This is a genomic window from Paenibacillus mucilaginosus 3016, assembly GCF_000250655.1.
Lineage (GTDB): Bacteria > Bacillota > Bacilli > Paenibacillales > NBRC-103111 > Paenibacillus_G > Paenibacillus_G mucilaginosus.
The window spans coordinates 2,716,748-2,774,418 of the sequence record NC_016935.1; the positions used below are offsets into that span (position 1 = coordinate 2,716,748).

Annotated in this window: 41 protein-coding genes and 1 pseudogene (2 of these 42 running past the window's edge); 35 read left to right on the plus strand and 7 right to left on the minus strand. The window is 59.7% G+C overall.

The annotated features are described in order from the left end of the window. From PM3016_RS11785 to PM3016_RS11795, 3 genes and pseudogenes are all read left to right on the plus strand, one after another. Positions 1 to 58: the final stretch of a GerAB/ArcD/ProY family transporter gene (locus tag PM3016_RS11785; protein WP_014369619.1), read on the plus strand. 1,037 nt of this gene lie to the left of the window's left edge; the window shows 58 of its 1,095 coding nt (coding positions 1,038-1,095); its start codon lies off the left edge, out of view; it ends in the stop codon at positions 56 to 58. Positions 59 to 267: 209 nt separating this feature from the next. After that, positions 268 to 721 (plus strand): annotated as a pseudogene (locus PM3016_RS11790) (helix-turn-helix domain-containing protein). A gap of 162 nt (positions 722 to 883) precedes the next feature. After that, positions 884 to 1,465: an SET domain-containing protein gene (locus PM3016_RS11795; protein WP_013915786.1), complete on the plus strand. Its 582-nt coding sequence runs from the start codon at positions 884 to 886 to the stop codon at positions 1,463 to 1,465. A gap of 304 nt (positions 1,466 to 1,769) precedes the next feature. Here PM3016_RS11795 and PM3016_RS11805 read toward each other — a convergent pair whose 3' ends face one another. Then, positions 1,770 to 2,195, minus strand: a complete 426-nt coding sequence (locus tag PM3016_RS11805) for an SRPBCC family protein (RefSeq protein ID WP_013915788.1) — start codon at positions 2,193 to 2,195, stop codon at positions 1,770 to 1,772. A 279-nt stretch (positions 2,196 to 2,474) separates the two neighbouring features. Between PM3016_RS11805 and PM3016_RS11810 the strand changes: the two genes are divergently transcribed. The 9 genes from PM3016_RS11810 (at position 2,475) to PM3016_RS11850 (ending at position 14,864) form a co-directional block, all read left to right on the plus strand. Continuing rightward, a complete protein-coding gene (locus PM3016_RS11810; protein ID WP_014369621.1) occupies positions 2,475 to 4,724 on the plus strand; it encodes an AraC family transcriptional regulator in 2,250 nt (749 codons plus the stop codon). A 174-nt stretch (positions 4,725 to 4,898) separates the two neighbouring features. Then, a complete protein-coding gene (locus tag PM3016_RS11815; protein WP_014369622.1) occupies positions 4,899 to 6,497 on the plus strand; it encodes an extracellular solute-binding protein in 1,599 nt (532 codons plus the stop codon). Positions 6,498 to 6,674: 177 nt separating this feature from the next. Continuing rightward, the gene (locus tag PM3016_RS11820; protein WP_014369623.1) at positions 6,675 to 7,577 is read left to right on the plus strand and encodes an ABC transporter permease; all 903 of its coding nucleotides are present in this window, start codon (positions 6,675 to 6,677) and stop codon (positions 7,575 to 7,577) included. A gap of 12 nt (positions 7,578 to 7,589) precedes the next feature. Continuing rightward, complete coding sequence (locus PM3016_RS11825; protein ID WP_013915792.1) at positions 7,590 to 8,468, plus strand: carbohydrate ABC transporter permease; 879 nt, start codon at positions 7,590 to 7,592, stop codon at positions 8,466 to 8,468. Positions 8,469 to 8,546: 78 nt separating this feature from the next. After that, the gene (locus PM3016_RS11830; RefSeq protein ID WP_014369624.1) at positions 8,547 to 10,916 is read left to right on the plus strand and encodes a glycoside hydrolase family 2 TIM barrel-domain containing protein; all 2,370 of its coding nucleotides are present in this window, start codon (positions 8,547 to 8,549) and stop codon (positions 10,914 to 10,916) included. 479 nt (positions 10,917 to 11,395) lie between these two features. After that, positions 11,396 to 12,121, plus strand: coding sequence for a GntR family transcriptional regulator (locus tag PM3016_RS11835; protein WP_014369625.1), 726 nt, complete (start codon positions 11,396 to 11,398; stop codon positions 12,119 to 12,121). A 15-nt stretch (positions 12,122 to 12,136) separates the two neighbouring features. After that, entirely contained in the window at positions 12,137 to 13,210 is a 1,074-nt protein-coding gene (gene uxuA, locus PM3016_RS11840) for a mannonate dehydratase (RefSeq protein WP_014369626.1), read from the plus strand. After that, the gene (locus PM3016_RS11845; RefSeq protein WP_014369627.1) at positions 13,210 to 14,058 is read left to right on the plus strand and encodes an SDR family oxidoreductase; all 849 of its coding nucleotides are present in this window, start codon (positions 13,210 to 13,212) and stop codon (positions 14,056 to 14,058) included. The genes uxuA and PM3016_RS11845 overlap by 1 nt, the downstream gene beginning before the upstream one ends. Positions 14,059 to 14,066: 8 nt before the next feature. Beyond that, positions 14,067 to 14,864 (plus strand): Nif3-like dinuclear metal center hexameric protein, encoded by a 798-nt coding sequence (locus PM3016_RS11850; protein WP_014369628.1) that lies wholly within the window; start codon positions 14,067 to 14,069, stop codon positions 14,862 to 14,864. 88 nt (positions 14,865 to 14,952) lie between these two features. Here the strand turns inward: PM3016_RS11850 and PM3016_RS11855 are convergent, their stop codons facing one another. Then, positions 14,953 to 15,918 (minus strand): helix-turn-helix domain-containing protein, encoded by a 966-nt coding sequence (locus PM3016_RS11855; protein WP_014369629.1) that lies wholly within the window; start codon positions 15,916 to 15,918, stop codon positions 14,953 to 14,955. Between the two features lie 339 nt (positions 15,919 to 16,257). On the opposite strand from PM3016_RS11855, the gene PM3016_RS11860 reads away from it, so the two are divergent. The 8 genes from PM3016_RS11860 (at position 16,258) to PM3016_RS11895 (ending at position 29,376) form a co-directional block, all read left to right on the plus strand. Further along, on the plus strand, positions 16,258 to 18,417 hold the full coding sequence (locus PM3016_RS11860; protein ID WP_014369630.1) for a glycoside hydrolase family 52 protein: 2,160 nt from the start codon (positions 16,258 to 16,260) through the stop codon (positions 18,415 to 18,417). Next, complete coding sequence (locus PM3016_RS11865; RefSeq protein ID WP_014369631.1) at positions 18,414 to 20,495, plus strand: alpha-glucuronidase family glycosyl hydrolase; 2,082 nt, start codon at positions 18,414 to 18,416, stop codon at positions 20,493 to 20,495. Before PM3016_RS11860 ends, PM3016_RS11865 begins: the two co-directional genes overlap by 4 nt. Positions 20,496 to 21,442: 947 nt before the next feature. Next, positions 21,443 to 22,408, plus strand: a complete 966-nt coding sequence (locus PM3016_RS11870) for a carbohydrate ABC transporter permease (protein WP_014369632.1) — start codon at positions 21,443 to 21,445, stop codon at positions 22,406 to 22,408. Next, positions 22,405 to 23,235 carry a carbohydrate ABC transporter permease gene (locus PM3016_RS11875; protein WP_014369633.1) on the plus strand — a complete coding sequence of 277 codons (831 nt, stop codon included), beginning with the start codon at positions 22,405 to 22,407 and terminating at the stop codon, positions 23,233 to 23,235. Before PM3016_RS11870 ends, PM3016_RS11875 begins: the two co-directional genes overlap by 4 nt. Before the next feature lie 115 nt (positions 23,236 to 23,350). After that, positions 23,351 to 25,102, plus strand: coding sequence for a cache domain-containing sensor histidine kinase (locus PM3016_RS11880; protein WP_014369634.1), 1,752 nt, complete (start codon positions 23,351 to 23,353; stop codon positions 25,100 to 25,102). 115 nt (positions 25,103 to 25,217) lie between these two features. Beyond that, positions 25,218 to 26,522 carry an ABC transporter substrate-binding protein gene (locus PM3016_RS11885; protein WP_014369635.1) on the plus strand — a complete coding sequence of 435 codons (1,305 nt, stop codon included), beginning with the start codon at positions 25,218 to 25,220 and terminating at the stop codon, positions 26,520 to 26,522. Positions 26,523 to 26,638: 116 nt separating this feature from the next. Then, entirely contained in the window at positions 26,639 to 28,255 is a 1,617-nt protein-coding gene (locus PM3016_RS11890) for a response regulator transcription factor (protein ID WP_013915809.1), read from the plus strand. A gap of 35 nt (positions 28,256 to 28,290) precedes the next feature. Further along, positions 28,291 to 29,376, plus strand: a complete 1,086-nt coding sequence (locus PM3016_RS11895) for an NAD(P)-dependent alcohol dehydrogenase (protein WP_014369636.1) — start codon at positions 28,291 to 28,293, stop codon at positions 29,374 to 29,376. 149 nt (positions 29,377 to 29,525) lie between these two features. Here PM3016_RS11895 and PM3016_RS11900 read toward each other — a convergent pair whose 3' ends face one another. Further along, a complete protein-coding gene (locus tag PM3016_RS11900) occupies positions 29,526 to 30,749 on the minus strand; it encodes a low temperature requirement protein A (protein ID WP_014369637.1) in 1,224 nt (407 codons plus the stop codon). Between the two features lie 176 nt (positions 30,750 to 30,925). Between PM3016_RS11900 and PM3016_RS11905 the strand changes: the two genes are divergently transcribed. The 5 genes from PM3016_RS11905 (at position 30,926) to PM3016_RS11925 (ending at position 36,133) form a co-directional block, all read left to right on the plus strand. After that, complete coding sequence (locus PM3016_RS11905; RefSeq protein WP_014369638.1) at positions 30,926 to 31,780, plus strand: ATP-dependent DNA ligase; 855 nt, start codon at positions 30,926 to 30,928, stop codon at positions 31,778 to 31,780. A 193-nt stretch (positions 31,781 to 31,973) separates the two neighbouring features. Continuing rightward, complete coding sequence (locus tag PM3016_RS11910) at positions 31,974 to 33,146, plus strand: benzoate/H(+) symporter BenE family transporter (protein ID WP_274380019.1); 1,173 nt, start codon at positions 31,974 to 31,976, stop codon at positions 33,144 to 33,146. Between the two features lie 474 nt (positions 33,147 to 33,620). Further along, positions 33,621 to 34,262 (plus strand): NAD(P)-dependent oxidoreductase, encoded by a 642-nt coding sequence (locus PM3016_RS11915; RefSeq protein ID WP_013915815.1) that lies wholly within the window; start codon positions 33,621 to 33,623, stop codon positions 34,260 to 34,262. Positions 34,263 to 34,424: 162 nt separating this feature from the next. Next, the gene (cyoE, locus tag PM3016_RS11920; RefSeq protein ID WP_013915816.1) at positions 34,425 to 35,354 is read left to right on the plus strand and encodes a heme o synthase; all 930 of its coding nucleotides are present in this window, start codon (positions 34,425 to 34,427) and stop codon (positions 35,352 to 35,354) included. Positions 35,355 to 35,887: 533 nt separating this feature from the next. Further along, positions 35,888 to 36,133: a hypothetical protein gene (locus tag PM3016_RS11925; RefSeq protein ID WP_014369641.1), complete on the plus strand. Its 246-nt coding sequence runs from the start codon at positions 35,888 to 35,890 to the stop codon at positions 36,131 to 36,133. Positions 36,134 to 36,238: 105 nt separating this feature from the next. On the opposite strand, the gene PM3016_RS11930 is transcribed toward PM3016_RS11925, so the two are convergent. Next, positions 36,239 to 37,135, minus strand: coding sequence for a helix-turn-helix domain-containing protein (locus tag PM3016_RS11930; protein WP_014369642.1), 897 nt, complete (start codon positions 37,133 to 37,135; stop codon positions 36,239 to 36,241). A 178-nt stretch (positions 37,136 to 37,313) separates the two neighbouring features. Between PM3016_RS11930 and PM3016_RS11935 the strand changes: the two genes are divergently transcribed. From PM3016_RS11935 to PM3016_RS11945, 3 genes are read left to right on the plus strand one after another with little or no spacing between them, the layout of a single operon-like run. Further along, the gene (locus PM3016_RS11935) at positions 37,314 to 38,189 is read left to right on the plus strand and encodes a fumarylacetoacetate hydrolase family protein (protein ID WP_014369643.1); all 876 of its coding nucleotides are present in this window, start codon (positions 37,314 to 37,316) and stop codon (positions 38,187 to 38,189) included. Positions 38,190 to 38,210: 21 nt separating this feature from the next. After that, complete coding sequence (gene gucD, locus PM3016_RS11940) at positions 38,211 to 39,677, plus strand: alpha-ketoglutaric semialdehyde dehydrogenase GucD (RefSeq protein ID WP_014369644.1); 1,467 nt, start codon at positions 38,211 to 38,213, stop codon at positions 39,675 to 39,677. 16 nt (positions 39,678 to 39,693) lie between these two features. Then, complete coding sequence (locus tag PM3016_RS11945; RefSeq protein WP_014369645.1) at positions 39,694 to 41,670, plus strand: YjhG/YagF family D-xylonate dehydratase; 1,977 nt, start codon at positions 39,694 to 39,696, stop codon at positions 41,668 to 41,670. 362 nt (positions 41,671 to 42,032) lie between these two features. Here the strand turns inward: PM3016_RS11945 and PM3016_RS11950 are convergent, their stop codons facing one another. Further along, a complete protein-coding gene (locus tag PM3016_RS11950) occupies positions 42,033 to 43,553 on the minus strand; it encodes a malate:quinone oxidoreductase (RefSeq protein WP_014369646.1) in 1,521 nt (506 codons plus the stop codon). A 460-nt stretch (positions 43,554 to 44,013) separates the two neighbouring features. Between PM3016_RS11950 and PM3016_RS11955 the strand changes: the two genes are divergently transcribed. The 4 genes from PM3016_RS11955 (at position 44,014) to kdgT (ending at position 49,841) form a co-directional block, all read left to right on the plus strand. Further along, a complete protein-coding gene (locus tag PM3016_RS11955) occupies positions 44,014 to 45,108 on the plus strand; it encodes a Gfo/Idh/MocA family protein (RefSeq protein WP_014369647.1) in 1,095 nt (364 codons plus the stop codon). A 225-nt stretch (positions 45,109 to 45,333) separates the two neighbouring features. Beyond that, complete coding sequence (locus tag PM3016_RS11960; RefSeq protein ID WP_014369648.1) at positions 45,334 to 47,664, plus strand: helix-turn-helix domain-containing protein; 2,331 nt, start codon at positions 45,334 to 45,336, stop codon at positions 47,662 to 47,664. A 124-nt stretch (positions 47,665 to 47,788) separates the two neighbouring features. Beyond that, positions 47,789 to 48,796 carry a tripartite tricarboxylate transporter substrate binding protein gene (locus tag PM3016_RS11965; protein WP_014369649.1) on the plus strand — a complete coding sequence of 336 codons (1,008 nt, stop codon included), beginning with the start codon at positions 47,789 to 47,791 and terminating at the stop codon, positions 48,794 to 48,796. 43 nt (positions 48,797 to 48,839) lie between these two features. Then, a complete protein-coding gene (gene kdgT / locus PM3016_RS11970; protein WP_013915826.1) occupies positions 48,840 to 49,841 on the plus strand; it encodes a 2-keto-3-deoxygluconate transporter in 1,002 nt (333 codons plus the stop codon). A 200-nt stretch (positions 49,842 to 50,041) separates the two neighbouring features. Here the strand turns inward: kdgT and PM3016_RS11975 are convergent, their stop codons facing one another. Beyond that, complete coding sequence (locus PM3016_RS11975) at positions 50,042 to 50,623, minus strand: NAD(P)H-dependent oxidoreductase (RefSeq protein ID WP_014369650.1); 582 nt, start codon at positions 50,621 to 50,623, stop codon at positions 50,042 to 50,044. 108 nt (positions 50,624 to 50,731) lie between these two features. On the opposite strand from PM3016_RS11975, the gene PM3016_RS11980 reads away from it, so the two are divergent. Continuing rightward, positions 50,732 to 51,751, plus strand: coding sequence for an AraC family transcriptional regulator (locus PM3016_RS11980; protein WP_014650431.1), 1,020 nt, complete (start codon positions 50,732 to 50,734; stop codon positions 51,749 to 51,751). A gap of 464 nt (positions 51,752 to 52,215) precedes the next feature. Here PM3016_RS11980 and PM3016_RS11985 read toward each other — a convergent pair whose 3' ends face one another. After that, a complete protein-coding gene (locus PM3016_RS11985; protein WP_014369653.1) occupies positions 52,216 to 53,214 on the minus strand; it encodes an AraC family transcriptional regulator in 999 nt (332 codons plus the stop codon). Positions 53,215 to 53,409: 195 nt separating this feature from the next. On the opposite strand from PM3016_RS11985, the gene PM3016_RS11990 reads away from it, so the two are divergent. Both PM3016_RS11990 and PM3016_RS11995 read left to right on the plus strand, forming a co-directional pair. Continuing rightward, positions 53,410 to 56,343: an alpha-L-rhamnosidase gene (locus PM3016_RS11990; protein ID WP_014369654.1), complete on the plus strand. Its 2,934-nt coding sequence runs from the start codon at positions 53,410 to 53,412 to the stop codon at positions 56,341 to 56,343. A 6-nt stretch (positions 56,344 to 56,349) separates the two neighbouring features. Beyond that, positions 56,350 to 57,671, plus strand: partial view of an MFS transporter gene (locus PM3016_RS11995; RefSeq protein ID WP_014369655.1) — the 5' portion only. 88 nt of this gene lie beyond the right edge of the window; the window shows 1,322 of its 1,410 coding nt (coding positions 1-1,322); the start codon lies at positions 56,350 to 56,352; the stop codon falls past the right edge of the window.

The window sequence follows — 57,671 nt, forward strand, 5'->3', positions numbered from 1 at the left end:
CGGGATTCCTTTGGGGCTGTACGCCTTGACGCTCTTCAGGTTCAAGAAGAAGGCTTGACTCCAAAAGAGTTCTTCACTCGGTCAAGTAAGTCCGGGTGGGGGGCTCTTTTTTACGCTGTGTATACCATATAATGGATATAGGTTTCTGAACGGGGGCTGTTTAAGGCCGCAACCGCAGGTTGCGGGGGGATGTAACCAATGCGTTCTTTTCATTTCCCTGCGGTGAAACTACTATTGGCTTATCCATTGCAGGAAGGTTGTGCTGCTGTGATCTTTGGGGAGAAGTTAAAAACGGAGAGAGGGAAAAAGGGCTGGACACAGGAGGAACTGGCCGAGAAGCTGTTTGTTAGCCGGCAGTCCGTTTCGAAATGGGAGAACGGTCAGAACTACCCCAGCATTGAAATCATTATTAAAATCAGTGATCTGTTTGGTTTAACCATCGATGAGTTATTAAGGAGTGACGAAGAGTTGACAAAACAGGTGATCAAGGAAAAGCAAGCAGCTGGCTTATCCGAAATCAAAATTCATTTTTGATGTCTTATTCTTAGCAGGCGTTGTTCTTTTGGTGATCAAGATCGGCGTCCTCCTTCTGAACCGATTTACTTCACTGGACGTTACCTTGCTCGGGGGGAGATTTTTTTGAAATGTTGGCCCCTTGATCTTGATGGTCTTTGCGGGAATCGGTTCCGGCATTCTTAAGGAAAAATACAAACAAGACTGATCCAAAGCCAATGTGGCTCCGGACGGATGAGGGGGGCGCACAGCGGATTTTTTTCCATATATGCCTCTTTTGAAGAGTCGCGGCGGTATTTTGGGTCATAGATGAAGCCAATCCCCAACTCGAGTGAATAGTATACATCATTCTGAACAGGGGGGCTTGGTTATGATCCATCCCGATACCGATATCCGATATATTAACGATAAGGTAGGTCTAGGTGTAGTTGCGACAAAATTCATCCCAAAGGGAACCATCGTCTGGATAGCGGATAGTTTAGACCTGGTCCTCGAGGAGGAATTTGTCCATTCTCTGGATGAGCTTCGTCAGAGAATGGTTTATAAATACACTTATCCAAACGGCGACGGACAGTATATCCTGAACTGGGATCATTCCAGGTATATGAATCACAGCTTTCGTCCGAACTGTATCGATACGGTATTTGAGTTTCAATTGGCGGCGAGGGATATTCACCCTGGTGAACAGCTGACCTCCGATTATGGAATCATGGGGGAAGACGAAGAATTTGAATGTGAACCGGAAGAAGGCACAACCCGGACAAGAGTGACAGCGGAGGATTATTTAAGCTGCTATCAGGAATGGGATGAGTTGGCCAGGGAAGCATTCAAGGATTTCAATCGTGTGGAACAGCCGCTGAAACACTTAATCCCGAAGGAGCTGATCGACGAAGTCAATGCGGTAGCCGAAGGAAGCAAACCGTTAAGCTCGATACTTCTGATGTTTGAGTAAAACACGGGTTGACTTTGACTTCTATTGTCAACAGAAAAACCGCTTTCAGCCTTTCAGCTGAGGGCGGTCAGTGGAGCGAGGTTACGGCGTCTTCACCGCTTTCCTCGCTGTGTGAAGCGCATCTGCCATATCGATTTTTCCGTCATTGTTCAGATCATATTGGGGTTCAAACCCGGGCTGTCCGGCGGTAAGACCGTGCTGCTGGGAGGGGAGGGGGAAATCGCCCGCGGCGGTACTGGATAGCGGAAAATAAAAAAACGAGGCTGCCGCAGCATTGGACGGTGGCCTCGCTTTTGTGCTGATCTTAAGAAGCTTCACAATATTTTTTGAAATTATCCAAAAACGCCTGCCATCCTGCTTGCTGCATTTCGACGGGATTCTCGCCCTCCGCCTCAAAAACTTGGATTACCTTTGTGTCGCTGCCTTGACTGCTGAAAGTAACCGTAACTTTTCTTCCGTCTCCAAGCGTGTAGGAAATCAATTCATGCCATTGAACTTCGTCATACACTCCGCTGAAATCAAAGCCAAAGCTGCCGTCCTTCGCTTCCATCCGTGTAAGGAAGGTTCCGCCGGTCCTTAAATCATTTTCAGCCTTCGGCGCGTGCCATTCATCCGTTGCAAAAGACCACCCTGTAATATGCTGCGGCTCCGTCCAACAAGCCCATACTTTTTCGATCGGTGCATGTACGGTAGTTTCTACGGTGATGGCTGCTTTCTGTTCTGCTGTCATGGTGTTGCGATCAGCTCCTTCAATGGATTTTAGCTTACCGGTTAAATATACCATTGGAATAAGAGAATGGGGTAGGGCAGATAGACTCAGGCATATCGTGATTTCCGGAAAGGCAGCCAGGTGTCCGCGGCTCTGCCAAGTTTACAAATTGACGATGATTTTCTTTTTTGTAGATCGGTTTTTTGCGAAAATGCGGACCGTATTTTGAAACCGTTTCCTTGAATTCTGGGGAGGGTCGGCTATAATGTAGAAAAAATGCAGATTCGGGGAGCGCAGGACATGGTACGAAACTGGAAGCAGTGGAGCCGGAGCGTGGCGGTGAAGTGGATCGTATCCTACGCGGTGATCATGATCATTCCTGTTCTTATCAGTGCGGTCGTCTATATGCAGACCCGGGAGATCGTGGAATATGAGATTCGGCGCGCCAGCAATGCCATGCTGAATCAGGTCAAGTATGTGGTCGACAACGAGCTGAAGCAGACGGAGAAGCTGGCCGCCCAGCTCTCCATCGATCCGGAGATCAAACGCTTTCTGGAGCTTGGAGGCGATACGGAAGCGGCGCATTCGTTCCAGATTTATCAGACCGGGCAGGAGCTCAGCAAGTACAAGGCGCTGAACGATTTCGTCCAGGGGATTTACATCTATTCGAACCCGCTGAACAAGGTGCTTTCGAGCGAGACCTACGCGGATGCCCCGATGTTCTATGAAGTGACGCACCGGTCGCCGGGCTTCACGTATGAGATGTGGTTATCCGCGGTCCGGGAGCCGGGCCGCAAGACCTACCGGCTCATGCCGGTCACCGACGCCGGAAGGATGGACGAGACGGTCGTCTTTCAGGAAACCCTGGCGAAGAAAGGGGAGAGCCGGCCGGCCGGAGCCCTGATGATGCCGATCAACCGGAACAAGATTCTGCATCTGCTCGAGAACGTGGACTGGGTGAACCAGGGCCGCATCTTCATCATGGATGAGCAGAACCGGATTCTGTTCCAGAACCGTCAGGGCGGGAGCGTTCCCACCGCCTCCCCCGGCGTATCGGATGAGCCGGACAGCATCGTCTCCTCCCTGGATTCGGATACGGCCCGATGGCGTTACATCTCCGTCTTCCCGTCGGATATCTTCTGGGAGAAGGCGAGACAGATCCGCAACCTGAACCTGCTCGGTCTGCTCGTATGCTGCCTGATCGGAGCCGGCGTCATCTCGTACTTTGCCCGCAAGAACTATGGGCCGGTCCGGGAGCTCGTCCACGTCTTCTCCCGGTTCAAGAAGGACCGGGAGGAGAGCCCGACGGATGAATACACGTTCATCCGGGAGAATGTGCTCGCGGCGCTTCAGGAGCGGGAGGAGATGAACATCCGGCAGGACCAGCAGCTGCGCGTGCTGCAGGGATATTATCTGTCCCGCCTGCTCAAGGGACAGGCGGAGGAAGCGCTCTCCGCGGCGGAAGCGGCGAAGGGGTACCGGCTGGGCTGGAAGTCGGAGGAGTTCGCCGTACTGCTCTTTCATCTGGAGCCCGGACAGGACGGCGGGATTGCGCTGGATCTGGCTCATTTTATCGTCTCGAATATTGTGATGGATCTCATCGGGCGGCGGCACGGCATCCACTTCGCCGATCTGGACGGGATGCTGGCCGGACTGATCAATATCCATCCGGAGCATGCCTCTGCCTGGAAGGATGATGTGGAGGAGGCGCTCGCCGAAGCCCTCGAATTCATCGGCGGGCGGTACCGTCTGTCCTTCACTGCGGCGGGAAGCGGGCGGCAGGACGGGCTGCAGGGCATTCACCAGGGGTTCCTGCAGGCGCTCGAGGCCCGGGAATACAGCCTGCTGCTCGAAGAGAGCGGCTTCATCTGGTACGAGGCGGTCAAGCCGGAAGAGACGGACTACTACGTGTCCATGAATGACGAGATGATCCTGATCAACCTCATCAAGAGCGGCGAGCAGGACAAGGCGGTTCAGATGCTTGACGGGCTTATGGCCCAGGTCTTCGGTCAGCATGCGTCCATTGATATCATCCGCTGCGCGATGATCGATCTTGCGAGCACGATGCTCAAGACCCTTCCACAGGAAGCCCGACGGTCTGCCCAGTGGGAAGAGCGGCGTCCCGTGAAGCGGCTGCTCGCCTGCTCCACCCGAGCCGAATTCCGGCAGGTGCTCATGGAGATCGTGACGCTGGTGTGCGGGTGCGTCAGCGAGAAGCTCTCCCTTGCGGCGAACCCGGGTGTCGGCAGCCAGGTGGAGGAATACGTGAAGGCCAACTATGCGGACGACAATCTCAGCGTATCGCTGATCGGCGCCCACTTCGGCATCACGCCCCAATATGTCTCGAAGCTGTTCAAGGAGCATGCGGGACAGGGGCTGCATGACTTCATCAGCCAGTACCGGGTCACACAGGCCAAGGGGCTGCTCGACCGCGGGTCTCCCATCGAAGAGACGGCGGCAAAGGTCGGCTTCTCCAGCAGCAGTGCCTTCATCCGGGTATTCAAGAAGTACGAGGGCATCACGCCCGGCAAGTACAAGAGCATTCAATAGAGTTCATTCCATATAAGATGGGAAAAAGGCGACCGGTTTCAAACGAACGATCGTCTTTTTTTCGTATGGTCGACGCAGTTGCGAAATTGAACATTGTCTCGGCGGAGCCCCGTGCCTTACAGTGGGGGAGCGGAAACACGAAGGCTAATCATACCATTGGTGGGGGAATGCTTGATGAAGTCATGGACGAAACGAAAGCGGTATACTTCATTCACGATGATTCTCGGGTCGGCTCTGCTGGCCGCCGGATGTACCGGGGGGCAGGGCGGGGAGGAGGCGGCGAAGCCGCAGACCGAGGAGAGCGGCAAGAGCGCGAATGCGAATTTCACTTATCCCATGCCGGGGAATATTGAACTGACTTATATGACGGAGGCGCTGGGGGGCATTCCCGCCAGGGCGCCGATCGACGACGAATACCAGAAGCGCACCGGCATCGCGATCAAGCATCTCGGCGGCACGCCGATGACCGATCAGAAGTTCAGCCTGCTGCTCGCCTCCGGCGAACTGCCGGATATTTTCCTCAATACGTGGCTGCAGTATCCGGGCGGACCGGACAAGGCGGTGGAGCAGGGGTATATTCTGAAGCTGAACGACCTCATCGACCAGCATGCGCCGAACCTCAAGAAAGCGCTTCAGGAGCATCCGGAGATCGACAAGATGATCAAGACCGATAACGGCACCTACTACGCGTTCCCGTTCATCCGCTCGGAGGCGGGCCGGGTGTACGGCGGTCCCATCATCCGCAAGGATTGGCTGGACGAGCTCGGGCTCAGCGTGCCGGAGACTATCGACGAATGGCATACGGTGCTCAAGGCCTTCAAGGAGAAGAAGAACGCCGCGGCGCCGGTCACCTTCCGCACGATGTTCCTGGGGGAGCGCACGGCCGGCTTCGCAGGCGCTTACGGTGTCATGGGCAACTACTACGTCAAGAACGGCAAGGTCGTCTACGGCTATCTCGAGCCGGAGTACAAGGAATACCTGAAGACGATGAACCAGTGGTACAAGGAAGGGCTGATTGACAAAGACTTCGCTTCGATCGATGCGGCGACGGTGGATAAGAAAATGACGTCGGGTGTCAGCGGAGCCACGTTCGGGTGGCAGTTCTATATCGAGAAGTATAACGCCGCCGCCCAGGCTGCCGATCCGAAGGCCAATTATGTCGCCGCGCCGTATCCGGTGCTGAAGAAAGGCACGAAGCCGGAATTCGGCCAGCTCGACAACGCGTATGCGGGCACGAGCTCTGCGGCCATCTCGGCGAAGACGAAGAACGTGGAGGCGGCCATGCGGTGGCTGGACTACGCTTATTCCGAGGAAGGCAGCATGCTCAATACGTTCGGCATCGAGGGCGTGACGTATGTGCTGAAGGACGGCAAGCCCGTATACAAGGATCTTGTCGTGAAGAATCCGGAGGGGCTCGGCAGCGACCAGGTCATGATGCAGTATGCCCACGGGACGAACTTCCCGATGATCCAGCGGGACAACCATCTGCCCGCCAAATACCAGCAGACCAAGGATGCCCTCGATATCTGGCGGAACACGAATCATGCCCAACATCTGCTGCCGCCGGTGACGCCGACCGCAGAGGAGGCCGATGAGATGGCGAGCATCATGAACGACATCAACGCCCTGGTCAAAGAGGCGGAGCTGAAGATCATCCTGGGCGCCGAGCCGGTGGAAGCCTATGACAAATATGTGGAGCAGATGAAGGGGCTCGGCATCGAGCGCGCGCTGGAGATTCAGCAGGCGGCGTACGAGCGCTACCTGAAGCGGTAACGTTCGAAAGGGAATACCTCTTCACGCTAAACGCAAAGTCCGAAGGGCTGATCCGGAAGCTTCAAGCCGGAGCGGTACTTTTCAGGCGGAGACCGTGGACGCGGCCTTGGAGCCTGCCCAAGGCTGCCCTCCCCGGTTCCTGCCCATCATGAGCTGAATAAGGGACGGTGGTGTGATTTGATCAGCTTAAGGAAAGACCTCACCCGCAACAAGTGGCTGTATCTCATGATGCTCCCTGTGCTGGTGCATTACATTGCCTTTCACTATGCGCCGATGTACGGCGCGATGATCGCCTTCAAGCAGTTTGTGCCGGCCAGGGGCATCTGGGGGAGCGAGTGGGTCGGGTTCAAGCACTTCGAGAGCTTCTTCTCGAGCATTTACTTCTTCCGGGTCATCAAGAATACGGTCCTGCTCAGCCTGACGAATCTCGTCTTCGGCTTTCCCGCCCCGATTATCCTCGCCCTGCTGCTGAACGAGCTGAAGAGCAGCCTCTTCCGGCGTATTACCCAGACGATCACGTACATGCCGCACTTCATCACCCTGGTCGTCGTGGCCGGCATTATCCGGTACTTCACCCTGTCCGACGGGCTGATCAACGACGTGATCGCCTTCTTCGGCGGGGAGCGGGCGGCGTTCCTGCAGCAGCCGGAATCCTTCCGGCCGATCTATGTTATCAGCGAGATCTGGCAGCAGGTCGGATGGGGCACGATCATCTATCTCGCGGCGATCGCCGGCATCGACCAGCAGCAGTATGAGGCGGCCAAGATCGACGGGGCCACGAAGCTCGGCCAGATCTGGCACATCACCCTGCCGGGCATCCTGCCCACGGTCATGATCATGCTGATCCTGGCACTCGGCAACCTGATGAATGTCGGCTTTGAGAAGATTATTCTGCTTTACAGCGCGAGTATCTACGAGACGGCGGACGTCATCTCGACCTTTGTGTACCGGAAGGGGATTCTGGAATTCAACTATGGCTACAGCACCGCCGTAGGGCTGTTCAATTCCCTGATCAATTTCGGCATTCTGCTGGCAGCCAACTACCTCAGCAAGAAGGTCAGCCAGAACAGCCTGTGGTAAGGAGGGATTTCGGTGATCAAACCGACACTGGGCGAACGTATATTTGATATCGTCAACTATTTGATCATGATTGTATTGATCATAGCAACACTGTATCCCCTGCTGTATATCTTGTTCTCGTCGCTGAGCGACGGCAACCGGCTGATCTCCTTCGACGGAATCCTGCTCTGGCCCCAGGGCTTTTCCCTGGACGGCTACAAGGCGGTATTCAGCAACGCAGCCCTGATGCAGGGCTTCAAAAACACGCTCTTCGTGCTGATTGTCGGCGTGGCGATTAACCTGACGATGACCTCGCTCGGCGCCTACTTCCTTTCCCGGGACGATGTGAAGCTGAGCAGGCCGATCATGATGTTCGTCGTGTTCACGATGTTTTTCCAGGGGGGACTGATTCCCTTCTATCTCATCGTGAAGGCGTACGGGCTGACCAATACGCTGTGGTCGCTGATTCTTCCGTCGGCCGTGAGCACCTTCAACCTGATCATCATGCGGACGTACTTCCAGTCGCTGCCGAAGGAGCTAGAAGAATCGGCGTTCCTGGACGGGGCCGGGCACTTCACGATCCTCTTCCGCATCTTCATCCCGCTCTCGATGCCGGTGGTGGCCGTGATGATCCTGTACTACGGGGTTGGTCATTGGAACAGCTGGTTCTCCGCCATGATCTTCCTGCGGGATCAGACTTTGTTCCCTGTTCAACTGGTGGTCCGCAATATAATTCTGGAAAATGATAACGCCAATATGATAGGGACGACGACGCTGGCGCAGAGCCAGAGCGTGGCCGAGACGCTGAAGTATGCGGCGATCATGGTGACGACGGGGCCGATCCTGCTGCTGTATCCCTTCCTGCAGAAGTACTTTGTCAAAGGAGTTATGGTAGGCGCGTTAAAGGGCTGAGCAGCGCGGACAGTGAACGGTTGTGTGATAATGAGGCAAATGAGACACGATCCCAAAAACCCATGAAGAGGTGTACCCATGACGGTTGTTGCTTCGAAAGTAAGCCTGCAGCATCGGAGAGTCATTCCCTTCGACACGGACTGGCTGTTCACGAAAGGAAATTATGCGGGAGCGAAAAACCCCGGCTTCGATGACAGCCGGTGGCGGCGGCTCGATGTGCCGCACGACTGGAGCATCGAAGAAGCGTTCGACCCGGAGATGGAGCACGGCGGCAGCCACGCTTATCTGCCCCGGTGGACGGTTGCCTGGTACCGGAAGAAATTCACGTTGGATGAGGCGGACCAAGCACGAAGGATCGTCATCGAATTCGACGGCGTCCATAACAACAGCGAAGTCTGGATCAACGGACATTACCTCGGCAGCAGACCTTACGGATACGTCCCTTTTCAATATGACCTCACCCCATATCTCCACCGGGACGGGGAGAATGTGCTGTCGGTGAAGGTGGACAATACGGTCATGCCTCCGGACCGCTGGTACTCCGGCTCGGGGATCTACCGGCATGTCCGGCTGCTCTCCACGGATCCTGTGCAGGTGGCGCAGTGGGGCACTTACATCACCACACCGCAAGTCTCGGAGGCCTCGGCGAAAGTCGTGATCCGCACGAACGTCCGCAACGGCTATGCGGAGGCAAAGGCGTGCACGGTCACGACGGAGATCGTGGATGCGGACGGAGCCGTCGTCGGCAGGGGCGAATCGAAGGCCGTCGTTCCGGGCGGGGAGACCGCCGAATCCGCGCAAGAGATTCGGGTGGAGACGCCGAAGCGGTGGAGTCCGGAGCAGCCGTCCTTGTACCATGCCTATACCACGGTGGCTGTCGACGGTCAGGTGACCGATGACTATATCACGCCGCTGGGGATCCGGGAGATCCGGTTCGATAGCCGGGAGGGCTTCTTCGTCAACGGAGTGGGCACGAAGCTGAAGGGTGTCTGCATTCACCACGATCTCGGCTGCCTCGGAGCGGCTTACAACGACCGCGCCATGGAGCGCCGGCTCGCCGTGCTGAAGGAGATGGGCTGCAACGCGGTCCGCTTCGCCCACAACCCGATGACGGCGGAACTGCTCGATCTGTGCGACCGGATGGGCTTCCTCGTGGTCGACGAGGCGTTCGACAAGTGGAAATCGCTGTACTACGCGGAGCTGTTCGATGAATGGTGGCAGGCCGACCTGGAGGCCATGCTGCTGAGGGACCGCAACCACCCGAGCATCTTCCTGTGGAGCGTCGGGAACGAAGTGGAGCAGCAGGGGCAGGACTCCATGCTCGAGATGCTGGACCTGCTCGTGAAGCACTGCCATACCGTGGACCCAACCCGCCCGGTGACCTGCGCGCTCGAGCCGCATAACTGGCCGATGAGCCTGCGCAGCGGCACGGTCGAGGAGAAGGTGGCGCATACCCGGAAGCTGGCGGAGCGGGTGGACATCCTCGGCCTGAACTACCAGGAGCAGTGGTATGAGCAGTACCGCGAAGCGATGCCGGATACCCTCATCCTGGGAACCGAGACCTTCCCGTTCTACCGGGGCAAGGGCAGCCGGGTGAAGGGCTACGAACCGGTCAATCCGTGGTTCGACGTCGTGAAGCACGACTATGTCATCGGCCAATTCGTCTGGGCGGGCATCGACTATCTGGGCGAATCCGCCTACCCGTCCAAAGGCTGGTCCTCGGGCCTGATCGATACGTGCGGCTTCCGCAAGCCGGTCTCGTATCTGCAGGAGAGCTTGTGGTCGGAAGAGCCGATGGTGCAGATCGCCGTGTTCGACGACACGCTGGAGCAGGGGCATACACCGCAGTGGACGAAGCACTGGATGTCGCCGCCGATGGCCTCCCACTGGACCTTCCCGCACTATGAAGGCAGGCTGCTGAGGCTGGTGACCTTCACGAACTGCGAGAGCGTGGAGCTGGTCGTGGGCGACGAGTCCTACGAGGAGAAGCGGCTCGCCGACCATCCGGACCGCCTGATGGTCTGGCATCTGCCTTATGCGCCGGGCCGGGTGAAGGCGGTCGGCCGGATCGGGGGCCGGATCGTGTGCACCCACGAGCTCGTAACCGCAGGGGAAGCCAGGCAGCTGACCCTGCAGGCCGATCGCACCCGGCTTGCCGCAGACGGCATCGACCTTGCGCACGTGGAAGTGATCGTGACCGATGAGCAAGGGGTGCCCGTACCGGGTGCGAAGCATGCGATCTCCTTCTCGCTCGAGGGGGAGGGCACGATCCTCGGCGTGGATAACGGGGATCTGAACAGTGACGAGCCGTATAAGGCGAACGCCAGATCCGCGTACCACGGCCGGTGCCTGGTGGTGGTGCAGGCGGGCAAGCAGGCCGGGACATTACGGCTGACGGCTTCGGCCGAGGGGCTGGAAGCGGCGGCCGTGACGATCGTATGTGAGTAGACGGGCTGTGCGGCTGCGGGGTTGAGGCCAGGAGAGCAGCGGAGCTCCTGTCTGCGATGCTGGCTGCGGACGGTGACCGAAGGTCCGGCCGTTCACAGCCTGAGGGCGGCGAGATGTCTCGTTGTGACATCCGCAGCGGAATGAAGGCGGACCGGCCATGAGGCACAAGACGGCCGGCCAAGCGTATCCCGGATCCGCCTCCCGGAATAGCGCCTTGGAGTGAAACCCCGTATGGAAGCTCATATCAAAGCTCATATCGAAGATCATATCCAAGCTCAGATCAAAGGCCCGTATCAAAGCCTCGTATCACGGCCCCCATGGACATATAGCAGCAGCCCCCCGGCTTAAACAGGGGGGCTGCTTGCATATGGGGGAGAGCCCTCAAAACGCTGATCCTGCAAATTTCTACTTGTATACAAGTGTGAGTGCGAGTACAATAGCTTTATCGGAAAGCTTGTATACAAGTTGATGGATAGCCTATGGAATCCAAAGAAGGGAAGGGGATACCCATTCCAAACATCACTTCGGAAGGCTCAGCCCAGCGCAAATCGCAGGGGGTGTATGAGGCCATCCGCGACGACATCGTGTCTCTGCGGCTCGTGCCCGGGAGCATGATCTACGAGAACGAGCTCGTCGAAGAGCTCGGGATCAGCCGCACGCCGATCCGCGAGGCGATCCGGCTGCTCGTCAGCGAAGGGCTGCTGGAGGTGCTACCGCAGCGGGGGACCCGGATCGCCCGGATCTCCTTGCGCAAGGTGGCCGAAGCGCGGTTTATCCGCGGGCAGCTCGAGCTCGGCGCGTTCCGGCTCGCTGCGCGGCTGTGGCATCCCGGCGAGCACGGGGGCGTCAAGGCCGAGGCGGAGGAGCTGCTCGCGAAGCAGCGTGAGGCGGCGGAGGCCGGGGATGCGGCGCGGTTCCTGCAGCTCGACGAAGCGTTCCACCAGGCGGTGATCGGCGTCAACGGCAATGCGACCCTGCAGCAGGTCATCACCCAGATGCGGGGGCACTTGAACCGGCTGCGGTGCCTGGCCCTGCGGCAGTACCACTACATGCCGCAGATGATCGAGGAGCACCAGGGCCTGCTGGAGGCGGTCGAGCAGGGCAATGAGGCCCTTGCAGCCGAGCGGCTGGAGCATCATTTGGGCAAGCTGGATGTCGAGCTGCCCGAGCTGCGGAGCGCTTATCCGGACTATTTTCAAGAATAAAAGGGGACTTGTGCGATGAGAATGGTGTTCCGGTGGTATGGGGAAGGCAACGATACGGTCTCCCTGAAGCAGATCAAGCAGATTCCCGGTGTCGAAGGCATCGTATGGGCGCTGCATGATGTGCCGGTCGGCGAAGAATGGCCGATGGACAAGATCGAGGCTTACAAGCGGCAGGCGGACGAATACGGGCTTCACCTGGAAGTCGTCGAGAGCGTGAACGTGCATGAGGACATCAAGCTGGGCCTGCCCTCGCGGGATGTGTATATCGACAATTACATCCGGACGATCGAGAAGCTGGCGAAAGTCGGAGCGAAGACGATCTGCTACAATTTCATGCCGGTCTTCGATTGGATCCGCACCGATCTGTTCAAGGCGCACGAAGACGGATCGACGGCCCTGTTCTACGAGAAGGCCAAGGTGGAAGAGATGAATCCGCAGGAGCTCGTGAGCAAAATCGCGCTGAACCCCGACTTCACGATGCCCGGCTGGGAGCCGGAGCGGCTGCGCAGGCTGGCCCCGCTCTTCGACGCTTACAAGGAAGTGTCGGAGGAGGATCTGTGGAACAACCTCCAGTATTTCCTGGAGCGGGTCATCCCGGTCGCCGAGCAGCATGACATCCGGATGGCGATTCACCCGGACGATCCGCCCTGGCCGATCTTCGGCCTGCCGAGAATCATGACCGGGCGGGAGAACTTCCGGAGGCTGCTGAAGCTGGTCGACAGCCCGTCCAACGGGCTTACGCTGTGCAGCGGCTCGCTCGGAGCCAATCCGTCCAATGACATACCGGCGATGGTCCGGGAGTTCGCGGACCGGATTCCGTTCGCGCACATCCGCAACGTGAAGGTGTACGAGAACGGCGATTTTATCGAAACGTCCCACCGGGCCTGCGACGGCACCGTGGATATCGTGGACATTGTCCGGGCGTACCATGAGAACGGCTTCACCGGCTACGCGAGACCGGACCACGGACGCCATATCTGGGATGAGCAGTGCCGTCCGGGTTACGGGCTGTACGACCGGGCGCTGGGGATTATGTATTTGTGGGGCATATGGGATGCCCTGGAACGAAATGCGAAGGAGAGTGCCTGATGATACCGGTACATACGAATCTGCAGGGAAAAGTCGCCGTCGTGACGGGCGGCAGCGGGGTGCTCTGCTCCGCGATGGCGGAGGAGCTCGGCCGCCATGGGGTCAAGGTGGCGATCCTGAACCGCACGGCGGAGAAAGGAGAGGCGGTCGCGCAGCGGATCCGCGAGGCGGGAGGCGAAGCGCTGGCCGTCGCGTGCGATGTTCTGAGCGCGGAGAACGTGCAGGCGGCGGCGGACATCATCAGCGGGAAGCTCGGGCCGTGCGACATCCTGATCAACGGGGCGGGCGGCAACCACCCGAAGGGCAGCACGACCAACGAGACGCTGAAGCCGGAGGATCTGCTCAACAAGGAGATCACGACCTTCTTCGACCTGACGGACGAGGGCTTCGGCTTCGTGTTCAACCTGAACTTCCTGGGGACGCTGATCCCGACGCAGGTGTTTGCGAAGCAGATGATTAACAAGCCGGGGGCTGTGGTCATCAACATCTCTTCGATGAGCGCGCCGAGTCCGATGACGAAGGTGCCGGCCTACAGTGCGGCGAAGGCGGCGATCAACAACTTCACCCAGTGGCTCGCCGTGCATATGGCCGACGTCGGCATCCGGGTCAACGCGATCGCGCCGGGCTTCTTCCTCACGGAGCAGAACCGCCGGCTCCTGACGAACGAGGACGGCTCGCTGACCGAGCGCTCCCACAAGATCATCACGCACACCCCGATGCGCCGGTTCGGCCGGCCGGACGACCTGATCGGTACGCTGATCTGGCTGGCCGACGACAGCATGTCCGGGTTCGTGACCGGCATTACGGTGCCGGTGGACGGCGGGTTCATGGCCTACGCGGGAGTGTGAGGGAGCTGATGGCGCACCTGACGGTAAGAGAGGTCATCCGGTCGCTGGAGGAGCCCGTAGGCGTGCTCGAGAAGACGGTCGACACCCTCAAATGCGGAAGTCCGGATAGGGTGGTGACCGGTATTGTCACGGCATTCATGCCGACGCAGCACGTCCTGGAGCAGGCGGCGGCCCTGGGGGCCAATCTGGTGGTCGCCCACGAGGGGGCGTATTACAGCCACCATGACCCGGCCGATTTCCTCGAACAGGATCCCGTGTATCTGGAGAAGCGGCAGTGGATCGAAGCCTCGGGACTGGCGATCTACCGCTTCCATGATTACTGGCACCGGTACCGGCCGGACGGGATTATGACCGGCCTGCTGCAGAGCCTCGGCTGGGAGGAGTACGTCGTGGAGGATCTTCCTGCCGCTACCATCCTCGAGGTTCCCGCCCTAACTCTGGGGGAGGCGGCCGAGGTAGTCAAAAGCCGCCTCGGCCTCGCCTTTGTCCGGGTGAGCGGCGATCTGTCCACGCCGTGTACGCGGATCGGCCTGCTGGCCGGCTACCGGGGCGGAGGGGGCAGCGCGATCCCGCTGTTCGGGAAAGGGCAGGTCGACCTGATCATTGCCGGCGAAGGGCCGGAGTGGGAGACGCCCGAGTACGTCCGGGATGCCGTTCACCAGGGCAGGCCGAAGGGGCTGATCATGCTCGGCCATGCGGAGAGCGAAGAGCCCGGCATGCGGTACCTGGCGGAGCTTCTACAGCGCCGGTTCCCGGAAGTGCCCGTGCACTTTCTCGCGGATAAGCCGGTGTTCCGGGCGGTATAGCACGTTATATTGAGCGGCAGGGGGAGGAGTGACACGCGCCGGTACGGCCATGGCCGCTGCCCCCCTGCGTTTCCGAAGGCTCTCCAGATCAAGCTTGGAGAGCCACTCTTTTTACACAGCTGCTTATGTCGCCTTTACGTGCCTCTTCTTCCGCTTGGGCGTGCTGCCTCCGGTATTCGCTCGGGGAGCTCCCCGTCCACCGCTTGAACTGGCGGCTGAAGTGGGCGATGTCCTTGTACCCCAGCACGGAAGAGATCTGTTCGACGGAGAGCAGGGAGTTCGACAGAAGCACCTTGGCTTCCTGAAGTACAAGCTCGGACAGGTACGCCCGGGGGGCGGTGCCGTACACCTGCCGGAAGACGCGGGAGCAGTGGGACGTGCTGATCCCGAGCTCGGCGGCGATGTCGTCGATGCCGTAGTGGCGTTCAAGCGGGATGCCCTGCTTGAAGTGCTGGCTGGCAAGCCCCTGCAGGCGGCTGCGGATCTGGTGGGCGAGCTCGGCCTTCTCGTAGGAAGCGGCGAGCGTGTCCGCTTCCTGGGATACCGCCTCCCACAAGGCGCCGAACAGATCGAAGATCGCCGAGTGCAGCCGCATCCGCTGGGCCATCGTCGCCGTGCCGGCGAGGCGGGTGATCCCGATCAGCCTAGCAAGCAGGGGATCGACCTGCCGGGTCAGCGGGCTGTCCCGGTGGAACAGCGTCTGCTGCAAACGCCCCAGCATGGACAGGAACAGCGGATCGTCGATGCTGAAGTGGATGCAGAAATACGTGAACGGCTGCCCGTTTGCGCTCCGGCTGGCATGCGTCTGACCGGGGCGGATCACCATGAGGTCGCCGGCCTGCTGGTGCAGCGGGACGCCCTCAACTTTCATCAGCTGCTCTCCTTCGAGCAGGTAATTAATTTCGAACTGGGAATGCTCATGCATCGGGTAATCCCAGCTTCCGCTCACCTGGCGCAGGTGAATCCCGAACAGGTTGATCGTGGTATTGACATCGGGCAGAAGGACTTCGTCGATGATGTGCCCTAGAGAGGGCGGAGGATACGAGCCGGCCATGGGTGTTTGCTCCTTTTTCAATGTCTGAAGAACTTGTGAATCACGGTGGTGTCCGCGCTGTAGAGCTCCGTCTTCTCAGGCTGCTCTAATCGGTGAGTTTTGGCAGCGTTCGCACGGTCTGAGAGCGGTTGATCAGTCCAACGTCATCTGGTTCTTTCCTTTCCGCTGGTCTATCGTGTATGCGTTTACCCTATTTGCGTTTCAGTATAGCATACCGGCCCGATTTGGGTAAATTACTGCGCGATTTGACAATGGTTCCGCCGGAGACGGCTGTGCTAGGATGGACGTAATCTGACAGATCCGGCGTAAGCTCCGGCTGCATTGAGGGAGGAACACACGATGTCGAATGCGAACCTGTTTTTTAACGCACACCATGCACCGATCGGCGCTTTTGCCAGTTTTACGTTGGGCTTCCGCGGCAAGCGCGGCGGATTGGGCCTGGAGCTCGGCAAGCCTGCCGACGAGAATATCTATATCGGCTTTGAGTCCCGCAGCGGGGGGTATTATGAGGCGCTCCCGTTCTTCGAAGAGGTCGAGGATGCCAGCAGCCGCTATGACGTGGAGAAGGCGGGAGAAAAGGGTAAGGCGAGCGGCCTGGTCTCCTTCGGAGAAAGCTTGATCACGCGGGAGTTCAAGACGGGCACGGATACGTGGCGGGCGGGAGACCTGACGTTCCGCGTGTATTCGCCGGTCCGCTCCGTGCCCGATCCGGGGGCAGCCGACCCGGTCCGGCTCAAGGAAGCGATCGTGCCGGCCGTCTTCGCCGAGCTGACGCTCGATAACACGCAGGGCACCACCGCGCGCCGGGGCTTCTTCGGCTATGAGGGCAGCGACCCCTACAGTGCGATGCGCCGACTGGACGACACGGCGCAGGGCGGGCTGACAGGAGTCGGACAAGGACGGTCCACAGCGATCGCCACGAAGGACGAAGGCGTGGTCAGCGCGCTCGGCTTCTCGCTGGAGCGCATCCTGGAGGCGAAGTTCCCGCACAACTACGCCTTCGGTCTCGGCGGCACGGGCGCACTGCTGATGGAAGTGCCTCCCGGCGAGAAGCGCACTTACCGCTTCGCGGTCTGCTTTTACCGCGGGGGTCTGGTCACGTCGGGGATCGACGCGTCCTACTACTACGCCCGCTACTTCCATTCCATTGAGGAAGTGGCCGGCTATGCGCTGGACCGGTTCGCCGACCTAACGGCTTCCTGCGCCGCCGCCGACGAGTGGATCGGTGCCGAAGCGCTGTCCCCGGACCAGCGGTTCATGCTCGACCACGCGATCCACAGCTACTACGGCAGCACACAGCTGCTGGATGCCTCCGGCCAAGCGATCTGGGTCGTCAACGAGGGCGAGTACCGGATGATGAACACGCTGGACTTGACGGCGGACCAGCTGTTCTATGAGCTCATCATGAACCCGTGGACGGTGCGCAACGAGCTTGAGCTGTTCGTGAACCGGTACAGCTACGAGGATAAGGTGCGCTTCCCCGGCGACGAGACGGAGTATCCGGGCGGCCTGACGTTCACGCATGATATGGGCGTGGCGAACGTATTCTCCCGCCCGCAGTATTCCGCTTACGAGCTGGCCGGCATCAGCGACTGCTTCTCCTACATGAGCCATGAGGAGCTCGTCAACTGGCTCTGCTGCGCACTCGTCTACATCGAGCAGACGCAGGACCGGGAGTTTGCGGCGAAGCAGCTGCCGGTGATCCGGCAGTGCTTCGAGAGCATGCTGAACCGGGATCATCCCGAAGCGGAGAAGCGCAACGGGCTGATGGGCCTCGACAGCAGCCGCACGCAGGGCGGCGCGGAGATCTCGACCTACGACAGCCTGGACGTGTCGCTGGGCCAGTCGCGCAACAACATCTACCTCGCCGGCAAGTGCTGGGCGGTCTATGTCGGGCTCGAGAAGCTGTTCGCACATGAAGGCCTCGGCGAGCTCTCCCGCGAAGCGGGTCTGCAGGCGGAGCGATGCGCTTCGACGATCGCCGCCCAGCTGACGGACGGCGGCTATATTCCGGCCGTGATCGGCGAGAACAACGATTCCCGGATCATCCCGGCGATCGAGGGGCTCGTGTTCCCTTACTTCACGGGCTGCGGGGAGGCCCTCGAGCCCCAGGGCCGCTTCGGTACGTACATCCAGGCGCTCACGAAGCACCTGGAGACCGTGCTCGCACCGGGCGTGTGCCTGTTCGAAGACGGTGCCTGGAAGCTGTCTTCGACGAGCAATAACTCCTGGCTCAGCAAAATCTACCTGTGCCAGTTCATCGCAAGAACGATTCTCGGCGTCTCCCGGGATGAGGGCGGGGCGAAAGCCGATGCGGCGCACGTCCGCTGGCTGCTCCATCCGCAGCTGTCCTACTGGTGCTGGAGCGACCAGATCCTCTCCGGGGAGATTATCGGCAGCAAGTATTATCCGCGCGGCGTCACCGCGATTCTATGGCTCTATGAAAAGAAAGGCAGCCGCTTGATCCAAGCGGAAGAAGCAGGAGGAGTGGCACAATGAGTGAGAAGGAGAACGGGAAGCAGGCTGCGGGATATGACGCGTGGCTTGGAACCCTGGAAGGAACAGGAAAGGGGACGATCGAAGGAGCCGGGGCGTGGTTCGGCACGGTCATCGTCAACGAACAGCATGAAGTGATTGAATCCGCGCGTGCGGAGTGGTGCAAAGCCGCAGAGGAACTGTACGGCATCCAGCCTTCCGTGAGTCAAACGGCCGGGGAGGGGGCATCCGGCCTGCTCCTCGGCACATTCGGCAGCAGTGCGCTGCTGGATGAAGCCCTCGGTCCGGATGCCTCGTCAGCTGTGACGGGGCCGGAGGGCTTCCTCATCCGCGCCGACCGGGAGCGGCGCCGCATCGCTGTAGGCGCCAAGACGCCCGCAGGCGTGCTGTACGGCGTGTTCCATCTTCTGCGCCTGCTCCGTACCGGGGCGGTGCCGGAGGAGCTGAACGCCGTGGAGAATCCGGTAAACGGGCTGCGGATGATCAACCAGTGGGACAACATGGACGGCAGCATCGAACGCGGCTATGCCGGGAAGTCCATTTTCTACGAGAACAACCGGATCACGGAGAACCTGGACCGCATCCGCGACTATGCGCGCCTGCTCGCTTCGACGGGGATCAATGCGATCGCGATCAACAACGTGAACGTGCACCGGTACGAAACCATGCTGCTCACGAAGGAGTACCTTCCGGATGTGGCCAAGATAGCGGCCGTCTTCCGCGCTTATGCGATCAAGCTCTTCCTCAGCATCAACTATGCGAGCCCGCTCGAGATCGGCGGCCTGTCCACGGCAGACCCGCTTGATCCGAACGTCCGCGCATGGTGGAAGAGCACGGCAGCTGACGTGTATGCCGCCATTCCGGACTTCGGCGGCTTCCTCGTCAAGGCGGATTCCGAGAACCGTCCCGGCCCGTTCACGTACGGACGGGATCATGCCGACGGCTCCAACATGCTCGCGGAGGCGCTGCAGCCTTATGGCGGCCTGGTGATCTGGCGCTGCTTCGTGTATAACTGCAAGCAGGACTGGCGCGACCGCCAGACGGACCGGGCGCGGGCGGCTTACGATCACTTCATGCCGCTGGACGGCCGCTTCCTGGACAACGTCATCCTGCAGATCAAGAACGGCCCGATGGACTTCCAGGTGCGGGAGCCGGTCTCCCCGCTCTTCGGCGGGCTGGAGGCGACCAACCAGGTCATCGAGTTCCAGATCACCCAGGAATATACGGGACAGCAGCGTCATCTCTGCTACCTGGTGCCGCAGTGGAAGGAAGTGCTCGACTTTGATACGTATGCGAAGGGCGAAGGCTCCCCGGTGAAGCGGATCGTGGACGGTTCGATGTTCGGCAGCCGCCACAGCGGTTTCGCTGCGGTCTCCAACATCGGCGATGACACGAACTGGACCGGACACCTGCTGGCGCAGGCGAATCTGTACGGCTTCGGCCGGCTGGCCTGGAATCCCGAGCTGTCCGCTGAGGAGATTTCCAGGGAATGGATCCGGCAGACGTTCGGTGCGGAGGAGCAGGTCGTCCGTACCGTGATGGGGATGCTCATGGATTCCTGGAGCATCTACGAGTCCTATACGGCGCCTCTCGGCGTGGGCTGGATGGTCAATCCCGATCACCACTACGGGCCGAATGTGGACGGGTATGAGTATTCGAAGTGGGGCACGTACCATTTTGCCGACTGTCATGGGATCGGTGTGGACCGCACCGTGGCCACCGGAACGGGGTACACGGCGCAGTACAAGGGACGCAACGCTGAGGTCTACGAGTCGCCGGCCGACTGCCCGGACGAGCTGCTGCTGTTCTTCCACCACGTGCCGTACACGCACCGGCTGCATTCGGGCAAAACCGTCATTCAGCACATCTACAACACGCACTTCGAAGGCGTCGAGCGGGCGGACGGGCTGAAGGAAGCATGGGCCGGTCTCGCCGGCTCCCTTCCGGATGAGCTGCACGGGCAGGTAGCCGAGCGTCTCGCGCACCAGGCGGTGCACGCCCGGGAATGGCGTGACATCATCAACACGTACTTCTACCGCAAGAGCGGTATCGCGGATGAGCAGGGGCGCACGATCTATTGATCCGGTGCTGCATGAAGCCATGGATCCTGTGGTACATGGAGCAGTGAGGCCTTGCGCAGATCGGAAAGGCGAAGCGGCCCGGGGGCTGCAGTAAAGCTGGTAAAAGTAACGGCAGGGACGAAAGTGCCCTCTGCTTCTCGAACCGTTTGTGCGAGCAGGAGAATGGATGGCGGGAGCTGTTACTTGAACGGGAAGGGCACTCCACAATGGGAGTCATCAGCGGCCGGCCTATCCCCGGCGCTCCTTGTAACTTGTGACGGCAAACGCCCGGTCCTTGCCTGTTCGTTGTAAATTTTGATGGCAAACAGCCCGGTCCTTGCCCGCACGTTGTAACTTGTGACGGCAAACGGCACGATCCTCGCTATTCGCAGAGGCAGATAGGGAGATTTGCCGGTTGTCTCGGCAGATAGCGGAACTGTAGTGCGCTGTTGCCGGGATCATGGCGAGCTGTAACGTATTAGCGGAACTGAGGTTCGCTATTTGGGCCTGGAGGGGGAGAAACCCTCGATTCTCAAGCCAATAAGTAACCTGAGTTCCGCTATTTCTCAGGAAATGATGGGAAATAATGCGATAAGGCATCTGATTTCCGCTATTTTAAGTACTCCTTCGAAGGGCAGATCAGAGGGGACTAAGTAGATAAAATTTCAGGGCGGGGCTTGTCTTCCGCCCTACTTTGCTTTGGGTTCAGTAGAGCCACGCAGAGAGTAGATGAGAGAGGGAGACGAATGGTGGGCTCGAAATTTTACGGGCTGCCTTTCGCATCGTGACCTCTCCGCTAAAAAACACGACTTCAAAAGCGGTTGGAACCCATCCCCATTCCACACCCCCGATCCGGGGGTTTTCTTATTTTTTAAAAGAATTCGAGGATTGCCCTCATTTAGCCCAGCGCCTGCACTCTCTATAATGAAGGTAACAAGCGCAAGCGAAACCAAATGAGAGGTGATCGTATGAACCGTGCTGCAGGTCCGGCCATCCAGGCCGCTTCCGGCCTCAAGAAAAAACGCGGGGCGTTCCTGAAGCGCTGGGACGCTCCGATTGCGGGCTATCTGTTCATCATGCCATGGCTGATCGGTTTTATCGGGCTGACCGCCTATCCGATGCTGCTGTCCCTGTATTACTCCTTCACCGACTATACGCTGATGGAGCCGGTCCAGTGGGTGGGCTTCCGCAACTATGAGCGGATCTTCACCATCGACGAGAAGTTCGCGCAGTCCGTAAAAGTAACGTTCCTCTATGTGCTCGCTTCCGTTCCGCTGAAGCTGATCGCGGCGCTGGCCGTAGCCTTGATCCTGAACAAGGCGGTACGCGGTATATCCGCTTACCGGACGGCGATTTACTTCCCTTCGCTCATCGGGGGCAGCATCGCGGTGTCGCTGCTGTGGCGCAACATTTTTGGCGTCGACGGCTTCTTCAACAGCGTACTGGCGCTCTTCGGCATCGAAGGCCGGGGCTGGATCACGAACCCGGATACCGCGCTCTGGTCGCTCATTCTGCTCACGGTGTGGCAGTTCGGCTCCTCGATGGTCATCTTCCTGGCCGGGCTGAAGCAGATTCCGAAGGACCTGTACGAAGCTTCTTCGGTGGACGGCGCGAGCCGGTGGATGCAGTTCCGGAAGATCACGCTTCCGATGCTCTCCCCGACGCTGTACTTCAATCTCGTGATGGGGATCATCAATGCGTTCCAGATGTTCACCTCAGCCTTCGTCATCACGAACGGCGGTCCGATGAACTCTACCATGGTGTACGCGATGTATCTGTATGAGCGGGCGTTCAGCTCCTACCAGCTCGGCTATGCGTCGGCTCTGGCGTGGGTTATGCTGCTGATGATCGTCGCCGTCTCGGTGACGGTGGCGGCCACGTCCAAATACTGGGTGTTCTACGAAGGCGAAGCCGGGGGGAGGAAGGGCGCATGAAGAACGTCGCACGGCATGCTTTTATGATTCTTTTCAGCCTGATCATGGTGTATCCGGTGATCTGGTGGATCGGCGCCTCGCTCAAGTCGAACAGCGAGCTGAGCTCGCCGAATCTCTTCCCGGCCAAGCCGAAGTGGAGCAACTTCACGGACGGCTGGTACTCCGTGCCGGGGCACTCCTTCACCGAGTTCTATGTGAACACGTTCAGCCTGGAGATTGCGGTGCTGATCGCTACGCTGCTCTCCAGCACACTCGTCGCGTTCGGCTTCGGACGGCTTGATTTTCCGCTGAAGCGGTTCTGGTTCTCGCTGCTCATGCTGACGCTGATGCTCCCCGGCCAGGTGCTCATCATCCCGCAGTATGCGATGTTCCACCAGCTCGGCTGGGTGAACACGTACCTTCCGTTCGTCGTACCGCATCTGCTGGCGGGCGGGGCCGGCGGCACCTTCTTCGTCTTCCTGCTTGTGCAGTTCGTGCGGGGGATACCAAGAGAGCTGGACGAATCGGCCAAAATGGACGGCTGCTCCTGGTTCGGCATCTACCTGCGGATCATCATGCCGCTGATGAAGCCGGCGATCGTGACCGTCACGATCTTCTGCTTCCTGTGGAACTGGGACGACTTCCTCGGCCACCTGCTCTATCTGAACTCGGTCGATAAATACACGGTAGGTCTGGCGATCCGGATGATCAACGATTCCCAGGCGGGCCAGCAGTGGGGTCAGCTCCTGGCGATGTCCCTGGTCTCGATCGTGCCGGCGACCCTGCTGTTCATGTTCCTGCAGCGGTATTTTGTGGAAGGCATTGCAACCTCGGGGATTAAGGGCTAACATGAGTACAGGTTAACAGAAGACCGGAAGGGCAAAGCGGCGAAGCGGCGGGGATTTCGCTGCTTTGCCTTTTGTCTTGAATGACTGAATGACGCGCAGGCGGGGGATCTCAGCTATGACCAATCCGTTCAAACAATACCGGGTCGACCGGTTGTTCTTTCGCAGCTTCGCGGCACTGATCATCGCCGTGCTGGCCATTACAGCGGTTGCCAGCTTCCGGATCTCGTCCAAGGAGCTGGCGACGACCACTTCGTATTATCAGCAGCAGCTGCTGGGGGAGCTCAACAATGAGATTGCCGCCCGGCTCGTGACGGTCGAGCAGATCTCGCTGTCGACCTCCCGGGACGGTGAGCTGATCTCGTTCCTGGCCGAGCGGCGGGACGACTTCGAGCGGCTGCAGCAGTCGAAGAAGGTGGCCCAGACTCTGGCCAATCTCACATACTCCATCCCGCTAATCCAGGGGATCGACCTCTATATGGACCGTCCGGTGATGGGCGACCCGAAGAATTACATCCAGTTCCGGGACTTGTCGCAGGCGCCGGGGGAAGTGTGGTTCGAGGCGATGAAGAGCAACGATTACGCCTGGTCTTCCGAGCATTCGATTCCGAGCGTGCAGGGCGACGTGCCCGTGCTCAGCTTCTCCCGGAACATTATGACGACGGACAGCCGGAAGCTCGGCGTCCTGATCATTCACGTGAAGGCGGATACGATCCGGGCGATCCTTGCCGGCCATTCGGAGGAGGCGAACCGGGTTATGCTGGACGACAGCGGCAGCCCGCTGCTGAAGTCAGGGAATATTCCCCTGGAAGCGATCCCCTCCGGCTGGCTGGACCCGGCGCAGAAGGAGTCGGGGTACGCCCGCATGAAGACCGGCCCGCAGTCCGCCGATACGCTGCTCGTGTACTCGAAGTCGCCGGACACGCACTGGACGATCGTGGAGGTGACGCCCTGGAGCCGCATCTCGGCCGGCAGCTACCGCCTCGCGGAGGTGATCGCTCTGATCGGCGTGGCGGCGGTCGTCCTGACGCTGCTGCTCACCCACTGGCTGAGCAGACAGTTCACGAAGCCGATCAAGCTGCTCCTCTCGGCGATGGGCTCCTACACGCCGGGACGCCAGAAGTCCGAGCTGCCGGAGGATTACCGCAACGAGTTCGGCGTGCTGTTCTCCGGCTACCGCAAGCAGAACGAGCGGATCGAAGAGCTGTACCTCTCGCTGCAGCGCCGTTACGAGCTGCAGCGGCAGGCTGAGATTGAGGCGCTGCAGGCCAATATCAATCCCCACTTCCTGTACAACACGCTGGACCAGCTGAACTGGATGGCGATTGCGGCAGGGCAGGGCGGGATGAGCCGAATCCTGGAGCTGATGGGCCGGATGTTCCGGATCGGGCTGTCGAACGGCAGCAGCTTCATCTCCATCGGCGACGAGCTCCTGCATGTCGAGAGCTACCTGGAGATCCAGCAGCTGCGCTGGGGCAGCGGCCTGGAGTATGAGATCGATGTGCCGTCCGAGCTCAAGACGCTCTACATCCCGAAGCTTACGCTGCAGCCTTTTATCGAGAATTCGGTCACCCATGGATTCCACGGCCGGCGCGAAGGTCGGATCTTGCTGAGCCTGTCCCTTGGCAGCGGCATCATTACGATCCGGATCGAGGATAACGGCTGCGGACTCCGCGGGAAGGCGGAGGACCGGCCTCAGCGGCCGACCGGGGGCTATGGCATCCGCAACGTCAGAGAACGGCTGCTCGGCTACTTCGGCGAAGGCTTCGGGGTCACGCTGGAGGACCGGGAGGAGGGGGGCACCCGGGTAACGGTCCGCATTCCCGAGCTGCCCCAGCCTCCGGTGACCGAGCGACCGGCTGAACCGTAAGGCATCCTTCGTATATTTTGAAGGAGATTGTGCATCTCTCTTCTACCCAAGGAGAATCGGTCTTGGTACGATAATCGTACGGCATCTACCATATAATGCAGGGGGATCGATAAGCATGTTGAAATGGAAACGTTCTCTACACGTACTGCTCGTCGGAGCGCTCGCCGGCTCTCTCGCGGCTTGCAGCAGCGGGGCCGGCACGAACACCGGAGGAAACGGCAGCGGAGCCGCAGCGGCAGGAGACGGCAAAGTGAAGCTGCGCATCATGTGGTGGGGCTCGGCGGAGCGCCACGATGCGACGAAAGCGGTGCTCGACTTATACACGAAGCAGCATCCGAATGTAACCTTCGAGCCGGAGTTCTCCGGGATGGACGGCTATCTGGACAAGCTGTCCACGCAGGCGGCGTCGAACAATGCGCCGGATATATTCCAGCTGGATCCGGGCTGGATCTCGGACTGGGCGGCGCGAAGCCAGCTGGCGCCACTGACGCCGGAGGTCGATCTCGCCAAGGTGGACCCGAAGGTGCTCTCGGGAGGGCAGGCCGGCGGCAAGCAGGTGGCCGTGCCGCTCGGGTCCGTCGCCTACGGCATGATCTACGACAAGGCCGCACTCGACAAGGTGGGCATTGCCGCTCCGAAGGACGGCTGGACCTGGGACGATTTCTTCGCGATGGCGAAGGAAACCAAAGGCAAGCTGCCGAAGGGCCAATACTTCACGAAGGACTTTGCCGGCGACTACTTTGCTTACAGCGCCTACCAGTACAGCAAGGGCAAAGGAACGATCATTACGAACGACGGCAAGTTCAATCTCGACCGGGAGTCTTTCCTCGAGTGGACGAACCAGTTCGCCGAGCTCCGCAAGGAAGGGATCGTTCCGCCGGCGGATCTCAATGCGTCGGATAAGGAATTCGACCCGACGATGGACCTGATGGTGTCGGGCAAAATCATTTTCCGCCTGAGCTTCTCCAACAACTACGGAGCCTGGGACAGTCTGAAGAAAGGCGCCTACGCTCTCGTGACAATGCCGCGCGGGAAGGAAGCCGGCGGCTGGCTGAAGCCTTCGATGTTCTTCGGCGTCTCCGCCCACTCGAAGAACGCGGAGGAGGCCAAGAAGTTCGTGAACTGGTTCGTGAACGATCCGGAGGCCGGCAAAATTCTGAAGACGGTCCGCGGCCTTCCGGTGAACAAGGACATCGCCGCTTCTCTGGAATCGGTCATGAGCGAGACGGACAAGATCGGTCTGGCGCTGCTGCACGCCACGCAGAAGGACGGACAGACCTACACGCCGGGCGCGAAGGGATGGACGAACTTCATCGACAAGGATTGGCCGCTGGTCCGCGACCAGCTCAGCTTCGGCAAGCTGTCGCCGGAGGCCGCCTTCGATCAGCTGAAGAAGAGCGCGCAGAACTACGAGAAATAAGCCTCAGCAGTAAGCAATAAGCAATAAACGGTAAGTATCAGGCAGGCTAGGATAAGAACACGCTGCAGCCCGGACAGATCCTGTCCGGGTTCCGGCATGCAGAGGGGGATGACCGGATGTGGAAGATCGCGATTATTGATGATGACCGGAATGTGCTGGAAGGGATGAAGAGAGCCATCCCCTGGGAGGAGCTCGATTCCGAGTGGGCGGGGGAAGCCCTGAACGGCGAGGAAGGGCTTCACATGATCCACTCCCACGACCCGGATATCGTCATTACCGATATCTATATGCCGGTCATGAACGGGCTCGAGATGATCGAGAAGCTGCGGGAGCGGGATTTTCACGGCAAGGTCATTATTCTGAGCGGGTATTCCGACTTCGAGTACGCCCGGCAGGCGCTGCGGCTGAACGTCAGCGATTATTTGTCGAAGCCGGTCAGCATCCCGACGCTGAAGACCATTCTGGCCAAAGTCATCGAGGAGCTGAAGGAGGAAGAGCAGCGGAGCCGGCAGGAGGAGCTGGAGCAGAAGCTGGCGGTCTATGAGCCCTTCATCCAGAAGGAATGGGTGAAGTCCGCCGCCGCCGGCACGCTCGACAGCTTCTATCACCAGGAGGGGATGCTTCCGCCGGCGTACCGCTTCTGGACGGAGCGGGAGCATGTGGTTGTCGGGATCGACGTCGTCCGCGACTTCCGCGCGAGCGAGGTCTCGCTCACCGACTGGAACCTGTTCCGCTTTGCGATCAGCAATATCGCTTGTGAGATCGCGCGGGATCTGTTCGCCGCGTTTGAGTATACGGACCTGCACAGCACCCGCTCGGCGCTGGTTATTCATCCGCAGATGGGGGAGGGGGCGGAGCAGGTGCAGCAGCGCCTTGAGAGCCTCGGCACACGGCTGATCGACTGCGTCAGCAGCTATCTCAAGCTCGTGATCCGCGTGGGAGTCGGGACCGTCAAGGCGCATTGGCCCGACATTCCCGACTCGACGGAGGAAGCCTTCCGGGCCATCGACCTGCGGGAAGAACGGATGGCGCCGGGATATGAGCTGTATGGCAGCGGCGGAGCCGGGAAGAGCGGCGTGCTGCCGGTGCAGATGCGGCCGGTGAAGTTCTACCTGGAGCTGGCCGGGGCGATCAAGAGCTCCCAGCTCCAGCAGGCACATGGGATCGTGGACGAATATATGCGTCAGCTGGAGGAACGGGGAGACCTCACCCCCGGCGATCTGCAGATGCTGGCGGGCGAGCTGTGGGGCATTTTTGCATATACCCTGTACGAGACCGGCCAAGTGCTCGACGACCTGTTCGCGGGCGGGCAGATCGCCAAGGAGAAGGCCGGACTTACGAAGCCGGGGCAGCTGGCCGGGTGGCTCAAAGAAAAAATCTCCGTGATCTGCTCGAGCCGGGAGCTGAAGGGCAGCGGAAAACACCGCAAGGCGGTCGAATTCATGGTAGGCTATATTCATGAGCATTATGCCGAGGATATCACGCTGGGAGAGCTGGCGGACAAGCTGCTCATCTCGCGGAACTACCTGGCGATCATCTTCAAGAATGTGACCGGCGAAGCCTTCAACTCCTATCTGGCGCGTGTCCGGATCGAGAAGGCGAGGGAGCTGCTTCTGGAGAGAAACATGCTCGTGTACGAAGTGGCGGAGAAGGTCGGATACAAGAACGTGCCGTATTTCAGCACGCTCTTCAAGAAGTTCACCGGCATGAATCCGACGGAATTGGTCAAGTAAGCAAGCGGCGGTACCATAACCATGGAGAGGTTGGGATGAAGATGGCAGAGCATGAACTTCCGAAGACAATGAAGGCGGCGGTCATGCACCGCACGCGGTCGATCGTGATCGAAGAGGTGCCCCTTCCGGAGATCGGACCGCACGAGGTGCTGGTCAAAGTCATGGCCGTCGGCATTTGCGGCTCCGATCTGCACTATTATTCGCACGGCCGGATCGGCCCGTATGTCATGGAGGGGCCCTTCATCCTCGGGCATGAATGCGCCGGCGACGTTGCGGCGGTGGGGTCTGCGGTCAGCCGGTTTGCGGCTGGGGACCGGGTGGCCGTCGAGCCGGGCGTCACCTGCGGACGCTGCGAAGCCTGCAAGGCGGGCCGCTACAACCTGTGTCCGGGCGTCGAATTCCTGGCGACGCCTCCTTATGACGGGGCTTTCGTGCAGTATATCAAAATCCGCGAGGACTTCCTCTTCCCGATCCCGGACAGCCTCTCTTACGAAGAGGCCGCACTGGTGGAGCCGTTCTCGGTCGGCATCCATGCGGCGGCCCGTACGGGGCTCCAGCCGGGCTCGACCATCGCGATCATGGGCATGGGGCCGGTCGGTCTCATGGCTGTGGCGGCGGCCAAAGCTTACGGGGCGGCGCAGATTATCGTGACCGACCTGGAGCCGCTGCGCCTGGACGCGGCGAAGCGGCTCGGCGCCACCCATGCCGTCAACATCCGCGAGCAGGATCCGCTCCAAGCGGTCAAGGAGATCACGGGCGGCCGGGGCGTCGATGTCGCCTGGGAGACGGCCGGCAACCCGAAGGCGCTGCAGTCCGCGCTGGGGTCGCTCCGCCGGGGCGGGAAGCTCGCCATTGTCGGACTCCCCGCGCAGGATGAGATCCCGCTCAACGTGCCGTTTATTGCGGACAACGAAGTCGATATCTACGGGATCTTCCGCTATGCGAATACGTACCCGAAGGGGATCCGCTTCTTGTCTTCGGGCATCGTCGATGCGAAGAGCCTGATCACGGACCGCTTCGCGCTGGAGCAGACGCAGGAAGCGATGGAACGGGCGCTGAACCACAAGAGCGAGTGCCTGAAGGTGATCGTGTATCCGAACGGTCTGCTGCAGGGCGAATGATTTTTTGCTGTTCATATGATGAGGGAAGCCGCCGGTACACAATGCGCATCCGCGGCTTCCCGCCCGATCCTATTGCGGTCCTGACGCAGAATCGCCCTCCGGCTGCCTTCCCGGCAAGTCTGAGGGCGATCTTTTTATTCTACTCCGGTCTACATCACGGAGGTGTCCGCCTGCTTGTTCACGGTGGAGGACTTCACCCGGCATAGACGCTCCGAGAATGCGTGCCCCCATACGCAGACCACGATGAGCACGACGGCAGCCAGAACGGATAGAAGCAGCGGCGACAGCATACCGGCGAAAGGGAAAAGCAGCAGGAGAACGAGAAACCCGCTGAGATAAGGAGAAGGAACCGCGCCGACGACATTGTGCATGAAGAGGGCGCTGCCTAACAGGAACAGCCCCGGCCCGCCAAGCATCACAGCCGCAGCTACGGGGTCGGTATGGCCTGTCGGATGCGCAAGAAGCAGTTCAGCGGCAACGGCGGTTACGATGATGCCTGTCACGAGCAGCAGATGGGTATAAGTATAGGCGGACCGGGCCACCCTCCCCGGGTCGGAGGAGTGCGCGATATAATGATGTCCGGTCTTGGCGGCCGCATCAAAGTAAATCCACCACAAGGCAGCCGTGATCAGGAAGGCGCATGCGAAGGCGGCCATCGTGAGAGTAGTCCACGCCAAACCGGAGAACGTCGCACCTGTCAATAAGATGGATTCTCCTAGTGCAATAATGATAAAGAGGCCGCATCGCTCCGCCATATGAGATCCCTCCACATCCCAGACGGCGGTGGGCGTCCGGCCGAGACGCGGCACCCAGAAGCCGAGGGAAGGGGCGGCATATTCAATCAGGAGTGCTGCAATCCATAAAGCCAGCCTGGAAGTATCCTCGGCGGCGCCTCCGGCGATCCAGAAGATCCCCGACAAGCTCAGCCAGAGTAGAATGCGGATAAAATTGATCCGGAGCTCCTTCTGGCCCCTGCGGAACATCCAGACCGTGAAGGCGGTCCGTCCGACCTGAAAGAGCGTATACGCGGCCGCGAAGTAAAGTCCCGAGGCCCCGAAGGCTTCGGGAATGGAGGCCGACATGACGAGACCGAGCAGCATCAGGGCGAGGAGCATGAGACGAACCGGCAGCGTCTCCGGGTTCAGCCAGTTGATCACCCAGGCCGTGAAGATCCACACCCACCATACGGCCATCGAGAGAAGCACCAGCTGTATCAATCCGCCTATCGTTAAGTTGTCGAGGAGAGAATGGGAGAGCTGGGTGACTGCAAAGACAAACACCAGATCAAAGAATAATTCAATAAAGGATACTTTGCCGGAGTCGCTCTGACCTCTGGTGCGAAACAAACCGGCTTGCGAAGGCAGTTTTTTCATCGGTCCCTCCTTATGGGAATGAAATTCAGCTGCCCTCCATCATAGCATGTTAACCGTTCAGTGAGTATCTGGTATGTAAAAAAGCCAAACGAAGCTCTGCGGCCCCCCTCGGCAACATTTACCGATACTCGGCGGGTGCGTACCGCTATATACTCGGTATAGAGGTGGTTAGTACCGTGTTTATTTCTCCCATGCTGCTCGAGACGGCGAAGCATCCGTTCTCGAACGAGCATTATCTGTTTGAACCGAAAATCGACGGTCACCGTCTGGTGTTATCCCGCCAAGGCGGTCAGACCCGTCTCTATACGCGTCATCACAATGACTGCACGTTCCAGTATCCGGAGCTGAACCCGATCGCCTTGGACGATGTCATCCTCGACGGGGAGGTCGCGGCGACAGACGCTTCCGGCGCCATCGACTTCGAAGCCGTAATGGAACGCTTCGCCCTGCGCAGGGCGGACAAAGTGCGCCGGGCCGCCGCCGAACGGCCGGTCAACTACATAGTATTCGACGTGCTGCGCTATAACGGGGTGGACCTGAGGGGCCTGCCGCTGTACAGGCGCAAGGAGATTCTCGCCGGCATCGACTTCGGCAATCCGTATATGGCGAAGGTGCCGGTTGTTCCGAAGGAGGGCGAGCGGCTCTTCGAACAGATCGCGGCACGGCAGCTGGAAGGCATCGTCGCCAAACGGATGGATTCCGTCTATGTCGGCCACCGGTCGGAGGCCTGGCTCAAGATCATCAACTGGCAGTACGCGGAGGTGTATCTGACCGGATACAAGAAGGAAGGATTCGGGTGGCTGGCCGCCTCAGCGGGGCCGGGAGGGATCCTGAAGCCCGCCGGCTTGATCGAGCTTGGCATTACGCCGAAGCACAGAACAGCGTTCAACGGTGTACGGGACCAGCTTCAGACCGGGGAGGACGGGGAGTTCGTCTATCTGGAGCCGAAGCTGAAGGCGAAGGTGAAGATGCGCAATTGGACCCGGGCCGGACTTCTCCGTTCCCCGGTGTTCATGGAATTCTGCAGGTAAGGGCATGCGGCAAGACGCGAGCCCTGCCCCCGCTTCCTGGTGGATGGGAAGAAAGAACCGGCATTGGAGGGTTACAGGAAGACTCCCGTCCGCTAAGATGGATGAACACGCCGTGCGGAAGCACCGATTCCGTACTTGAACTTCCATCCGATCCTTCCATCTTCTATAAAAGGGGGCTTTCCTAATTCCAAGCATCCAGAACGCAGCCGCCGGACTCATGTCCGCTTTGATGGCATGCACGGCGGGGGCCGTCATGCTGGTACAGGCAGCCGATGCGGCGGGGATGACCCGGGAGCACCTGCTGTCCTGGATTCTGATCGTCTATCTGACGGGCGGGGCTCTGAATCTCGCTCTTTCCTTGAAGTATAAGCTCCCCTTTGCCGGCGCGCATTCGATTACGGCGGCCGCCTTCTTGAGTTCTGTCGTAGCGGGGTATCCGCCTGGGGAATTGGCAGGGAGTTTCATGATGGCCGGCGCCCTGATTGCCGTCCTCGGGGTTACGGGGCTGTTCGCCCGGATCATGGAAGCCATTCCCCGGTCGCTCATCGACGCCATGCTGGCGGGACTGGTGCTTCCCTATGTCCTGAAGGTGGTCCCTTCGGTAACCGGGCTTCCCCTGGCCGGCGGCTTGGCTCTGCTGGGCTACTTCCTCGCCCCACGGGTTGTAAAGAACCTGCCTCCGTTCATCGGAGCCTTGGGGCTCGGTCTGGCCGGACTGCTGCTGGGGCATTCTCTGCCGGCCGCTGCACCTGCGGATTCCCTGTCCTGGCCGGAGGTAAGCCTGCCCGTGTTTACCTGGAGCGGCCTGCTGGCCGTTGCCATTCCGGTGGCCTTCCTCGTGCTGGGCAATGATATCGCCGTCGCGCTGGCCGCGCTCCGGAAGAACGGATACCAGGCTCCCGTAAACCGGGTCATTCTGGTGTCGGGACTCGGCACGCTGTTCGTCGGGTTCCTCGGAGGTCATGCGGTGAGCATCGGGGGGATGATGACCTCCCTATGCAGCGGACGTGATGCCGGTGCCCCGCAGTCGCGTTACAAAGCGGCTGTGATCTGCAGTGTGCTCGTCGCTTTCTTCGGACTCTTCGCCTGGTTAGCCGTAGGCCTCATCGAGCGGCTGCCGCCTGCGTTCGTCTCCCTGATGACCGGGCTTTCCCTTGCCGGGATTCTGCTGAACAGTATCCGCTCAGCGTTATCCCAGTCCGCTTACCGGCTGTCGTCGCTCCTCGCCTTCGCAGTCGCCGCCTCCGGCGTAACCTGGGCCGGCATCTCCTCACCCGTATGGGCCTTGATCATAGGCCTCGGAGTCTCCAGAGCCCTGCAGGAAGGAAGGGCCGGCCGTACAACACAGCAAAGCCGCGGGGCATGAGCCCGCGGCTTTGCTGTGTTGTCAGAAAGGATAACCCACTCTAGCTCGTTACTGTCATCCCATATGTTTGATAAACACGCATCATCCCGATAAGGACGGCAAAGGCGCGTATCGTGGCTTGCCGACATCAGAACAAATCTTTATTTTTCTTATAAAAGATCCATCCGGCCAGAAACATGACGATCATCAGCAGATGCACGGCGATGAGCATAAACCAGGTGCCAAAAGGCGTATACATGTGAATTTCAACCTCCGCTGTCCGTATTGACCTGCTCCACTGCACTATATCAGGAAGCCGAACGGAAGTAACCATCCACTGGGGCGCCGGTTGAACCGTCCAAATTCAAAAGTTGTTCACAGGTATGAGGGAGAAGAACGAATCAGAGGAAAGGGGTTGACAATCACCCCACTTGTAACTATTATAGTTACATGTAACAAAGTTGATTACAAATACAGCAGAGAGAAGGGTTCTATATGAGAATCGGAATTATCGGAGCAGCCGGCAAAGCGGGAGCGGCGATTGCCAGGGAAGCGGTGAGCCGCGGACACGAAGTGACGGCCATCGTAAGAAATGCGTCCAAGGCACAGGGCTTGCAGGCAGCGATCGTGGAGAAAGATATATTCGACCTGACGGCAGGCGATCTACAGGGCTTCGACGTTGTCGTGAATGCTTTCGGTGCCGCACCCGGACAGGAGCACCAGCACGTGGAAGCGGGCCGAGTTCTGATCGAAGCGATCAAAGGAGCTCCCGGCACCCGCCTGATCGTGGTCGGGGGAGCAGGCAGCCTCTATGTCGATGAAGCGAAGACAACCCGGCTGCTGGACACGCCGCAGTTCCCTAAGGAATACTTCGCAACGGCATCCAATCAAGGCAGGAATCTCGAGGACCTGCAGCAGGAGAAGGATCTTCCTTGGACGTTCGTCAGTCCGGCGGCTTTCTTCAACCCGGAAGGCAAGCGTACGGGAGCTTACCGCAAGGGCAAGGACCACTTTATGGTCAATGATAAAGGAGACAGCTATGTAAGCTATGCCGATTATGCGGTCGCGATTCTGGATGAGACGGAGAATCCCCAGCATATTCAGGAGAGGTTTACCGTTGTTTCGGAAGCGGAATAACCTGAAGTTCAGGCCATCCTATAGAGGATGGCTTTCTTTGTTTTAACCGTTTTGCCACAGGATTATGACAGAATGATGATGGTTTGCGGATGAATCGCAATTTCGGGACGATAATGTGATAAGATAGAGGAACAAAGAGAGCAGGGAGGGCGTGTTTGATTCATGCGCACGTTAAAAGGAAATCAAATCGGTGCGGGCTATGACCTCGCGGCCATTCCGTTCACGAAGGTTCTGTTCGATACCATCAAAATCGGCATCATCAAATCCAATCTCATCGCCATGTTCGCGGGGCTCAGTATGGCGCTGCTTGTTCTGGATATTACATTCTTCGATAAGATCATAGAAATTATGCTGGCCTTCGTCGGTTCCACGCTCGTGATCGGCTCGGCCGGCGCGTTCAACAATCTCTATGACAGGGATATCGACATCATCATGGAGCGCACCAAACAGCGGCCTACCGTAACGGGCCGGATCGGTACCGGCACCGGGCTCGCGATCGGGATCGGCATGGCGGCAGCCGGGATGGTCATCTTATATCTCGCAACTCCGCTGGCCGCACTCTTCGGCTTTCTTGGTCTGTTCCTGTATGTGGTCCCTTATACCATGTGGACGAAGCGGCGCACGATCTACAACACCGAGGTGGGCAGTCTCTCCGGGGCTATGCCGCCGCTGATCGGGTGGGCTGCAATTACGCCCGATATGATGCACTGGGGGATCGCCGCACTGTTCGTGCTGATGCTTGTGTGGCAGATGCCGCACTTCTATGCCATTGCGATCCGCCGGACGGAAGAGTACCGCGCGGCTAACATTCCGATGCTGCCGGTGGTCAAAGGCCTGCGCCGGACCTACCTGCAGACGAACGTTTATCTCGCGGCGCTGCTGGTGTCCAGCTTCCTGTTCTGGCCGTTCAGCCCGTTCATTGCGGTCACGGCCGCGGTGCTCAGCCTGAGCTGGTTCCTCCTCAGCATCATCGGCTACCGGCGCATGCAGCCGGGCGGCTGGGCCAAAGCGATGTTCATCTTCTCGCTGAATCACATTACGATCCTGCTGTCGATCATTATCGGCTATTCGCTGATCAAGCCGCTCTTCTAAGAGATATAGAGCCCCATATGGGACAACCTCGATATGTGTTCTAAAATACCGCCGGTCTCGGCGGTGTTTTTTTATAGATTTACAATAATTTAGGAAAATAATGGGACTGAATGTGCTATATTGAATTAGATTGGAAATATATTCTATAATTGGAGGTTGGTGTGTTGAGGAAAAAGGCTGTGCTTCTGATCTTATGCGCCGCAGCTGCATGGAGCACTTCCAGTTCCGCGTTAGCATCAGGCTACGCAGAAGTGACGAAACGACATAGTGGAACCTATTGCTTGCCAATGGCCTATTATGATGGTGCTCTTGGCAAAGGATTCATCCCTCTGATAAGAAAACAGTTCTACGGCTCAGGAACTTCTGCTTCTTCCGTTTGCTATTATAGAGGATGGGTTGAATAAATGATTTTCGAGACCCCGACCGCCGGATAAGGTTGGGGTTCTTTCTATATGTGAGAACCAGGATATGAACTAAAATGCAAATATAGCAATGATTTGGTATAATATGGTATGGGGGTAGAGGAGGGAAGCATGATGAACATCAAATCCTTGATTCAATGGCTGGTCTTCATGGTCTATATCGGCTTCATCAGCAAGTACGGCCTTTCCTTATACCTGATTCTCATCCTTAGCGCTGTCCCGGTACTGATTAACTTCCTGCTGTCCAAGGCCAGCTCCAGGTTCCGCATGCTGAACAAGCGGTTCGCCCGTCCAGTCATGATCGGAGCCGCCGCCGCGGGCTCCCTCTTGATATTAACCCTGATAAGAGCCATCTAGTGAGTTGATAACTAGACAATGACCAACCGAAGCAGCGAACACCTGAGTCCATACGGAGCTGAGCCGAGATATGTTTTTGGCAGAAGAAAAAGCTTCCTGAGCGGTTCAGGTGTCTTCGGCGTTCCCTTGGCTGCGGAACTCGCTGGGGGCGATCCCCGTCCACCGCTTGAACTGCCGGCTGAAGTGGGCATTGGTTTTGTACCCGAGCATCATGGCGATATGATCGATGGATAAGTCCGTCTGCAGCAGCAATCGCCGGGCTTCGTTCAGGAACGTGTCGGACATGAACCTGCGCGGGGCCTTCCCGTACACCTGGTGAAAGATGCGGTTGACCTGCGAAGGGCTCAAGCCCAGCGATTTGGCGATGTCCTGGATCCAGGTCCGCTCGCTCCCCTGCATCGGCCCATGAAGCAGAAGGTATCTAACCGAATCTTCGATCTGTTCGGCGATCCGGCGGGCCAGCATTTCTTTGCGGGACAAGGCTATGGCGTCGGTCTGGGACAGCTGGTCGACCAAAGCGCCGAGCAGCTCGAAGACGGCGGCATGGACCTTCATCTGCCCGGACGCGGGCAGCGGGCTCTTCATATGCTCGATCGCCAGGCGGTACAGCGCCGATAAGGCAGGGGTCAGTCCCTGGACCAAGGAAGAGGCCGCGGGATAATAGCTGTCCTTGTACCGGTTGAGCTCCCGGGACAAGGTCGTATCTTGTAAGCTGAAATGAACGGAGAAGTAGGCAAAGCCCTCCGGGCCGGCACTTTTGCAGAAATGCGTCATTCCCGGGCGGATGAACAGCAGGTCACCCCGGGACTGGGGGTAGGTTTGTCCGTTGATCACCATCTCCATATCCCCGTCGACCATCCAGTGGATCTCATACATGGGATGCTCGTGGGATGGGTAAGTCCATCCGGCCTCGGCTCTGCGTGCATGAAGGCCCATCAGCTGAAAGGACATGCGGACATCGGGAAGGCGGCCCAGGTAGACCGCTGCGGAAGCTTCGGACACGGCGAATACCCTCCTTGGTTGGGAGCTGCGAATAGTTCTGATTCGATTATAGCCTCATCCGGCAGGAAAAGGAATGCGTGAAAAGGGTAAGTGCGGTAAGAGATTAGCGCATCGTCAATGCTCACGGGATGGTGGTATGGTAGGAGTATCAAACCATCGAAATGGGGGACGACCGACAATGAGAGTGATTCGGTTTCGGGATGGAGGGCAGGTGAAGCTTGCGGCTGTGACGGATGAGGAAAGGGCCTATCTGCTGCCGCAGGAGGATGTGATGGCCCTGATTCATGAGGCCGGGGAGCGGGGCCTGACACCGCTCCGTCTTGTTGAAAGCGCTGTAAAGCCGGAGAACGAGCTGCCCGAAGCCTGGACTGCGCTGGAACTGCTGACCCCCTTGGACGCGCCGGAGGTATGGGCCGCCGGGGTGACTTACCAGCGCAGCCGGGAAGCACGGAACTATGAGGCGACGGGTGGCCGGCTGGATGCGCAGACGTTCTATGACAAGGTCTATGACGCGGTGAGACCCGAGATTTTCTTCAAATCGACGGCCGCCCGCACCGTGGGCCCCAACCAGCCGGTGACGCTGCGCCGTGATTCCTCGTGGCAGATCCCTGAGCCGGAGCTTGGTCTGGTGCTGGCGAGGGACGGGTCCATCGTAGGCTATACGGCGGGCAACGACATGAGCTGCCGCGATATCGAAGGGGAGAACCCGCTTTATCTGCCCCAGGCCAAAATATGGCGCCGTTCCTGCTCCCTTGGGCCGGCGGTCCGGCTGGCGGAGACGGTGGCGGACCCGTACGATCTGCGGATCGCCTGCCGGATCTACCGTGAAGACCGGCTGGTGGTGGAGGGGACGGCGAGCACAGGCCAATTGAACCGCAGATTGGATGAGCTGGTCTCCTTCCTGGCGGCCGACAACGAACTGTTTGACGGCACGGTGCTCTTGACGGGCACGTGCATCGTGCCGCCGGACGAATTTACGCTGGCACCGGGGGACCGCATCGAGATTTCCATCGACGGGATCGGGACGCTGGTGAATGGCGTCACGGCGAATTAGACATAGGGAGGAAGGATCCACATGACGGCTTTTCAAGGAGAACAAGTGTATCGCAATTATATCCAAGGCGAATGGACGGCGGCTTCGACCGGAAGAACGGTGCCCAGTCTCAATCCGGCGAACCGGCAGGAGGTCGTGGGCTATGTGCCGGACTCTGCGTCGGAGGATGTGGACCGTGCCGTCGCGGCCGCCCAGGCGGCTTCACGAGCGTGGCGCCGGCTGTCGGGGGCGGAGCGCGGCAGTGTACTGCACCGTGCGGCCAACGTGCTGGAGCGGCGGGCCGATGAGATCGCCGAGACGATGACGAGGGAGATGGGCAAGACGCTGGCGGAGGCCAAAGGAGAGACGCTGCGCGGCGTGGCCATCCTGCGCTATTACGCGGGAGAGGGGATGCGGAGCATCGGGGAGGTCATCCCTTCGACGGACAGCGAAGCGCTTCTGTTCACCACCCGTGTTCCTCTGGGCGTGGTGGGCGTGATCTCGCCCTGGAATTTCCCGGTGGCGATTCCCTTGTGGAAGACGGCACCGGCTCTGGTATACGGCAATACGGTGGTGCTGAAGCCGGCACAGGAAACGGCGGTGACGGCCGCCAAAGTGACGGAATGCTTCGCCGAGGCGGGGATTCCGGCGGGGGTTCTGAATCTGGTATGCGGCAGCGGCTCGGTGATCGGACCGGCGCTCGCGGAGCATCCGGGCGTGAACGGGATTACCTTCACAGGCTCCAACGCTGTCGGCAAGCAGGTCAGTAGAGCTGCACTAGCACGCGGAGCCAAATATCAGCTGGAGATGGGCGGCAAAAATCCGATCATTATCGCGGCGGATGCGAACCTGGATCTGGCAGTCGAGGCGACGATCAGCGGGGGGCTGAAATCCACCGGCCAAAAATGCACCGCTACGAGCCGGGTCATCATCGTCCGCGAGGTGTACGAGGCCTTCAAGGCCAAGCTGCTGTCCCAGATCGCGTCGATCCGGCTGGGCGACGGCATGTCGGCTGACAGCTGGATGGGGCCCTGCGCGAATGAAAGGCAGATGGATACCGTGCTGCAGTATATCCAACAAGGGCTGGACGAAGGCGCGGTGCTGCTGGCCGGAGGAGCAAGAGCGGACGGACCGGGGCTGTCGGAAGGATTCTATGTGCAGCCGACGGTATTTGACGGCGTCACGCCTCAGATGTCCATCGCCCGCGAGGAGATCTTCGGTCCGGTGCTGGCATTGATCACCGTGGACTCTCTTCAGGAAGCGATCGACACAGCCAATGACAGCGACTATGGCCTCAGTGCATCCATCTACACGCAGAACATCGGGTCCGTGCTGTCCTTCATCCGGGATATGGATGCCGGATTGGTCCGGGTGAATGCCGAAACGGCCGGCGTGGAGCTGCAGGCCCCGTTCGGCGGCATGAAGATGTCGAGCTCGCATTCCAGGGAGCAGGGGCAGGCGGCCATCGAGTTTTTTACATCCATCAAAACGGTGTTTGTCAAGCCGTAGGCCGGGAGGAAAGCACATGAGCGAGCGAATTACGTCGATTATGGGAAGCGACAATCCGGGGGATGCGGAGATCCAGACACATGCTCCCGGCGTGCAGGGGCGGCTGCCCTTAACCGATGAGCTGCTGCGCCATGCCCCGAGCGGAGACCTGTTCGGCCTGTCCCAGAACGTCGGGATGGGGTGGAAGCCGGGGCGGCTGAACGGCAGGCAGTTCTTGATCCTGAGCACGCAGGGCGGGCTTCGCGGGGAGGATGGCAGTCCCGTGGCGCTCGGCTATCATACGGGCCACTGGGAGGTAGGCCTATTGATGAAGGCGGCGGCCGAAGAAATCTCCTCGCAGGGCGGCATTCCGTTCGCCGGCTACGTCAGCGACCCCTGTGACGGCCGGTCGCAGGGGACGACGGGCATGTTCGACTCCCTCCCGTACCGCAACGATGCGGCGCTCGTGTTCCGCCGGCTGATTCGCTCGCTGCCCACACGCAGGGGCGTCATCGGCATTGCCACCTGCGACAAGGGCCTGCCGGCGATGCTGCTGGCGCTCGCCGGGATGCCGCAGCTCCCGGGCATCATCGTTCCCGGGGGCGTGACACTTCCGCCGACCGAAGGGGAAGACGCCGGCAAAATCCAGACGATCGGCGCCAGGTACTCGACCGGCGAGCTTACGCTGGAGGCGGCGGCCGAGCTCGGCTGCCGGGCCTGCGCCACACCCGGCGGAGGCTGCCAGTTCCTCGGCACGGCGGCTACGGCCCAGGTGGTTGCGGAAGCGATGGGCCTGACGGTGCCGCATGCCGCGCTCGCGCCCTCGGGACAGCCGATCTGGGAGGAGATGGCCCGCCAGTCATCCCGGGCCCTGATGGCTATGGAAGCCGATGGGCTGCGTATGGGCGACCTGTTGACGGATGCCGCGGTCCACAATGCGATGGCCGTTCATGCCGCGTTCGGCGGATCGACCAACCTGCTCCTTCATATCCCGGCCATTGCCCACGCTGCCGGGCTGCGGATGCCCACGGTGCAGGACTGGATCCGCATCAACCGGGATGTGCCGCGGCTGGTCAGCGTGCTTCCGAACGGGCCGGTGTTCCACCCGACGATCCGGGTATTTCTGGCCGGGGGCGTGCCGGAAGTGATGCTGCATCTCCGCCGGCTCGGGGTGCTGGAGGAGTCCGTGCGGACGGCAGCAGGCACAACGCTCGGCCAGGTGCTCGACTGGTGGGAGACGTCGGAGCGCCGGCACCGGCTGCGGGGGCAGCTGCTGGAGAAGGACGGGATCGACCCGGACAGCGTCATCATGAGCCCGGAACGGGCCCGGCAGCTCGGCATTACCTCCACGGTGACCTTTCCGACCGGGAATCTGGCTCCGGAAGGCTCGGTCATCAAGTCGACTTCGATCGATCCCTCCGTGCTGGATGCGGAAGGGGTGTACCGTCATAAGGGCCGGGCGAAGGTGTTCACGACCGAACGCGAAGCGATGCGCGCCATCAAGAGCGGCGGCATCCAAGCAGGCGATGTGCTGGTGCTGATCGGGCGGGGACCGTCGGGGACCGGCATGGAGGAGACGTACCAGCTGACGTCCGCGCTCAAGCATCTGTCCTTCGGCAAGCAGGTGGCACTGCTTACCGACGCCCGGTTCTCCGGCGTGTCGACCGGGGCCTGCATCGGGCATATCGGCCCGGAAGCGCTGGCCGGCGGGCCGATCGGCAAGCTCCGGGACGGGGACCTGATTGACATCGTCATTGACCGCAGCCGGCTGGAGGGCCGCATCCATTTTGTCGGGGAAGGGGAGCGGGAGGTCACGCCCGAAGAGGGAGCCGTTATCCTGGCGCGCCGGCCGCTTCACCCGGATATGCGCCCCGATGAAGCCCTCCCGGATGATACGAAGCTATGGGCCGCTCTGCAATCCGTCAGCGGAGGGACATGGAGCGGCAATGTGTATGATGTCGACCGGATTGTCACCGCTCTCGAAGCCGGCAAAAAAGCGCTCGGCTGGAGCTGAAGTAACCCGTGCAAAAACCCGGCGGCGGGGGAGTCCTCCTATGATTCGATACGAATACAGCGGCAGTCTTGGACAAGTCATGTCCCGGACTGCCGCTGTTTTGTGTGCCACGCGGCGGGCGATCCATATTCATCGAAGGAGTCTGAAACATAGCGATTGAGTCCGCTATCGGACCCAACTTGATGCCGGTGTCTTCTGCCGGAATCAAAGCTGACGTCAACGGGCAATACTAATGCTGATCCCGGAGCGCCTGCTCCGGTGCGGACTCGGTTGTTCCCCGGACGGACTGAACCCGTCTCGGCTCCATGCCAAAAAGGGAGAGGCTGCCGCAGCAGTCCCTCCCTGGTTCACCATCTTGGATATTAGGAAACGGTACGGTGTGCCACCTTTACCGCGCCTTTATCGCTCAGACCCAGGGTCCGGGCGGTGGAAGTATGAAGTTCCTGAACGAGATCCGGGTTCTTGACCAGGGATACCCCGTAAGAAGGGATCATTTCTTTGATCTTCGGCTCCCACGCTTTCAGCTGCTGAGGGAAGCACTTTTTGATCACTTCCAGCATGACGGAAACGGCTGTGGAAGCACCCGGAGAAGCGCCGAGCAATGCGGCGATCGAGCCGTCAGCCGCGTTAATGACTTCCGTACCGAATTGAAGCGTCCCTTTGCCGCCGGCCGCCGTGTCTTTGATGACCTGAACGCGCTGGCCCGCAACGACCAAATCCCAATCTTCGATTCGGGCATTCGGCACAAATTCACGCAGCTCTTCCATGCGCTGCTCTTTGGACAGCATGACCTGCTGAATCAGGTACTTGGTCAATGGCATGTTTTTGGCGCCGGCCGCGAGCATCGTGGTGAGATTGTGCGGTTTGACGGAAGTGATCAGATCGAGCATGGACCCGGTCTTCAGGAACTTGGGCGAGAAGCCCGCGAACGGTCCGAAGAGCAGGCTCTTCTTGTTGTCGATGAATCGCGTGTCCAGATGCGGAACCGACATAGGAGGAGCGCCGACTTTGGCTTTACCGTACACCTTGGCATGATGCTTCTCCACGATCTCCGGATTGTTACAAGACATGAACAAGCCGCTTACCGGGAATCCTCCAATGCTTTTGCCTTCAGGAATACCGGATTTCTGAAGCAGGTGCAGACTGCCCCCGCCGCCGCCGATGAAGACGAATTTGGCCGTATGGCGCTCTACGGTTCCCGTGTCTACATGGCGGACCTTCAATTCCCATGCGCCGTCGCCCGTACGCTTGATATCATCCACATGCTGCTTGTATTTGATATCTACGTTCTTCTTCTTCAAGTGGTCGAACAGAATACGAGTCAAAGCCCCAAAGTTGACATCCGTACCAGAGTCTACTTTGGTTGCTGCAATCGGTTCGTTCGATGTCCGGTCTTTCATCATCAGCGGCATCCACTCCGCCAGCTTGGACGGGTCATCGGAGAATTCCATTCCTTGGAACAGCGGATTGGCCGACATGGCTTCAAACCGTTTCTTCAAATACGCTACATCCTGTGCCCCATGAACAAAGCTCATGTGAGGCAGCGGCATGATAAATTCCTGCGGATTGCGGATGAGGCTGCTTTTTACCAGATAGGACCAGAACTGCATGGAAACCTGAAATTCTTCATTGACTTTAATCGCTTTGCTGATATCTATGGATCCATCCGGCTTCTCGGCAGTGTAGTTAAGCTCGCACAGAGCAGCATGACCTGTTCCTGCATTATTCCATTCGTTGGAGCTTTCCTCGCCCGCTTTGGGGAGCTTCTCAAGCACTGTGATGTTCCAGTCCGGAACTAATTCTTTCAGTAATGTGCCGAGGGTGGCACTCATAATTCCGGCACCAATTAAGATAACGTCTGTTCTAGTTTGTCTGTTGCTCATTTTAACCGTCCTTATCCCCTAAGAATTGCAGACCTATGAATTGCAGACTTATCAATGTCAGAAAGGATGGGAGGCGCTCCTGCTCAGGCACTGCAGCAAGCCGGGGCGCTGCAAGGTCCCACCGTTGTTCTTGTTCAATAATTAACCCTATCTAGTGTACCACTATTGTTAATAGATTAAAATAATTGTACATGTCCTTTTCTGGGTTTTTTTTCGTTTTTTCATGTGGTTGCGCTTCCATCCCGTATCTCTCTCACAGCGGATCTACCTTAGTTTACGCGGACCCAAGACAAGAAGTGCAGGAGGGGACAGGATGAAAATGGGTAAAAGTCCAACCGATTCGCGCACTCGTCAGACGGTGGATTCGGTGATATGCTGATGCTGCCGGTATCGGTTTCAGCATTTTGTGGGCTGAGGCACGCCGGAGTTAGGACGGACGAATCGACGGGGAGGAGCAAACATGAGCAGACCAGCAGTCTTCGGCATCATTGGAGGAGGGGGATTTCGGGCGCAGTATTTTTTGCGGATTGCGCAGGCGCTTCCGGATGAATTCCGAGTCGGGGGGATGGTGGTTCGGGACGAAAGCAAGGGGAGGGAGATGGAGCAGCAGTGGCGCGTTCCCACGTACCGGACGCTGGAGCAGCTTCTGGAGAGCGAGAGCCTGGACTTCGTGGTCGTATCCGTGAGCGCATCCGCCGGGTATGAGTATCTGCTCCAGCTGGCGGAGAGGGGAATTCCCGCATTGGCCGAAACGCCGCCGGCGCCGGACCTGGAAGGGCTCCATCTGCTGCACGAGAAGCTGACCTGCCGCGGGGCACGGGTCCAGGTGGCCGAGCAGTATCCGCTTCATCCGATGAACCAAGCCAGACTGGCGGTTATTGCGGAGGGCCGGCTCGGCAAGGTTACGGAGGCCACCGTTTCCATCTCGCACTTCTACCACGGGATCGGCCTGCTCCGGAAGTTGCTGGGCATCCGGTTTGAAGACGCTCACATCCGGGCGATGAGGTTCCAATCCGAGTGGGTGGCCGGACCTTCCCGCAGCGGGCCTCCGACGGAAGAACAGATCATCCCGTCCCAGCGCGACCTGGCCTGGCTGAATTTCGGCGGCAAGCTCGGCATCTACGATTTCACCAAGGACCAGCACCGGTCCTGGATCCGCTCGAATCATTTGTCGGTCAGAGGCGTCAGAGGAGAGATTTTCGATGACCGGCTTACGGTATTGGAGGACTTCCGGACCCCGCTTCATTTGAACTTCAAGCGCGTCAACAAAGGGGAATTGGAGAATCAGGAAGGGTACTTTCTGAAAGGGATTCTGGCGGGGGAACGGTGGGTGTATGAGAATCCGTTCGCGCCCGCGAGGCTGTATGACGATGAAATCGCGATCGCCGGCTGCCTGAGGAAAATGGCCGCTTACGCTTCCGGCGGGCCAAGCTTCTACAGCCTGCCCGAAGCTTCGCAGGACTGTTACCTCGGGATGCTGCTGGAGCAGGCGATCCATACAGGAACCGACGTGGTCTCCGAGCGTCAGCCCTGGGCCATGGAGGAAACCCGGTAAGAACCGCCGCGGCAAAGCCGCTCAGCCATATACCCCCACAACAACCGAACACCTGAATCCGCAAGGTGCTGACAACCTGTCTTTTGGACAGAGGGAAGCTCCTGTGCGGTCCAGGTGTTGTTTGCGTTTTCGCCATCCTTGACTTCCCCCCGGAAGCGCATCAGAATAAATAGAATACTAGAGAAATTCTGCCAGCAGCAGGGGCAGAAGAAGGGTGGCGGCGGAATGCTCCGAATCCGGTTCAAATATATCGCAGGCAACAAAAGAACAAAGCTCATCCTTGTGCTGGCTCTCTGCATTTCGCTCTGCATCGGCACCGTTGGGCTGTACTCCTATTCCCAGTACCGCAGGGCGCTGGATACGGAGCTCAATACCCCGAATGTGGAACTGCTGCAGATCAATCTCGATGTCAGCAACCGGGCGTTCCGGGAGGCGGACGGCAGGGCCGTGGATGTGTCCTTCCATGAAGCGGCGCTGGGTTTTATCTCTTCACAGTCTTCGGACAGGGAATCGAGGTCCGCTTCCCTGCAGGCTTATCTGCAGACGATGGCGGAGAAGCCCGATATCCATTCGATCGAGGTCCTGGCTCTGGAAGGGCGCTCCCGCGTATCAAGTCTGGGCGGATACCCATCCGGGTGGAGCGGGGGAGCGCCGTTGGAGGGTTGGATGGCGGAGTTGAACGACAAGCCTCTGCTTGTGAAGCGCAGAAGCGCCGGGGGTGTGCAGGGGGCGGGGACCACGGAGCTGCTTTCCCTGGTGAGGCCGGTCCGGCAGAACGGTCAGGTCACCGGGGCGGTCATCGTCAATCTGGATTATGACCGGCTGTTCTCCAAGCTGTATACCTCTTCGGCTAATTATCTGTATGTCTACAATCTGGACGGCGAGCTGATCTATCCGAAGCTGAACCTTCCCATCCCGCTCTCCGGGATGGAGGAAGTGACCGGAGGTCTGGATGTCCGGCCGTTCGCCTATGTGAGGGCGGAGGGGCAGGAGTATATGGCCAACCAGACTTTCTCCGATGTGACCGGCTGGAGGCTGATCTCGCTCGTGCCTGTAGAGAAGCTGCTGAAGAATGCCAAGCTCGCCCGCGACATGATGCTGCTGCTCTCCCTGCTGTCCATCGCGGTGGGCTGCGCAGCGGTGTATTCCTACAACTATGCGGCTTTCAGGCCGCTCAAGCGGATTCAAAGGCTGCTGCGTCCCCTGCAGAGAGACGCCGCCGCACAGGGAGATCTGTACGATCTGGAGCCGGTCATCGGCAAATTGGTGGAGGAGTGGCACCGCGAGTCGCTGGTCGCACGGCAGAGCCTGCCCGAGCTGAGGTCCAAGTTTCTGGAGGATCTCCTGGCCCGCAGCTTGGGCGCCCGGGAGGCGCAGGCCAAATGGGAGCAGTATTTCCAGGACTGGAAGCCGGGAGACCTGACGGTGTTCGTCGTATCCATCGACCGGTACGGGGAGTGGGCTTCCCGCTTTCCGGAGGAGGACCGCCGGCTGCTGAAGTATGCCTTAAACAACATTCTCCTCGAAGCGCTGGAGCCTGCCTGGAGAGCGGTGAGTATGGGCGATCCACCGGACGGAGCGGCCCTTCTGCTGCAGCCGAAGGACCCGGACAGGGCAGCACCGGAGCGGGAAGCGCTCTCGCGGGAGGCTGCACGGATCCGGGAGATGCTCTCGCAGTATTTGAGCCTGTCCGTGTCAGCCGGCATCGGGCCGGCGGTCCCGTCAGTCACGCAGGCGGCGCGTTCCCTGGCCGAGGCGAGGGAGGCGCTGTCCTACCGGCTCTATGCCGGGTACGGCAGCATCCATGCCCGCCCGTCGGCGGTGCTTCCGGCAGAGAAGGACGAGCCCTCCGGACGCGGGGATGCGGGGACGGTCGAATGGCTCAGCGCCTTGGCGGCGGGCGGCTCGGAGGCCTGCGCGGAGTGGGCCCGGAGCTGGACGGAGGCCTTCCGTACTGGCGGCGTCCGTCCCTCAAGCGTGTACCGCGAGGTGGACGCTTTGATGGAAGAGCTGCTGAGAACCGCGACAGCCCTCGGTGCGGTCCCTCCGGCCGAGCTGGCCGATTATACCCCGGGACAGGGGGCAACCCTGGAGCTTGGAGACGTGGCAGCTCTGCTGGAGCGCTGTTTGACGGCGATGGCCCGGGAGCTCGTCAGCCGGAGGCAGCGCAGAGAGTACCAGATCGTGCAGGCGATGAAGGATTATATGGAAGACCATTTGGACGGGAATATCGGGCTGCAGGAGATCGCGGACAGCGTGCAGATGAGCATCTCGTCCGTGAGCAGCATGTTCAAGGAGGAGACGGGAAGCACAATCTACGACTATTTGACTCACCTGCGCATAGGCAGGGCCTGCAGATTATTGGAAGAGACGCCGATGAAGATTGCGGAAATCGCCCAGCGGGTCGGCTACCAGAACGAGAACAGCTTCATCCGCGCGTTCCGTAAGGTCAAAACCGTTACGCCGGGCAGGTACAGGGAAGGCATCAAATCTTCCGGCGGATATGCAGATCGGCCGAATCCCCGTTCCTCCGGCATTTCGGAGGATTTGCCGTAAGATTGAACGATTGGCCGGAGGGACGGTATGCGTTACACTCCCGTTATGCTGTGGTTGAAGGTTAACCATCCATAACAAGGGGGCGATCGAACACATCCTACAATAGAAAAGAGGCATGAACGTGATGACAAGACGATGGAGCCGCCGGTGCGCCGGGGCCCTCCCGCTTCTGCTGCTGCTGACGGCCTGTACGGGAGAGTGGCTCCCGGCCAAGGGAACGGAGAGCCGGGAGACGGAGGCATTTCCCAGGAAATCGATCACCCTGATCGTTCCGTATGCCGCCGGAGGCGGGACGGACCTGACGGCCAGAGCACTGGCGAAGGCAGCGGAGAAGCACCTGCCCCAGCCGATCGCGGTGGTGAACCGGACAGGCGGCGGCGGCTCCATCGGGCTGATGGAAGGCGCGGGGGCCAAAGCGGACGGCTACACGGTCACGTACCTCGTGGCGGAGCTGACGACGCTTCCGCATCTGGGGCTGCTGCCGGTCACTTACGAGGACTTCAAGCCGATCGCGCAGACGAATCTGGACCCGTCCGCCATTACAGTGAGGGCGGAAGCGCCATGGACTACGGCGGCGGAGTTCCTGGACTTTGCGAAAGCGCATCCAGGCAAAGTGAAGATGGGCAACGCGGGTACGGGGAGCATCTGGCATCTGGCGGCGGCGACCCTGGAGAAAGGCACGGGGGTCAAGTTCAGCCATATTCCGTTCGAAGGTGCGGGACCCGCGGTATCCGCCCTGACGAGCGGCTTCGTCGATGCGGTCCCGGTGAGTCCGGCGGAAGTGAAGACCCAGGTAGAGCAGGGAACGCTCCGCACGCTCGCAGTGAATGCGGAGCAGCGGTCGGAGGCGCTTCCCGGCGTACCCACGCTGAAGGAGGCCACCGGCCTCAGTGTCCAGTTCACCGGCACGTGGAGAGGCTTGGCCGTGCCGAAGGATACGCCGGACGAGGTGACGGCGGTGCTGGCCGAAGCGTTCACGAAGGCGGCGGGAGAGGAAGACTTCCGGGTCTTCATGAAGGAGAATGGGCTCGGGCTGATGATCAGGGACGGCGAAGGCTTCCGCGGGCAGATGAAGGCCAGCCATGATGCCTTCGCCAGGCTGATTCCCGAGCTCGGATTAAGCCGGAAATAAAACCGGTGTAAGCGTTGTATAAGGGAAGGGTGTGCGAAGAGAGATGGCGATCAAGAAAACATTGGATCGAATCCCCGGCGGCATGATGCTCGTGCCGCTGTTCATCGGGGCGATCGTCCACACGTTCTGGCCCGATTCGGGCAAGTATTTCGGTTCGTTTACGAACGGTCTCATGACCGGCACGGTGCCGATCCTGGCCGTCTGGTTCTTCTGTATGGGAGCCGGCATTGACATCAGGGCCACGGGCACGGTGCTTCGCAAGTCCGGGACACTGGTGCTCACGAAGATCGCCGTCGCCTGGATCGTCGCGATCATTGCCGGACAATTCCTGCCGGAGGGCGGCATCCAGACCGGCTTCTTCGCCGGACTCTCGGTGCTTGCGCTGATCGCCGCAATGGACATGACCAACGGCGGATTGTACGCCTCGATCATGCAGCAGTACGGCACCAAGGAAGAGGCGGGCGCCTTCGTGCTCATGTCACTGGAATCCGGCCCGCTGGTCACCATGCTGATTCTGGGCACCACGGGGCTGGCGGCCTTCGAGCCGCACCACTTCGTCGGCGCGGTCCTGCCGTTCATGATCGGATTTATTCTGGGCAACCTCGACCACGACCTGCGGGAGTTTTTCGGCAAGGCGACTCATACGCTGATTCCCTTCTTCGGCTTCGCGCTGGGGAACTCGATCGACCTCGGCGTGATTCTGCAGACCGGCCTCCTGGGCATTCTGCTCGGCATAGCGGTGATCATTGTCACGGGAATCCCGCTCATCCTCGCGGACAAGTGGATCGGCGGCGGGAACGGCACGGCGGGCCTGGCCGCCTCCAGTACGGCAGGCGCGGCGGTAGCCAACCCGATGATTATCGCGAACATGAAGCCGGAATTCATGTCCGCGGCGCAGTCTGCAACCGCTTTAGTCGCCGCATGCGTCATCGTGACTTCCATTCTCGTTCCGATTCTGACCGCTTACTGGGCGGATTGGATGAAGAAGCGCAGGGGCAGCGTACCGGTGCAGGGCGTCGGTCCGGGGCAGGAGCGTACGGTGTAAGAGGCGCAGTAAAGATCACAGCCAGCCCCGAGCCCTCAGCCGGGACCGCTGCAGGAATAGATTGCGTCAGCAGAGAGAGGAGCCACGCCGTTTGCGGCGGGCTCCTTTTTCGTACGATCACGAAAAAGCGCTCATCGTCCTTACTAGTAGGGCTAAGGCTTTATCTCCTCTTGCAGGCAGCGGCGCGTCCGGGTTTCCCCTTATGCCAGTTTGGCTCCGAGCCGCTTCACCCGCTCGAGATATCCCGCCCGCTGCTGCGGCGTCGTAGATTTGATCGGCGTGATCTCGGTGATCCGCACCGGCTTGATCCCGCAGAAGTGAAGGATATTGCGCTTCATGACGTTATGCCCGGCGTGCCCGTAGATCCACCGGTTGTACCACGAAGGCGTATCCATCGTGACGATGAGTCGGGCGGTTTTGCCTGTGAGGAGCTTATCCCACAGCACGGAGTTCTCCCGGTACTTGAAGGCGAAGCCCGGCAGGAAGATCCGGTCGATGAAGCCCTTGAGCACCGCCGGCATCGCTCCCCACCAGGTGGGGTAGACGAACACGAGATGCTCGGCCCAGCGGATGAGCTCCTGGGCTTCTTTGAGCTCGGGCTCGAGCTCGGTTCTTTGGTTGTAGCCGTGCTTCAGCACGGGATTGAAGGCGATGCGGCTGAGATCGATCTCCCGCACCTCGGCCTTGCTGCCTGAGGCTCCCTCGATATAAGCCCTGGACAGGGCGGAGCAGAAGCTCTGCGGGTCGGAATGACCGGTAATCACAAGAATTTTCGTTGTCAATGCGGTTCTCCCCTTTGGTTCGGTGCGTTATACTCATCATAGGACGTTTGGAAGGATAGACCAATGATCTGAGGCGCAGCGCAACTGCTCATTCGCGCAAAAGGAGGGATGGACGTGAGCAGCCAGACCATGGCGATCTCCATGGTGTACCCGGTGATGAAGGCGATCGTCCACAAGGGGTTCGATACGGAGCCGTTCTGCCGCTATGCCTCTTTCGACTCCAGCCTGCTGAAGGATGTGGAAGCCCGCATCCCGGCGGAGGAGTTGGAGCGGCTGATGTACGCAGCCGTGGAGTATACCCAGGATGACCACTTCGGCCTGCACCAGGGCCAGCTGATGGATATGATGGATATGGGGATTCTGGGTTATGTGATGATGCACTCGGGGAAGGTGGCTGACGCTTTGTCCGCCTACCGTAGGTATAATATCATCCTGTGCAGCGGGTTTAACCTCGATTGGAAAGAAGAAGGGGAGAAGGTGCATCTCCGCTTGTTCTCCGAAGCCCCGAACGGCCGGATCTCCCGCCACTGCATGGAGGACATGGCGTCCTCGATCTATCATCTGATCGGCCGGCTGAGCCACCGGAAGGTGCCACTGGCCGGGGTGGAGTTCATGCATGAGGCGCCGGCCGATACGGCACCTTACCTGCCGGTCTTCGGGGTGGAGCCCCGGTTCGGCCGCGCGGAGACGGTGCTGCGGATGAGCCGCGAGGTGATGGATTACCCCATCCTGTATTCCGACCCGAAGCTGCGCGGGATGTTCGAAGCGATCGCCGAGGAGACGAGGAGCCGGCTGGCACCGGGGAAACTATTCTCCGACAGGGTGTACCATTGGATGATGAAATGCATGCCTGTTCAATTTCCAACGCTGCAGGAGACGGCGGAGTCGTTCGAGATGAGCGCGAGAACCCTCCAAAGCAAATTAAAAGAGGAGAATACGTCTTATAACGAGCTGTCGGCGGTGGTGCGCAAAGAGCTGGCGATAAGCTATCTCAAGCAGCCGGGCTATTCCGTCGGGGATATCGCGTATCTGCTGCATTTCTCAGAGCCGAGCGCCTTCCAGAATGCTTTCAAAAAATGGACGGGGGTTACGCCGGGCCAGTACCGGGCGAAGGGGACAGCTTCGTAAGAAGAAGCCTGCAAGTGCGGCGGAGCGCGGAAAATCCGTGTTAGCCGGTACGAATCAAGGTGCTGCCTCTTCGGAACACGGAAAATCCGTGTTAGCCTGGCCATTAACCATCGTGTGCGCGGGGTATTCCCAGCTGAGGCACATCACGAGCAGCTGAACGGTTTGCATGAATAAGACGATTTAGCGGCAGCTGGGGGTTGGAGACATCCCCCGGTCTGCCGCTTTTTTTGTGCTTTTCAGTATAGGATGCTTTCCCAGAAGCTTCCTTAAGGAGTGTGCCTATCGAAAGCGAGGAGATATTTTTTGAAAGCGACCTTTATGCAAAGCGTAACGGAACGAAAAAAGATATGCCCGAATGCGGAGGAGGAAGGCATGCATGACTGGAAAGCGAGGAGATATCTTTTTAAAGCGACCTTTATGCAAAGCATAACGGAGCGCAAAAAGATACTCCGAGCGTGGAGCGTTCACAGCATCGCCTCCCTGCGCTTGCGGTACTGGACCGGCGTCATGCCGTAGATCTCGCTGAACTTGCGGTAGAAGAAGGAGATGCTCGAATACCCGATCTCGCCCACAATCTGCTCGATCGGCAGGTCGGAATGCTGAAGCAGCAGCGTGGCCTTGCTGATTTTCTGCAGCTGGAGGAGCTCCTTGAAGGACTTCCCGGTTCCCTGCTTGAGCAGGGCGGTCAGGTAATTCGGGTGAAAATTGAAGTGCGCGGCCATCTGCGTCAAGGTGCAGTCCCGGTAGTGGTCCTCGATGTATTTGAGAAAATCAATCAGCGAATGCGCCGGCTTGTCCTCTTTGTCCCCCTTGACCTTCAAAAGTTGTTCATTCAGCCGGATCATCTCGGTGAACAGGATGACAAGATAGGAGTCGATGATCTGCTGCGAATACGCCTTGCGGTCATAGTACTCGCACATGATCTGCTCCATGACATGCGGAATGCGTTCGTCCCGGGAATCGGCTTGGAACAGAAGATACCGGTTACGCCTGCGGCTGTCCACCAGGGAGTCCACGAGGAACGAAGAGATAATGCTCTGGTGGGAGAGCCGGCTCAAAAACGCGGGGGACAAGTAGTCCATCCGCAGGATGATGTTGATGACAATATCCGTCGGCTTGGTCTCCAGCACCCGGTGGGGAACCTCCTTGTCGACGAAGATGAACGATCCCTTGCCGAGCGGGATCTCTTTGTGCTGGATCTGGACCGTGCAGCTGCCCTCGTAGACATAGGTCAGCTCCAGATAATTATGAATGTGAAGCGGGATGTAGCTCTCATAAGGCTGCTGGGAAATGGCAATACTGCCTTCGACCAGCTCGCTAGCGACATCCACGGCGGAATAGAAATGATAGGCTTCCATGCCGTCGATCATCGTGTAGTCAGGCTGGAATTTGTCACGGACGGTCGTCCAGTCGCTGGTCTGGTTGCGCCGGCGGAGGAGGGCTTCAAGTTCGCTCAGATTCATGGGGTCTCTCCTGGGATGTTAGTCTCTTGTGCATCCTTCTGAACCGATTATAACATCTTTGATTCGAGCAAGAAATCCCTTCGCTTTTGAGATTATTAGATATGAAACCGTTTGCTATTATAAGGCTTATACAAACCAAGCCGTATCGAAACCAGGGAACAACAGGCTGCAGGGCAGGATAGGAGGAAGTCGCTTATGGCAGCAGGACATCAAGCCGATCAACTTCAAGCAATCAACCTCCGGTGCGATTACCGGAAAAATCCAATCGGGACGGGAGAGAAGCGGCCGCGCTTCAGCTGGCAGCTCATCTCGGAAGACAGAGGCACCATCCAGACGGCTTTCCGGGTACAAGTGGGCAGGGAAAGCGGTGATTTCGGAGAGCCCTTCTGGGATTCGGGCAAAATCCCGTCAGAGGATTCGCTTCATGTGAAGTATGAGGGGCCCCAGCTGGCATCGCGTACGCGGTATTACTACCGCGTCAAGGTCTGGGACCAGGCGGGGAATGAATCCGCATGGAGCGAGCCGGCCTGGTGGGAGACCGGCCTGCTCGATGAATCCGAGTGGAAGGCGCAGTGGATCACGCCGCACCCGGACGCGATTGATCCGCGGACCGAGGCCGTGTTTCTCCTTCGCAAGCGGATCCACGTCCGGCCGGGGCTGCAGCGGGCTGTCGCCTATGCATCGACCCTCGGCTTATACGAGCTCTACGTAAACGGGGAGCGGGCAGGGGACGCGGAGCTGACACCGGGATGGACGAGCTATCACCACCGGATTCAGTACCAGGCCTACGACGTGACCGGGCATCTTCAGGAAGGCGGCGGCGGCATAGGCATCCTGCTGGCGGACGGCTGGTACAAGGGCGGCATGGGCGATGCCCATAACCGGTTCCGGTACGGCGAGCGCCGGGCGGCCTTTCTGCAGCTCCATCTCCGCTATAAGGATGGGAGCGAAGAGGCGGTCGTGACCGATGCGAGCTGGCTGGCATCCACAGGCCCGATCCTCAGCTCCAGTCTGTACGACGGGGAAGTGTATGACGCCCGTCTGGAGCGGAGCGGCTGGAGCTGCGCCTCTGCGGAGGAGCTAGGCTGGCACCCGGTCACTGCAATTGAACCGCCCGCGGCGCAGCTGATCGCCCAGGAGAATGAGCCGGTGCGCGTCACGCAGGTGATCCGCCCGGTGCGTTCCTTCCTCACACCGGCGGGGGCCGCCGTGCTGGACATGGGCCAGAACATGGTGGGCCGCATCCGACTGAAGCCGGATGTGCCGGCGGGCACGGTCATCACTCTGCGGCATGCGGAGGTGCTGGATCGGGACGGCGAGGTCTACTTCGGCAACCTGCGGACCGCGAAGCAGACCGTGGTCTACACCGCCAAGGGGGAGCCCGGCGAGACGTACGCGCCGCATTTTAGCTTCCAAGGCTTCCGCTATGTGCAGGTGGAAGGGCTGCCGATCCGGGAGAACGGTCCCGAATCGCACTCAGGCCCGCTGCCGCTCGATTGCTTCGCCGGTGAGGTGATGCACACCGATATGGAGCCTGCCGGCTCGTTCGAATGCTCTCATGAGGGGATCAATCAGCTGCAGCGCAACATCGTCTGGGGGCAGCGCGGCAACTTCGTCGATGTCCCGACGGACTGCCCCCAGCGCGATGAGCGGCTTGGCTGGACGGCCGACGCGCAGGTGTTCATGCGCACCGCGCTGTTCAACTACAACGGCGGCCCGTTCTTCACGAAGTGGCTCCGCGACCTGAAAGCGGACCAGCTGCCGGACGGCGGCGTACCGTTCGTCGTACCGGACACGAAGGTCGGCTCCTCCTCGGCGGGCTGGGGTGATGCCGCGGTGATCTGCCCGTGGATCTTTTACCAGGTGTATGGGGACCGGCAGCTGCTGGAGGAGCAGTATGACAGCATGAAGGGGTGGGTCGGGTACATCCGGGCGCAGGGACCCAGCGAATACGCCTGGACCACCGGCTTCCACTTCGGAGACTGGCTGGCGCTCGACGCCAAGGAGAACAGCTTCACCGGCGCCACGCCGAAGGAGCTGATCGCGACCGCCTATTACGCCTACTCCACCCGCCTGCTGAGAGACGCGGCCGCCGTGCTGGGCCGTACGGAGGATGTACGGGAGTACACTGAGCTCTATGAGAAGGTGGTCGCTCAGTTCCGAGGGGAGTATGTGACGCCGTTCGGGCGGATTGCTTCGCCTACGCAGACCGCGCATGTGCTTGCACTGGCCTTCGACCTCGTGGAAGCGCCGATGAAAGCCCGCATCGCCCAGAGTCTGAACGAGCTCATTGCCGAGCATAACGGACACCTGTCGACCGGCTTCATCGGCACGCCGCTCCTCTGCTTCGCCCTCTCGGATCACGGGTACCACGACACGGCGCTGAAGCTGCTGCTGCAGGAAGACTACCCGGGCTGGCTGTACGCCGTATCCCGAGGGGCGACCACGATCTGGGAGCACTGGGACGGCATCAAGGCGGACGGCTCGTTCTGGAGCGATCATATGAACTCGTTCAACCACTACGCCTATGGCTCCATCGGCGATTGGCTGTACCGTAGGGTGGCGGGCATCGATCTCGACCCGGCGGCTCCGGCTTACAAGCGGATCCGCATCGCCCCCGGCATCGGCGGCCGCCGGCTGACCTCGGCCCGTGCCTCGCACGAGTCGATGTACGGAATGATCACGTGCTCCTGGCAGGTGGTGAACCGCGAGGAGGTCCATGTGACGCTAAGGATTCCGGCCAACACGACGGCCTCCGTCATACTGCCCGGCTGTACGCTCGCCGGGCTGGCCGAAAGCGGCTTACCGGCTGCCTCGGCCGACGGACTTTCCTCCTTCGAAGAGGGGGCGGACAGCCTGGCCTTCGAGGCGGGCTCGGGCGAATACCGCTTCGTATACCGGGCTCCGGCGCTGTTCGCGAATCGGTTTACCGTGGAGAACAAGGTCAGAGAGCTTCAGGACGATCCGGAGGTCAAGGAAGTGCTGGAGCGGCATCTGCCCGAACTCCTCGCTCCGCCGCTGATGTACTTTGCCAAGAATTGGACGCTGCAGCAGCTGGCGGACGATCCGCAGCTCCCGGTTACAGACGAGCGGATCGCCGCTTTATTACAGGAACTTCAGGAGGCGTAGACAACCATGAATGCTAAACACGAAGCAGCCCCGGGCACCGCGAGTGGAGCCGAAGGCGCATACGTCAAGATTTCATTGAAAGAGAAGCTGGGCTACGCGCTCGGGGACTTCTCCACGAACATCATCTGGACGGCGATCTCCACGTTCCTCGCTTTCTTCTACACCGATGTGGCGGGCATCTCCGCCGCAGCGGTAGGCACGATCCTGTTCGTCACCCGGTTCCTGGACGGGGTGGCGGACCTTGGGGTCGGCGTGCTCGTCGACAAAACCAAGAGCAGGCACGGCAAGGCCAGACCCTGGCTGCTGTGGATGGGGATTCCGTTCGGCCTGTCCGTCATGCTGCTGTTCACAGCGCCGGATCTCGGTCCGACCGGTTCGATCATCTATGCCTTCGTCACGTATCTGATCGTGAATCTGCTCTACTCGGCGATTAACATTCCTTACGGCGTGCTGAACTCTCTGATGACCCAGGAGCCGTATGAGCGCTCGCTGATCAATATTTTCCGCATGGTGCTGGCGATCAGCGGCGGCGTGATGATCAGCGTAGCGACCATGCCGGTCGTCCAGATGTTCGGCGGCGGCAGGCAGGGATGGATCATCACGTTCGTCATCATCGGACTCATCGCACCATTCCTGTATCTCATTACATTCAAAACGACGAAGGAGCGGGTCAGACCGACGGTCGTGCAGAAGGAAGTGCCGCTGAAGCGCGGCGTGGCCGCTCTCTTCCGCAACAAGTACTGGCTGCTCATAGTTGGTTACTCCGCCCTGATCTTTATCGCGCAGGGGCTCGGCAGCGCCCTGAATATTTATTACGCGCAGTATGTGCTGAAGAACGCCGGCCTCGTCGGCCTTCTGGCTCTCGCTTCCCTGCTGCCGATCGTCGTGGGCATCATCCTCAGCGCCCCGCTCGTCAAGAAGTTCGGCAAGCGCAATACGTCGCTGATCGGTCTGGCGGTCTCCCTCATCGGCGCCCTGCTGCTCTTCGTCGACCCGACGAATCTGCAGCTCGTGCTCGCCAGCATCGTGATCAAGAATCTGGGCCTCGCCCCGTCGGTCGCCATCGGCAATGCGCTGTTCGCCGATACGGTCGAGTACGGGGAGTGGAAGACCGGCATCCGGACGGAAGGGCTCATCTTCAGCGGCGGTTCTCTGGCCTCCAAAATCGGCAGCGGCCTCGGCGGCGCGGTCGTCGGCTGGGCGCTGGCGTGGGGCGGTTATGTGAGCAAGCTGGAAGTACAGCCGGATTCGGCGGTCACCGCAATCAAGATCCTGTTCATGTACGTGCCGATCGCGATTCTGGCCGTGCAGATCCTGCTCATGCTGCT

Coding starts and splice junctions, on each gene's coding strand:
- PM3016_RS11795 (WP_013915786.1), top strand. CDS start 884: ATGATCCATCCCGATACCGATATCCGATATATTAACGATAAGGTAGGT.
- PM3016_RS11805 (WP_013915788.1), bottom strand. CDS start 2,195: ATGACAGCAGAACAGAAAGCAGCCATCACCGTAGAAACTACCGTACAT.
- PM3016_RS11810 (WP_014369621.1), top strand. CDS start 2,475: ATGGTACGAAACTGGAAGCAGTGGAGCCGGAGCGTGGCGGTGAAGTGG.
- PM3016_RS11815 (WP_014369622.1), top strand. CDS start 4,899: ATGAAGTCATGGACGAAACGAAAGCGGTATACTTCATTCACGATGATT.
- PM3016_RS11830 (WP_014369624.1), top strand. CDS start 8,547: ATGACGGTTGTTGCTTCGAAAGTAAGCCTGCAGCATCGGAGAGTCATT.
- PM3016_RS11835 (WP_014369625.1), top strand. CDS start 11,396: ATGGAATCCAAAGAAGGGAAGGGGATACCCATTCCAAACATCACTTCG.
- uxuA (WP_014369626.1), top strand. CDS start 12,137: ATGAGAATGGTGTTCCGGTGGTATGGGGAAGGCAACGATACGGTCTCC.
- PM3016_RS11845 (WP_014369627.1), top strand. CDS start 13,210: ATGATACCGGTACATACGAATCTGCAGGGAAAAGTCGCCGTCGTGACG.
- PM3016_RS11850 (WP_014369628.1), top strand. CDS start 14,067: ATGGCGCACCTGACGGTAAGAGAGGTCATCCGGTCGCTGGAGGAGCCC.
- PM3016_RS11855 (WP_014369629.1), bottom strand. CDS start 15,918: ATGGCCGGCTCGTATCCTCCGCCCTCTCTAGGGCACATCATCGACGAA.
- PM3016_RS11860 (WP_014369630.1), top strand. CDS start 16,258: ATGTCGAATGCGAACCTGTTTTTTAACGCACACCATGCACCGATCGGC.
- PM3016_RS11865 (WP_014369631.1), top strand. CDS start 18,414: ATGAGTGAGAAGGAGAACGGGAAGCAGGCTGCGGGATATGACGCGTGG.
- PM3016_RS11870 (WP_014369632.1), top strand. CDS start 21,443: ATGAACCGTGCTGCAGGTCCGGCCATCCAGGCCGCTTCCGGCCTCAAG.
- PM3016_RS11875 (WP_014369633.1), top strand. CDS start 22,405: ATGAAGAACGTCGCACGGCATGCTTTTATGATTCTTTTCAGCCTGATC.
- PM3016_RS11880 (WP_014369634.1), top strand. CDS start 23,351: ATGACCAATCCGTTCAAACAATACCGGGTCGACCGGTTGTTCTTTCGC.
- PM3016_RS11885 (WP_014369635.1), top strand. CDS start 25,218: ATGTTGAAATGGAAACGTTCTCTACACGTACTGCTCGTCGGAGCGCTC.
- PM3016_RS11890 (WP_013915809.1), top strand. CDS start 26,639: ATGTGGAAGATCGCGATTATTGATGATGACCGGAATGTGCTGGAAGGG.
- PM3016_RS11895 (WP_014369636.1), top strand. CDS start 28,291: ATGAAGATGGCAGAGCATGAACTTCCGAAGACAATGAAGGCGGCGGTC.
- PM3016_RS11900 (WP_014369637.1), bottom strand. CDS start 30,749: ATGAAAAAACTGCCTTCGCAAGCCGGTTTGTTTCGCACCAGAGGTCAG.
- PM3016_RS11915 (WP_013915815.1), top strand. CDS start 33,621: ATGAGAATCGGAATTATCGGAGCAGCCGGCAAAGCGGGAGCGGCGATT.
- cyoE (WP_013915816.1), top strand. CDS start 34,425: ATGCGCACGTTAAAAGGAAATCAAATCGGTGCGGGCTATGACCTCGCG.
- PM3016_RS11925 (WP_014369641.1), top strand. CDS start 35,888: ATGATGAACATCAAATCCTTGATTCAATGGCTGGTCTTCATGGTCTAT.
- PM3016_RS11935 (WP_014369643.1), top strand. CDS start 37,314: ATGAGAGTGATTCGGTTTCGGGATGGAGGGCAGGTGAAGCTTGCGGCT.
- gucD (WP_014369644.1), top strand. CDS start 38,211: ATGACGGCTTTTCAAGGAGAACAAGTGTATCGCAATTATATCCAAGGC.
- PM3016_RS11945 (WP_014369645.1), top strand. CDS start 39,694: ATGAGCGAGCGAATTACGTCGATTATGGGAAGCGACAATCCGGGGGAT.
- PM3016_RS11950 (WP_014369646.1), bottom strand. CDS start 43,553: ATGAGCAACAGACAAACTAGAACAGACGTTATCTTAATTGGTGCCGGA.
- PM3016_RS11955 (WP_014369647.1), top strand. CDS start 44,014: ATGAGCAGACCAGCAGTCTTCGGCATCATTGGAGGAGGGGGATTTCGG.
- PM3016_RS11960 (WP_014369648.1), top strand. CDS start 45,334: ATGCTCCGAATCCGGTTCAAATATATCGCAGGCAACAAAAGAACAAAG.
- PM3016_RS11965 (WP_014369649.1), top strand. CDS start 47,789: ATGACAAGACGATGGAGCCGCCGGTGCGCCGGGGCCCTCCCGCTTCTG.
- kdgT (WP_013915826.1), top strand. CDS start 48,840: ATGGCGATCAAGAAAACATTGGATCGAATCCCCGGCGGCATGATGCTC.
- PM3016_RS11980 (WP_014650431.1), top strand. CDS start 50,732: ATGGACGTGAGCAGCCAGACCATGGCGATCTCCATGGTGTACCCGGTG.
- PM3016_RS11985 (WP_014369653.1), bottom strand. CDS start 53,214: ATGAATCTGAGCGAACTTGAAGCCCTCCTCCGCCGGCGCAACCAGACC.
- PM3016_RS11990 (WP_014369654.1), top strand. CDS start 53,410: ATGGCAGCAGGACATCAAGCCGATCAACTTCAAGCAATCAACCTCCGG.